Annotated in this window: 63 protein-coding genes (2 of these 63 cut by a window edge); 20 read left to right on the plus strand and 43 right to left on the minus strand. The window is 59.3% G+C overall.

Features of this window, described 5'->3' with window-relative positions; all coding sequences use genetic code 11:
- Both QF045_RS27275 and QF045_RS27280 read left to right on the plus strand, forming a co-directional pair.
- On the plus strand, positions 1-458 hold the 3' portion of the coding sequence (locus QF045_RS27275; RefSeq protein WP_306494798.1) for a DUF3299 domain-containing protein. Its footprint begins 64 nt before the window's first position; only the last 458 of its 522 coding nucleotides appear in the window; its start codon lies beyond the left edge, outside the window; its stop codon occupies positions 456-458.
- A gap of 113 nt (positions 459-571) precedes the next feature.
- On the plus strand, positions 572-1,270 hold the full coding sequence (locus QF045_RS27280) for an OmpW family protein (protein WP_306494799.1): 699 nt from the start codon (positions 572-574) through the stop codon (positions 1,268-1,270).
- Between the two features lie 500 nt (positions 1,271-1,770).
- Here QF045_RS27280 and QF045_RS27285 read toward each other — a convergent pair whose 3' ends face one another.
- Positions 1,771-2,655 carry a sugar nucleotide-binding protein gene (locus QF045_RS27285; RefSeq protein WP_306494800.1) on the minus strand — a complete coding sequence of 295 codons (885 nt, stop codon included), beginning with the start codon at positions 2,653-2,655 and terminating at the stop codon, positions 1,771-1,773.
- A gap of 166 nt (positions 2,656-2,821) precedes the next feature.
- Here QF045_RS27285 and QF045_RS27290 point away from each other — a divergent pair, with 166 nt between their 5' ends.
- On the plus strand, positions 2,822-7,165 hold the full coding sequence (locus tag QF045_RS27290; RefSeq protein WP_306494801.1) for a DEAD/DEAH box helicase: 4,344 nt from the start codon (positions 2,822-2,824) through the stop codon (positions 7,163-7,165).
- A 10-nt stretch (positions 7,166-7,175) separates the two neighbouring features.
- Here the strand turns inward: QF045_RS27290 and QF045_RS27295 are convergent, their stop codons facing one another.
- Positions 7,176-9,266, minus strand: a complete 2,091-nt coding sequence (locus QF045_RS27295) for a mechanosensitive ion channel domain-containing protein (protein ID WP_306494802.1) — start codon at positions 9,264-9,266, stop codon at positions 7,176-7,178.
- A gap of 199 nt (positions 9,267-9,465) precedes the next feature.
- Here QF045_RS27295 and QF045_RS27300 point away from each other — a divergent pair, with 199 nt between their 5' ends.
- From QF045_RS27300 to QF045_RS27315, 4 genes are read left to right on the plus strand one after another with little or no spacing between them, the layout of a single operon-like run.
- Positions 9,466-10,392, plus strand: a complete 927-nt coding sequence (locus QF045_RS27300) for a DUF72 domain-containing protein (protein WP_306494803.1) — start codon at positions 9,466-9,468, stop codon at positions 10,390-10,392.
- Positions 10,389-11,165: an endonuclease/exonuclease/phosphatase family protein gene (locus QF045_RS27305; RefSeq protein WP_306494804.1), complete on the plus strand. Its 777-nt coding sequence runs from the start codon at positions 10,389-10,391 to the stop codon at positions 11,163-11,165. The genes QF045_RS27300 and QF045_RS27305 overlap by 4 nt, the downstream gene beginning before the upstream one ends.
- Positions 11,162-12,424, plus strand: coding sequence for a cardiolipin synthase ClsB (gene clsB, locus QF045_RS27310; RefSeq protein WP_306494805.1), 1,263 nt, complete (start codon positions 11,162-11,164; stop codon positions 12,422-12,424). Before QF045_RS27305 ends, clsB begins: the two co-directional genes overlap by 4 nt.
- Complete coding sequence (locus tag QF045_RS27315; RefSeq protein ID WP_306494806.1) at positions 12,414-13,367, plus strand: lysylphosphatidylglycerol synthase domain-containing protein; 954 nt, start codon at positions 12,414-12,416, stop codon at positions 13,365-13,367. Before clsB ends, QF045_RS27315 begins: the two co-directional genes overlap by 11 nt.
- Positions 13,368-13,439: 72 nt before the next feature.
- Here the strand turns inward: QF045_RS27315 and QF045_RS27320 are convergent, their stop codons facing one another.
- The 3 genes from QF045_RS27320 to QF045_RS27330 form a co-directional block, all read right to left on the minus strand.
- Positions 13,440-14,195: a S9 family peptidase gene (locus QF045_RS27320; RefSeq protein ID WP_306494807.1), complete on the minus strand. Its 756-nt coding sequence runs from the start codon at positions 14,193-14,195 to the stop codon at positions 13,440-13,442.
- On the minus strand, positions 14,185-15,294 hold the full coding sequence (locus QF045_RS27325) for a DUF3182 family protein (RefSeq protein WP_306494808.1): 1,110 nt from the start codon (positions 15,292-15,294) through the stop codon (positions 14,185-14,187). Before QF045_RS27325 ends, QF045_RS27320 begins: the two co-directional genes overlap by 11 nt.
- Before the next feature lie 170 nt (positions 15,295-15,464).
- Positions 15,465-16,424: a GlxA family transcriptional regulator gene (locus QF045_RS27330; RefSeq protein ID WP_306494809.1), complete on the minus strand. Its 960-nt coding sequence runs from the start codon at positions 16,422-16,424 to the stop codon at positions 15,465-15,467.
- A gap of 96 nt (positions 16,425-16,520) precedes the next feature.
- Between QF045_RS27330 and QF045_RS27335 the strand changes: the two genes are divergently transcribed.
- Complete coding sequence (locus QF045_RS27335) at positions 16,521-17,084, plus strand: cysteine hydrolase family protein (RefSeq protein ID WP_306494810.1); 564 nt, start codon at positions 16,521-16,523, stop codon at positions 17,082-17,084.
- A 16-nt stretch (positions 17,085-17,100) separates the two neighbouring features.
- Here QF045_RS27335 and tam read toward each other — a convergent pair whose 3' ends face one another.
- On the minus strand, positions 17,101-17,862 hold the full coding sequence (gene tam, locus QF045_RS27340) for a trans-aconitate 2-methyltransferase (RefSeq protein ID WP_306494811.1): 762 nt from the start codon (positions 17,860-17,862) through the stop codon (positions 17,101-17,103).
- A gap of 48 nt (positions 17,863-17,910) precedes the next feature.
- Positions 17,911-19,380, minus strand: coding sequence for a PLP-dependent aminotransferase family protein (locus QF045_RS27345; protein ID WP_306494812.1), 1,470 nt, complete (start codon positions 19,378-19,380; stop codon positions 17,911-17,913).
- Between the two features lie 259 nt (positions 19,381-19,639).
- Here QF045_RS27345 and QF045_RS27350 point away from each other — a divergent pair, with 259 nt between their 5' ends.
- The 11 genes from QF045_RS27350 to QF045_RS27400 all read left to right on the plus strand — a co-directional run bounded on the left by QF045_RS27350 (position 19,640) and on the right by QF045_RS27400 (position 30,200).
- Positions 19,640-20,647, plus strand: coding sequence for a GDSL-type esterase/lipase family protein (locus QF045_RS27350; RefSeq protein ID WP_306494813.1), 1,008 nt, complete (start codon positions 19,640-19,642; stop codon positions 20,645-20,647).
- A 119-nt stretch (positions 20,648-20,766) separates the two neighbouring features.
- Positions 20,767-22,971 (plus strand): iron-containing redox enzyme family protein, encoded by a 2,205-nt coding sequence (locus QF045_RS27355; protein WP_306494814.1) that lies wholly within the window; start codon positions 20,767-20,769, stop codon positions 22,969-22,971.
- Positions 22,972-22,988: 17 nt separating this feature from the next.
- Complete coding sequence (locus QF045_RS27360; RefSeq protein ID WP_306494815.1) at positions 22,989-24,032, plus strand: inosamine-phosphate amidinotransferase 1; 1,044 nt, start codon at positions 22,989-22,991, stop codon at positions 24,030-24,032.
- A gap of 13 nt (positions 24,033-24,045) precedes the next feature.
- Positions 24,046-24,669, plus strand: a complete 624-nt coding sequence (locus QF045_RS27365) for a LysE family translocator (RefSeq protein WP_306494816.1) — start codon at positions 24,046-24,048, stop codon at positions 24,667-24,669.
- 90 nt (positions 24,670-24,759) lie between these two features.
- The gene (locus QF045_RS27370) at positions 24,760-26,601 is read left to right on the plus strand and encodes a carbamoyltransferase (protein ID WP_306494817.1); all 1,842 of its coding nucleotides are present in this window, start codon (positions 24,760-24,762) and stop codon (positions 26,599-26,601) included.
- Positions 26,602-26,632: 31 nt separating this feature from the next.
- Positions 26,633-26,776, plus strand: coding sequence for a hypothetical protein (locus QF045_RS27375; RefSeq protein ID WP_306494818.1), 144 nt, complete (start codon positions 26,633-26,635; stop codon positions 26,774-26,776).
- Between the two features lie 26 nt (positions 26,777-26,802).
- Entirely contained in the window at positions 26,803-27,654 is an 852-nt protein-coding gene (locus QF045_RS27380) for an aminotransferase class III-fold pyridoxal phosphate-dependent enzyme (protein ID WP_306494819.1), read from the plus strand.
- Entirely contained in the window at positions 27,590-28,123 is a 534-nt protein-coding gene (locus QF045_RS27385) for an aminotransferase class III-fold pyridoxal phosphate-dependent enzyme (RefSeq protein ID WP_306494963.1), read from the plus strand. The genes QF045_RS27380 and QF045_RS27385 overlap by 65 nt, the downstream gene beginning before the upstream one ends.
- A gap of 65 nt (positions 28,124-28,188) precedes the next feature.
- The gene (locus QF045_RS27390; protein WP_306494820.1) at positions 28,189-28,791 is read left to right on the plus strand and encodes a formyltransferase family protein; all 603 of its coding nucleotides are present in this window, start codon (positions 28,189-28,191) and stop codon (positions 28,789-28,791) included.
- An 80-nt stretch (positions 28,792-28,871) separates the two neighbouring features.
- A complete protein-coding gene (locus QF045_RS27395; protein WP_306494964.1) occupies positions 28,872-29,501 on the plus strand; it encodes a LysE family translocator in 630 nt (209 codons plus the stop codon).
- Positions 29,502-29,588: 87 nt separating this feature from the next.
- Positions 29,589-30,200: a LysE family translocator gene (locus QF045_RS27400; RefSeq protein WP_306494821.1), complete on the plus strand. Its 612-nt coding sequence runs from the start codon at positions 29,589-29,591 to the stop codon at positions 30,198-30,200.
- Positions 30,201-30,305: 105 nt separating this feature from the next.
- Here the strand turns inward: QF045_RS27400 and QF045_RS27405 are convergent, their stop codons facing one another.
- Entirely contained in the window at positions 30,306-30,821 is a 516-nt protein-coding gene (locus QF045_RS27405; RefSeq protein WP_003232445.1) for a single-stranded DNA-binding protein, read from the minus strand.
- A gap of 9 nt (positions 30,822-30,830) precedes the next feature.
- The gene (locus tag QF045_RS27410) at positions 30,831-32,225 is read right to left on the minus strand and encodes an MFS transporter (RefSeq protein WP_306494822.1); all 1,395 of its coding nucleotides are present in this window, start codon (positions 32,223-32,225) and stop codon (positions 30,831-30,833) included.
- Between the two features lie 178 nt (positions 32,226-32,403).
- Here QF045_RS27410 and uvrA point away from each other — a divergent pair, with 178 nt between their 5' ends.
- Positions 32,404-35,238 carry an excinuclease ABC subunit UvrA gene (gene uvrA / locus QF045_RS27415; RefSeq protein WP_124388407.1) on the plus strand — a complete coding sequence of 945 codons (2,835 nt, stop codon included), beginning with the start codon at positions 32,404-32,406 and terminating at the stop codon, positions 35,236-35,238.
- Between the two features lie 65 nt (positions 35,239-35,303).
- Here uvrA and bfr read toward each other — a convergent pair whose 3' ends face one another.
- The 34 genes from bfr to rpsL form a co-directional block, all read right to left on the minus strand.
- The gene (gene bfr, locus QF045_RS27420; RefSeq protein WP_065930320.1) at positions 35,304-35,768 is read right to left on the minus strand and encodes a bacterioferritin; all 465 of its coding nucleotides are present in this window, start codon (positions 35,766-35,768) and stop codon (positions 35,304-35,306) included.
- 155 nt (positions 35,769-35,923) lie between these two features.
- Complete coding sequence (locus tag QF045_RS27425) at positions 35,924-37,372, minus strand: catalase (RefSeq protein ID WP_306494823.1); 1,449 nt, start codon at positions 37,370-37,372, stop codon at positions 35,924-35,926.
- 234 nt (positions 37,373-37,606) lie between these two features.
- Complete coding sequence (gene rplQ / locus QF045_RS27430) at positions 37,607-37,993, minus strand: 50S ribosomal protein L17 (RefSeq protein ID WP_003176402.1); 387 nt, start codon at positions 37,991-37,993, stop codon at positions 37,607-37,609.
- A 41-nt stretch (positions 37,994-38,034) separates the two neighbouring features.
- The gene (locus tag QF045_RS27435; RefSeq protein WP_003176403.1) at positions 38,035-39,036 is read right to left on the minus strand and encodes a DNA-directed RNA polymerase subunit alpha; all 1,002 of its coding nucleotides are present in this window, start codon (positions 39,034-39,036) and stop codon (positions 38,035-38,037) included.
- A gap of 22 nt (positions 39,037-39,058) precedes the next feature.
- The gene (gene rpsD / locus QF045_RS27440; protein WP_003176404.1) at positions 39,059-39,679 is read right to left on the minus strand and encodes a 30S ribosomal protein S4; all 621 of its coding nucleotides are present in this window, start codon (positions 39,677-39,679) and stop codon (positions 39,059-39,061) included.
- Between the two features lie 18 nt (positions 39,680-39,697).
- A complete protein-coding gene (rpsK, locus tag QF045_RS27445; protein WP_002555466.1) occupies positions 39,698-40,087 on the minus strand; it encodes a 30S ribosomal protein S11 in 390 nt (129 codons plus the stop codon).
- Between the two features lie 30 nt (positions 40,088-40,117).
- The gene (rpsM, locus tag QF045_RS27450; RefSeq protein ID WP_003210063.1) at positions 40,118-40,474 is read right to left on the minus strand and encodes a 30S ribosomal protein S13; all 357 of its coding nucleotides are present in this window, start codon (positions 40,472-40,474) and stop codon (positions 40,118-40,120) included.
- A gap of 129 nt (positions 40,475-40,603) precedes the next feature.
- Positions 40,604-40,720 (minus strand): 50S ribosomal protein L36, encoded by a 117-nt coding sequence (gene rpmJ, locus QF045_RS27455; protein ID WP_002555468.1) that lies wholly within the window; start codon positions 40,718-40,720, stop codon positions 40,604-40,606.
- A 28-nt stretch (positions 40,721-40,748) separates the two neighbouring features.
- Positions 40,749-42,077: a preprotein translocase subunit SecY gene (secY, locus tag QF045_RS27460; RefSeq protein WP_003194637.1), complete on the minus strand. Its 1,329-nt coding sequence runs from the start codon at positions 42,075-42,077 to the stop codon at positions 40,749-40,751.
- A complete protein-coding gene (gene rplO / locus QF045_RS27465) occupies positions 42,078-42,515 on the minus strand; it encodes a 50S ribosomal protein L15 (RefSeq protein ID WP_003176407.1) in 438 nt (145 codons plus the stop codon). It lies immediately after the preceding gene.
- A 3-nt stretch (positions 42,516-42,518) separates the two neighbouring features.
- Complete coding sequence (gene rpmD / locus QF045_RS27470) at positions 42,519-42,695, minus strand: 50S ribosomal protein L30 (RefSeq protein WP_003176408.1); 177 nt, start codon at positions 42,693-42,695, stop codon at positions 42,519-42,521.
- 2 nt (positions 42,696-42,697) lie between these two features.
- Complete coding sequence (rpsE, locus tag QF045_RS27475; RefSeq protein WP_003176409.1) at positions 42,698-43,198, minus strand: 30S ribosomal protein S5; 501 nt, start codon at positions 43,196-43,198, stop codon at positions 42,698-42,700.
- Between the two features lie 3 nt (positions 43,199-43,201).
- Entirely contained in the window at positions 43,202-43,552 is a 351-nt protein-coding gene (gene rplR, locus QF045_RS27480) for a 50S ribosomal protein L18 (RefSeq protein WP_017135964.1), read from the minus strand.
- Positions 43,553-43,562: 10 nt separating this feature from the next.
- Entirely contained in the window at positions 43,563-44,096 is a 534-nt protein-coding gene (rplF, locus tag QF045_RS27485; RefSeq protein ID WP_003176412.1) for a 50S ribosomal protein L6, read from the minus strand.
- Between the two features lie 12 nt (positions 44,097-44,108).
- Positions 44,109-44,501, minus strand: a complete 393-nt coding sequence (gene rpsH / locus QF045_RS27490; protein ID WP_003176413.1) for a 30S ribosomal protein S8 — start codon at positions 44,499-44,501, stop codon at positions 44,109-44,111.
- A gap of 208 nt (positions 44,502-44,709) precedes the next feature.
- Positions 44,710-45,015: a 30S ribosomal protein S14 gene (gene rpsN / locus QF045_RS27495; protein WP_003176414.1), complete on the minus strand. Its 306-nt coding sequence runs from the start codon at positions 45,013-45,015 to the stop codon at positions 44,710-44,712.
- A gap of 13 nt (positions 45,016-45,028) precedes the next feature.
- Entirely contained in the window at positions 45,029-45,568 is a 540-nt protein-coding gene (gene rplE, locus QF045_RS27500; protein WP_003176415.1) for a 50S ribosomal protein L5, read from the minus strand.
- Positions 45,569-45,588: 20 nt separating this feature from the next.
- Positions 45,589-45,903, minus strand: a complete 315-nt coding sequence (gene rplX, locus QF045_RS27505) for a 50S ribosomal protein L24 (protein WP_003176416.1) — start codon at positions 45,901-45,903, stop codon at positions 45,589-45,591.
- Positions 45,904-45,914: 11 nt separating this feature from the next.
- Positions 45,915-46,283: a 50S ribosomal protein L14 gene (gene rplN / locus QF045_RS27510; RefSeq protein WP_002555479.1), complete on the minus strand. Its 369-nt coding sequence runs from the start codon at positions 46,281-46,283 to the stop codon at positions 45,915-45,917.
- A 23-nt stretch (positions 46,284-46,306) separates the two neighbouring features.
- Complete coding sequence (gene rpsQ, locus QF045_RS27515; protein WP_003176419.1) at positions 46,307-46,573, minus strand: 30S ribosomal protein S17; 267 nt, start codon at positions 46,571-46,573, stop codon at positions 46,307-46,309.
- A gap of 2 nt (positions 46,574-46,575) precedes the next feature.
- Complete coding sequence (gene rpmC / locus QF045_RS27520; protein WP_002555481.1) at positions 46,576-46,767, minus strand: 50S ribosomal protein L29; 192 nt, start codon at positions 46,765-46,767, stop codon at positions 46,576-46,578.
- The gene (gene rplP / locus QF045_RS27525) at positions 46,767-47,180 is read right to left on the minus strand and encodes a 50S ribosomal protein L16 (RefSeq protein ID WP_003232424.1); all 414 of its coding nucleotides are present in this window, start codon (positions 47,178-47,180) and stop codon (positions 46,767-46,769) included. Before rplP ends, rpmC begins: the two co-directional genes overlap by 1 nt.
- A 12-nt stretch (positions 47,181-47,192) precedes the next feature.
- Positions 47,193-47,879, minus strand: a complete 687-nt coding sequence (gene rpsC / locus QF045_RS27530) for a 30S ribosomal protein S3 (protein ID WP_003176422.1) — start codon at positions 47,877-47,879, stop codon at positions 47,193-47,195.
- Between the two features lie 13 nt (positions 47,880-47,892).
- The gene (gene rplV / locus QF045_RS27535) at positions 47,893-48,225 is read right to left on the minus strand and encodes a 50S ribosomal protein L22 (RefSeq protein ID WP_003103908.1); all 333 of its coding nucleotides are present in this window, start codon (positions 48,223-48,225) and stop codon (positions 47,893-47,895) included.
- An 11-nt stretch (positions 48,226-48,236) separates the two neighbouring features.
- Positions 48,237-48,512 (minus strand): 30S ribosomal protein S19, encoded by a 276-nt coding sequence (gene rpsS, locus QF045_RS27540; protein WP_002555486.1) that lies wholly within the window; start codon positions 48,510-48,512, stop codon positions 48,237-48,239.
- A gap of 16 nt (positions 48,513-48,528) precedes the next feature.
- Positions 48,529-49,353 carry a 50S ribosomal protein L2 gene (rplB, locus tag QF045_RS27545; protein WP_003176423.1) on the minus strand — a complete coding sequence of 275 codons (825 nt, stop codon included), beginning with the start codon at positions 49,351-49,353 and terminating at the stop codon, positions 48,529-48,531.
- 14 nt (positions 49,354-49,367) lie between these two features.
- Positions 49,368-49,667 carry a 50S ribosomal protein L23 gene (gene rplW / locus QF045_RS27550; protein ID WP_002555488.1) on the minus strand — a complete coding sequence of 100 codons (300 nt, stop codon included), beginning with the start codon at positions 49,665-49,667 and terminating at the stop codon, positions 49,368-49,370.
- Positions 49,664-50,266: a 50S ribosomal protein L4 gene (gene rplD, locus QF045_RS27555; protein WP_003176424.1), complete on the minus strand. Its 603-nt coding sequence runs from the start codon at positions 50,264-50,266 to the stop codon at positions 49,664-49,666. The genes rplW and rplD overlap by 4 nt, the downstream gene beginning before the upstream one ends.
- A gap of 12 nt (positions 50,267-50,278) precedes the next feature.
- Complete coding sequence (rplC, locus tag QF045_RS27560) at positions 50,279-50,914, minus strand: 50S ribosomal protein L3 (RefSeq protein ID WP_003194649.1); 636 nt, start codon at positions 50,912-50,914, stop codon at positions 50,279-50,281.
- Positions 50,915-50,995: 81 nt separating this feature from the next.
- Positions 50,996-51,307: a 30S ribosomal protein S10 gene (rpsJ, locus tag QF045_RS27565; protein ID WP_003186070.1), complete on the minus strand. Its 312-nt coding sequence runs from the start codon at positions 51,305-51,307 to the stop codon at positions 50,996-50,998.
- A gap of 158 nt (positions 51,308-51,465) precedes the next feature.
- A complete protein-coding gene (gene tuf, locus QF045_RS27570) occupies positions 51,466-52,659 on the minus strand; it encodes an elongation factor Tu (RefSeq protein ID WP_003176426.1) in 1,194 nt (397 codons plus the stop codon).
- Between the two features lie 30 nt (positions 52,660-52,689).
- The gene (gene fusA / locus QF045_RS27575) at positions 52,690-54,795 is read right to left on the minus strand and encodes an elongation factor G (protein WP_057724826.1); all 2,106 of its coding nucleotides are present in this window, start codon (positions 54,793-54,795) and stop codon (positions 52,690-52,692) included.
- A gap of 30 nt (positions 54,796-54,825) precedes the next feature.
- Positions 54,826-55,296, minus strand: a complete 471-nt coding sequence (gene rpsG / locus QF045_RS27580) for a 30S ribosomal protein S7 (protein ID WP_002555493.1) — start codon at positions 55,294-55,296, stop codon at positions 54,826-54,828.
- A gap of 118 nt (positions 55,297-55,414) precedes the next feature.
- Positions 55,415-55,489: the final stretch of a 30S ribosomal protein S12 gene (gene rpsL / locus QF045_RS27585; protein WP_002555494.1), read on the minus strand. The gene runs 297 nt beyond the window's last position; 75 of the gene's 372 nt are visible here — the last part of the coding sequence; the start codon falls outside the window, past its right edge; it ends in the stop codon at positions 55,415-55,417.

The following is a 55,489-nucleotide window of genomic DNA, read 5'->3' on the forward strand; positions in this document are numbered from 1 at the left end:
CCAAGGATTTGTCGTGGCAGGAAATGATCCCACCGGATGCGCCACCGGAAGTGCCCAATATGAAACCGCTGCATGACCTGTCGAGCATGGCCGATGCCTTGTCCGTCGAGGCCGCGCCCGCCGCCAAGCAGGACTTGCCCAACGCGCCGGTGGTGCAGAGTCTCGACGGCCAGCACATTCGCCTGCCGGGCTACATTGTGCCGTTGGAGGTGAGCGAGGAAGGCCGCACCACCGAGTTCCTGCTGGTGCCGTATTTCGGCGCGTGCATCCATGTGCCACCGCCGCCGTCGAACCAGATCGTGCATGTGAAAAGCGAAGTCGGCGTGAAACTCGATGAGCTGTATCAGCCGTACTGGATCGAAGGGGCGATGCAGGTCAAGCCGTCGTCCAGTGAGTTGGCCGACGCCGGCTACCAGATGGATGCCAAGAAAATTTATATGTACGAGTTGGAGGAATAACCCTCCCACAGTTTTTGCGGCGTGGTTGGCCTTTCATTGAGCTGAGTCAAAAGATCGCACGGAACGATCTTTACCATTGGGCGTACAACTTTTAACGTCCTTTTGGAGCTCCCATGAACAAGTCTCTGCTCGGCGCGTCCCTCTTCGCGCTCGCCCTCGTCGCCCCTGTCGCTCACGCCCACCAGGCGGGTGACATTCTGATTCGCGCCGGTGCAATCACCGTGAATCCGAAGGCCGACAGCAGCAGCGTCAAGGTTGACCAAGGCCCACTGGCCGGCACCAACCTGGGCGGCAAGGCGACCATGAGCAGCGACACCCAACTGGGCTTGAACTTCGCCTACATGATCACCGACCACGTCGGTATCGAACTGCTGGCCGCCACGCCGTTCGAGCACGACGTGAAGATCAAGAACACCGCCCTCGGCGCCGCCAATGGCAAGCTCGGCACACTCAAACACCTGCCGCCGACCTTGAGCGTCGTGTACTACCCGCTGGACCACCAGTCGGCGTTCCAGCCCTATGTGGGCGCCGGTATCAACTACACCTGGATTTACGACGAACACGTGGGCAGCCGCGCCGAACAAGCCGGGTTCAGCAACTTCAAGGCTGAAAACTCCTGGGGCTGGGCCGCGCAGATCGGGGCCGACTACATGATCAACGACAAATGGATGATCAACGCCCAGGCGCGCTATATCGACATCAGTACCAAGGCCACCGTGGACAACAACGCACTGGGCCAAGGCACTCGGGCCAAGGTCAACGTGGATGTCGACCCGATGGTCTACATGGTGGGTATCGGTTACAAATTCTAAGCCACACGCATAAGCAAAATGTGGGAGGGGGCTTGCCCCCGATGGCGGTGGGTCAGTCCAGGAATCTTTTGACTGACACTCCGCTATCGGGAGCAAGCCCCCTCCCACATTGGGTTCTGTGTTGTGTCAGGTGTGGATGATCTAGCCGGGGCGCGCTGTATCGATTTCGGCACCAGGGCCACCGAGGATAAAACACGGCATAACCATGTGGGAGGGGGCTTGCCCCCGATGGCGGTGGGTCAGTCCAGGAATCTTTTGACTGACACTCCGCTATCGGGAGCAAGCCCCCTCCCACATTGGGTTCTGTGTTGTGTCAGGTGTGGATGATCTAGCCGGGGCGCGCTGTATCGATTTCGGCACCAGGGCCACCGAGGATAAAACACGGCATAACCCATGTGGGAGGGGGCTTGCTCCCGATGGCGGTGGGTCAGTCCAGGAATCTTTTGACTGACACTGCGCTATCGGGGGCAAGCCCCCTCCCACATTGGTTTTGTGTTGGGTCAGGTGTGGCGGTAGAAGCGGTCGAGCAACGCTGGCAGGCCTGCTCGCCACGCCCGTGGCTTGATGCCAAAGGTGTGCAGGATTTTCTTGCAGGCCAGCACCGCGTGCTGCGGTTCTTCGGCCGCATCCGGGCGCGCCGCGTGGGCTTGGGCGGTCGGCGATTCGATGGCCAGTGGGTGGAAATTGCGCGCTTCGGTGAGGATCGCCTGGCCCAGCGCCAGCGGCGTGGTCGCCTCGTGACCGGCGTAATGGTAGGTGCCCCACAGCGGCGCCGCGCAATCGAGTTGCTTGAGCACGGAGATGATCACCCGCGCCGCATCGTCCACCGGTGTCGGGTTGCCACGCCGGTCGTCCGCCATCAGTAATTCATCCGGCTGTTCGGCCCGGGCCAGGAAGCGCCCGAGGGTGCCGTCGACGCTGTCGTCCAGCAACCAGCCGAACCGCAGCAGTACATGTTGCGGGCAGGTGGCGCGTACGCTCTGCTCGATGCGCCACAGTGCCTGGCCGCGCAGGCCCAGGGGCACCGGCTCGTCTTTTTCGCTGTAGGCGGTGGCGCGGGAGCCGTCGAACACGCGGTAGCTGGACGGCTGCACCAGGGTAATGCTGTGGTGCTGGCACAGTTCGGCCAGGCGTTCGATGGCGAACTCCTGGGACGCCAGGCGGGTTTCGCTGACCGCCTCGGCCTGGAACCAGTCGAAATAGTAGGCGAGGTTGATCAACGCATCGGGACGGGTGTCGTCGAGCAGTTGGGTGAGGCTCGCGGCATCCCAGCCGTCTTGGGGCGGTTTGGGGGCGAGGAAACCGATGTCTTCCTCTGCACCGAGGCGAATCAGCGCCTGCCCGAGGGCATTCCCGCCGCCCAGTAACATAAGGCGCATTCGCATAGATTGAGCAGGCCCGGTCTGTTTGGAACGATGGTTGTGTCGGCAGGCGCATGAGCCCTGCCGTAGGTTTATTCCAGAATCGTTGCATTTTGCGGGTTTGTAGCGCAACCGTCACGGACAAAGTACGTGCGTGCAACTTGTGGGAGCAGGAGGCATCAATCACTACATGAATCTTCCCGAATCGACAGACCGTGCATTGGACGGCTTCCATCCCGCCGTCAGTACCTGGTTTCGCAGCACCTTCCCCTCGGTGACCGCCGCGCAGGCCCAGGCGTGGCCGCTGATCCGCCAGCGCCGTTCGACGCTGATCGCCGCGCCGACCGGCTCGGGCAAGACCCTGACCGCCTTTCTCGCGGTGCTCGACGACCTGGTCCACCAGGGCCTGGCCAACGGCGGCCAGCTGCCTGATGAAACCCTGGTGGTTTACGTTTCGCCGCTCAAGGCGCTCTCCAACGATATCCAGATCAACCTGCAAAATCCGCTGGCGGGCATTACCGAGCATCTGCACAAACTTGGCCTGCCGCCCCTGGTGATCCGCACCGCAGTGCGCACCGGCGATACGCCGCAAAAAGACCGCGCCCAGATGCGCAAGCGCGCGCCGCATATTCTGGTCACCACCCCGGAATCGCTGTATGTGCTGCTCGGCTCGGATTCCGGCCGACACATGCTCGCCAGCACGCGCACGGTGATTGTCGATGAAATCCACGCGATTGCCGCCGGCAAGCGTGGCAGTCACCTGGCGTTAAGCCTGGAACGCCTGCAAGCGTTGTGCGCCGAGCCGCTGACGCGCATCGGCCTGTCGGCCACGCAAAAGCCCATCGAAGCGGTGTCGCGGTTTCTGGTGGGCACCGCACGCGAGTGCGCCATCGTCGACATCGGCCACGCCCGCCCGCGCGACCTGGACATCGAAGTGCCCAAGGTGCCGCTCTCGGCGGTGATGGCCAATGACGTGTGGGACCTGGTCTACGACCGCCTCGCCGAACTGGCCCGTGAACACCGCACCACGCTGATTTTTGTCAACACTCGGCGCCTGGCCGAACGCTTGGCGCGCCACCTGAGCGAGCGCCTGGGCAAAACGGCGGTGGCCGCTCACCACGGCAGCCTGGCCAAGGAAATGCGCCTGGATGCCGAGCAACGGCTCAAGGCCGGCGAGCTGCAGGTGCTGATCGCCACCGCGTCCCTGGAGCTGGGGATTGATATCGGCGACGTCGACCTGGTCTGCCAAATCAGCTCGCCCGGCTCCATCAACGGTTTTCTGCAACGGGTCGGTCGCTCCGGGCACCAGGTCGGCGGCACGCCCAAGGGTCGCCTGTTCGCCACCACCCGCGACGACCTGATCGAATGCGCTGCCCTCCTCGACTGCGTGCGCCGTGGCGAGCTCGACACCTTGCACATCCCGGTGGCGCCGCTGGACGTGCTGGCCCAGCAGATCATCGCCGAGGTCAGTGCGCGCGAATGGCCCGAAGCCGCCCTGCTCGCAATTATCCGCCGCGCCGCGCCGTATGCCGAGTTGGACGAGCGCCACTACCAGGCGCTGTTGCGCATGCTTGCCGATGGCTACAACGGGCGTCAGGGCATCCGCAGCGCTTATCTGCACCGTGACGCCGTGACCCACACCCTGCGCGGCCGCCGTGGCGCGCGGCTCACGGCAGTGACCAGCGGCGGCACCATTCCCGACAACGCCGACTACAGCGTGCTGCTGGAACCCCAGAGCCTGAACATCGGCAGCGTCAACGAAGACTTCGCGGTGGAAAGCATCGCCGGGGACATTTTCCAGCTCGGCAATACCTCCTACCGAATCCTGCGGGTGGAAGCCGGCAAGGTGCGGGTGGAGGACGCCCACGGCCAGCCGCCGACCATTCCGTTCTGGCTCGGCGAAGCGCCGGGGCGCAGCCACGAGTTATCAGCGGCCGTAGCCCGCTTGCAGGGGCAGTTGGACCAATTGCTCAGCGCCAGCCCCGGCGACCTGCAACCGGCGCAGGCCTGGCTCACCGGCACGCTCGGCCTGAACCGCGCCAGCGCCGAACAACTGCTCGATTACCTGGCCCGCGCACGCCTGGCCCTCAGCGCATTGCCGTCCCAGGACACCTTGATCATGGAGCGGTTTTTCGACGAGTCCGGCGGCACTCAGTTGATCATTCACACGCCCTTTGGCAGCCGCATCAACCGCGCCTGGGGCCTGGCCCTGCGCAAGCGCTTTTGCCGCACCTTCAACTTCGAGCTGCAAGCGGCGGCCAGCGAAAATGCGATTGTGCTGTCGTTGTCCACCAGCCACAGCTTCGCGCTGGATGAGGTGTGGCGTTACCTCAACAGCCACAGCGCCGAACACCTGTTGATCCAGGCCGTGCTGGATGCGCCGCTGTTCGGTGTGCGCTGGCGCTGGAACGCCGGGGTGGCGCTGGCCTTGCCGCGCTATACCGGTGGGCGCAAGGTGGCGCCGCAGATCCAGCGCATGAAAAGCGAAGACCTGATCGCCAGCGTGTTTCCCGACCAGATCGCCTGCCTGGAAAACCTCGCCGGCGAACGCGAAGTGCCCGACCATCCCCTGGTGGAACAAACCCTCGACGACTGCCTGCACGAAGCCATGGACAGCGAGGGCTGGCTCGCGCTGCTGCGGCGCATGGAAGCGGGCGACGTGCGCATGGTCAGCCGCGACTTGCCCGCGCCGTCGCCGATGGCGGCCGAAATTCTCAGCGCGCGGCCCTATACCTTTCTCGATGACGCGCCTTTGGAAGAACGCCGCACCCAGGCCGTGCTCAACCGCCGCTGGAGCGACCCGCAAAGTACCGACGACCTCGGCGCGCTGGATGCCGAGGCAATCGCTGGCGTGCGCGAGGAAGCCTGGCCGGCGCCTCAGGGGTTGGACGAAATGCACGAGGCGCTGATGAGCCTGGCCTGCCTTGCAGAGCCGGAACTCACGCCTCAATGGGCCGAATGGCTGCAAGCGTTGACCCAGGCCGGGCGCGCTTATCCGCTGCCCAATGGTCTGTGGGTGGCCGTGGAACGCTTGAGCTGTCTGCAGGCGATCTACCCGCACAACCTGCCGCTGCTGCCGGGTTTCGACGAGCCTTGGACATTCGACGAGGCCCTGGTGGAAGTGCTGCGCGCACGCCTGGGCGGTTTCGGCCCACTGACGCTGGCCGAGATCGCCGCGCCCCTGGCGTTGCCGCCCGCCACTGTTGCCCAGGCGTTGGGGCGGCTGGAACTGGAAGGTTATGTGCTGCGCGGGCACTTCAGCCCCGGCGCCGTTGAGGAGCAATGGTGCGAACGGCATCTGCTGGCGCGCATTCATCGCTACACGGTCAAGCGCCTGCGCCGGGAAATCGAACCGGTGGCGCTGCAGGACTTCATGCGTTTTCTGTTCGACTGGCAGCACCTGTCCGACAGCACACGTGGCCAGGGCAGCGCGGTGCTGCCGCAGATCGTCGGCCAGTTCGAAGGCTATGCCGCCGCCACCTCGGCCTGGGACCGTGACCTGCTCAGCGCGCGTATCAAGGATTACACCTCGACCTGGCTGGATGACTTGTGCCGCAGCGGCAAGCTGGTGTGGACGCGCCTGAGCCACAAGGCCAGCGCCATCGCCTTGCGCAGCACGCCCATCGTGCTCTTGCCGCGCAGCCAGGTGCCACTGTGGAGCGGGCTGACCGAACAGACGGACAGCACGACGCTGTCGCCCAAGGCGCAAAAAGTCCATCTGGCCCTGCGCGAACAGGGCGCGCTGTTTTTCGATGAACTGGTGCACGAAGCCCATCTGCTGCGCAGCGAACTGGAGACCGCCCTGCAGGAGCTGGTCGGCGCGGGTTTGGTCAATGCCGACAGCTTCGCCGGCCTGCGCGCCCTGACCACGCCCGCCAGCAAACGCCAGGCACGCAGCAGCCGGCGGGGGCGCGGCGCCTTTATCGGTGGCATGGATGACGCCGGGCGCTGGGCCTTGATTCGCCGCGCACCGAATGCCGCCGGCGCGCATTCGGCCGAGACCCTGGAGCATGTGGCAATGACCCTGCTGCGTCGCTATGGCGTGGTGTTCTGGCGCTTGCTGGAGCGCGAGGCGGACTGGCTGCCGAGTTGGCGCGAATTGTTGCGCACCTTTCACCGCCTGGAAGCACGGGGCGAGATTCGCGGCGGGCGGTTTGTCAGTGGCCTGGCGGGGGAACAGTTCGCGCTGCCGGAGGCGATTGCGGTGCTGCGCGAAGTGCGGCGACGGCCCCATGACGGGAGCCTGATCGCAGTGTGCGGCGCAGACCCGCTGAACCTGGTGGGCACGCTGTTACCGGGGAGCAAAGTGCCGGCGGTGAGTGGCAATCGGATTGTGTATCGGGACGGGGTACCGGCGGCGGTGATGGTGGGCGGCAAGCAGCAGATTTTGTCGCAGGTGGATCAGCAGGGCGGTGCAGGAGAAGTTGGTCAGGCGTTGAGTTTGAGGGCCCTATCGGGGGCAAGCCCCCTCCCACATTTTGATTTGCGAACCCCATCAATTGTGGGAGGAGGCTTGCCCCCGATGAGGCCATGACAGACACCCCTTATTGAGGCCTGGGCTGCTCACTCAGCATCACCGCCTCTGGCTCATCCACCTGCGACGTACGCTTGGGCAATAAAACCTGCTGTGGATAAGTCTGCGCAAAAAACACCTCATCGCAGTTATCCACAAGCTTCTTCAACCGTTGGTTGAACGCACGGCTCACCGCATATTGCCCACCCGACACCGTGCGGAACTGCGCGGTCAGCACCACGCCGTTGAGGTCCATCTTGTCGACGCCAAACACCTCCAGCGGGCCTTGCAGGTTGTACTTGAGGAATACGTCGTCGCGGATCGATTGCCCGGCCTCGCGGATCAGCTCCACCGCTTTGTCCACATCGGTGTCGTAGGTGAACTGCACCGAGAAGAACGCATACGCAAACTGCCGCGACTGGTTGGTGACGGCCTTGATCTGCCCGAACGGCACCGAATGCACAAAGCCCTTGCCGTCGCGCAGGCGCAGGGTGCGGATGGTCAGGCCTTCGACGGTGCCGGCATGGCCGGAGTCGAGCACCACCCAGTCGCCGATCGACAGCGTGTCTTCGATGATGATGAACAGGCCGGTGATCACGTCCTGCACCAATTGCTGGGAGCCAAAACCGATGGCCAGGCCGACCACACCAGCGCCCGCCAGCAGCGGCGCAACGTTGATGCCCAGGTTGGCCATGGTGGTGATTGCACAAATCACCACCAGGATAATCTTCACCGCGTTACGCAGCAGCGGCAGGATGGTTTTCACGCGGGTGCTGGGCTGGCGGCTGGAGCGCTTGTTCACCGGGGGTTTGAGCGCTTCCTGAATGGCCGTGTCGAGCACCACCCAGAACAGCCAGGTCATCAGCAGGATCAGGCCGATGCTGCTGAGGGAATCGCTGATCGCGCGGCCCACCGAGTTGCGCTGGGCAAATTCGAACAACGACACGCCCCAGATACGCCCGAGGATTTCGATAAAGGCGATGGCCATGACGATGCGCAGTATCGCGTGCAACAGGCTGAGGAAGCGCTCCTTGTAGGCGCTGCTGCGCTGGATCGCCACCTGGCTGCGAGACTTGAACAGGTGTTGCAGCACGGTGCTGAGAAACACCGTGCCGATCAGCAGGATCGTGGTGAACAACGCACAGCGCAGGGCCTTTTGGTTGTCGTCGCCGGCACCGATCAGGTTGATCGCCGAGACCAGCACCATCAGCAGAATCGGCCAGTACCAGAGGCCGGAAAACACCCGCAGTGACTGCTGCAACGCCGGGTGCTTGAGCCGCTGGGCCAGCGGCCGATTACGAATCAGATGCGCCACCGGGCGACGCAGGCGCACCACCAGCACGCCGAAGATCACTGTCGCGAACAGGCCGGTAAACACCGCGACGCTGCTGGTGATATTGCCGCCGAACTGGCGGGCGATTTGCGGGCTGGTCAGCGCGTCGCTGAGGGCGGCAAGAAAACCAATCAGAAACAGCGGCTTGGGGCAGTAGTCGCGAATCAACCGTACGGCCGGACGTTTGTGGCCCAGGTTGAACATGACAATGACGCACAACAGGATTGAAGTGGAAAAGATGCCGCTGCTGGTGGCGTAGGCAAAACACAGCGCCAGCGCACGCCCCACCGAGTTGGCCAGAAAGTGGCTGACATACAGCGTCAGCGGCAGGCAGATAAGGGCCGGGAGGGTGTAAGGCAGCACGTACCCCAGCACCCCCAGCAGGCGCCCGCGCCGCCGGAAAAACTCACGCTGGCACAAGCGCCGCACGATCAGGCGCCCCAGCAGCGTCAGCAGCGCAAAGGCGCCGATCCACACGGCCGACAACAACAGGAAATCCCCCGCCACGCTCCACGGCGAGCGCTGGGCCGTCTGGTTGACCAGGCGCCCGACTTCGTCGGCGGCCCGGTCGGCACGCAGGCGCCATTCATCAATGAAGTTCTGGTTGAGGTCCAGCTTCTGTTGCACATCATCGATGCTGGAACTGATGGCCCCCAGCAGGCCGCCTTCGACCAGCAATTCCGGCTTGGCCGGGGTCTCGGGTTCAGGCGCGGTGGCAGCCGCTTGCAATGCGCCGCTGCCGCAGAACAGCAGCGCGCCGAGCAGTAATGCAGTCTTTATATTCAGCAAAACACCGGGCTCCTTCAGGGGGGTCTGTAAGGAACTGACGGGTTTGCGCCGTGATCGTTCCCCTGATTCAGCCCACTGCGCCAGCATCTGGATCCTCTGCCGTTTGCTTTACCGTCTGTAGGCGCATGGAAACTTTCAGCCGAAGATCGCAGTCATCCCAAAACGCAGGTCAATCGACCTTACATCCACGGGAGCAAGCATGGCGGCGATTCACATCGGCATTTCCGGCTGGCGCTACACGCCCTGGCGGGGCGATTTCTACCCCGAGGGCTTGACCCAGAAACGCGAGTTGCAGTTTGCGTCACGCGCCGTCAACGCTATCGAAATCAATGGTTCGTTCTACGCGCTGCAAACGCCCAAGCGCTACGCCGAGTGGTATGCCGACACGCCTGAGGGGTTCGTGTTCAGCGTCAAGGCCCCCCGCTACATCACGCACATCCTGCGCCTGCGGGATGTGCACAAGCCCATGGCGAACTTCTTCGCGTCCGGGGTATTGGAGCTCAAGGAAAAGCTCGGGCCGATCCTTTGGCAATTTCCGCCCAGCTTCAAGTTCGACCCGGATTTATTCGAAGCCTTCCTCGCCGAACTACCCACCACCACCCAGCAGGCCGCCGCCCTTGCCCACCAGCATGAGCCACGCCTGAATGGCAAGGCGAGCATGAAAGCCTATGGCAAGCAGCCCTTGCGCCATGCCGTGGAAATTCGCCACACCAGTTTCGCTGTGCCTGAGTTTGTGCAGTTGCTGGACAAATACGGCGTCGCCCTGGTGGTGGCGGACACGGCCGGCAAGTGGCCGTATGCCGAAGACGTCACCGCCAACTTCATGTACCTGCGCCTGCATGGCGACAAGCAACTTTATGCCAGCGGTTACACCGACGATGCGCTCAAGCGCTGGGGCGACCGCATTGAGCGTTGGCAGCACGGCAAACAGCCCGCGGATGCGCAGTTGATCGACCCAACACACAAGCCGCGCGCGCGCAAACAGCGCGACGTGTTCTGCTTTTTCGATAATGACATCAAGGTGCGCGCACCTTTCGATGCCCGCCAACTATTGCAGCGCTTCGGGCTGGATAAGCACCTGGCGACTGAGCCGGGGCGACTGCCCGAGCCGGGAGTGATGCCATGACACAGCCAGAATTGATCCCCATCACGCCGACCGCCGCCGTCACTCGTTTCACCGTGCTGACGGTGAATATCCACAAGGGCTTCACCGCCTTGAACCGACGTTTCATCCTGCCCGAACTGCGCGAAGCGGTGCGCAGTGTCGGTGCCGACATGGTGTTCCTCCAGGAAATCCACGGCACCCACGAGCGCCACCCTCAGCGTTACAGCGACTGGCCGAAGATGCCGCAGTACGAGTTCCTCGCCGACAGCATCTGGCCGCAATTCGCCTACGGGCGCAACGCGGTGTACCCCCACGGCGATCACGGCAACGCGTTGCTGTCCAAATTCCAGATCATCCGTTACGACAACCTCGACATCTCGCAAAGCGGCCATGAAAACCGTGGCCTGCTGCATTGCGTGTTGCGCCTGCCAGGCAGCGGGCAGGAAGTGCATGCGATCTGCATTCACTTGGGCTTGCGGGAAGTGCACCGCCAGCAGCAACTGCGCTTGCTGGAGCAGCGCATCAGCGAAATTCCGGCTGACGCACCGCTGGTGGTGGCCGGCGATTTCAACGACTGGCGCCAGCGCGCCGATCTCAGCCAAAGCGGTCTCCGGGAAGTCTTCGTGCACACCCACGGCAAGCCTGCGCGTACATTTCCGGCGCGCCTGCCGCTGTTGCCGCTGGACCGCATTTACGTGCGTAACCTGACCGTGCATAACCCCCGCGTACTGACCACGCGCCCCTGGTCGCATCTTTCTGACCATGTGCCGCTGTCGGTGGAGATTGAGCTATGAACGTTGCTGTAGAACATATCGCCACCGACCAGCCGCCGGAGGATGCCAAGGCACGTGACCTGGATTACGGCTGGCAGAGCGGCAACCGTATCGAGTTGCTGGAAAACGGCGAGGCTTACTTTCCCAAGGTGTTCGAGGCCATGCGCGCGGCACAGCGGGAGATTCTGCTGGAGACCTTTATCCTCTTCGAAGACAAGGTCGGCTTTGAGCTCAAAGACATCCTGATCGAAGCGGCGCAACGCGGCGTAAAGGTAGTGGCCAGCCTTGATGGCTTTGGTTGCGGCGAATTGAGCGCCTCCTTTTTGCGCGAGCTGGCCGAGGCCGGGGTGGCGGTGCAGATGTTCGATCCGGCCTCGAAGGTATTGGGTATTCGCACCAACTGGTTCCGCCGCCTGCACCGCAAAATCGTGGTGGTGGATGCCGCTGTGGCGTTTATTGGCGGCATCAATTTTTCCGCCGACCACTTGGGCGATTTCGGCCCTGAGGCCAAGCAGGATTATGCGGTACAGATCGTTGGACCGGCGGTGGCCGACCTGCACCACTTCGCCTTGGCGCAAAGCGGTCGCCAGGTGCGCACGCGGCGTGCTTGGCGGCGGCGCCCGCAACGCCCTGGGCTGTCGGCAACGTCGAATGAAGACGGCCTGGTCCGCTTGATTTATCGCGACAACGTGCAGCATCGCGACGACATCGAAGAAGCCTATATCGACGCCTTGAGCAAAGCCCGCACGCGGGCGGTGATTGCCAACGCGTACTTCTTCCCCGGCTACCGCCTGCTGCGCGAGATCCGCAACGCCGCGCGCCGTGGCGTGCACGTTCAACTGATCATGCAAGGCCAGCCGGATGTGCTGCTGGCCAAGCTGGCGGCGCGCATGCTTTATGACTACTTGCTCAAGGATGGCGTGGTGATTCACGAATATTGCCAGCGCCCGCTGCACGGCAAGGTGGCGTTGGTGGACGACGACTGGAGCACCGTGGGCTCGAGCAACCTGGACCCGTTGAGCCTGGCATTGAACCTGGAAGCCAATGTGCTGATTCGCGATCGGGCCTTCAATCAGCAGCTGTACGCAAGCCTGGAAGCGCTGGCCAGGGACCATTGCCAGACCATGCCGGAAAAGCGCAAACCGCGCCTGTGGTTGTGGCGGCTGACCGTGGGTTTCCTGGTATTTCATGTGATGCGCCACTTCCCGGTGCTGACCGGCTGGCTACCGGCGCACAAGCCGCGCTTGAAACCCATCGAGAGTGCGGCCCATGACGTCTGAAAAAAACGGCTCACGGTTCCAGCGCTGGAAGAAACCCCTGACCATTGCGTTCTTCCTGTTGCTGATCGCGCTTTTCACCTTGCTTGCCCGACGCATCGACTGGAGCGAAGTGCTGCACACCTTGAGCGAATTCAAAGTGCGCACCTTGCTGATCGCCAGCGCGCTGACCCTGTGCAGCTTTATCGTCTACGCCTGCTTCGACCTGATCGGCCGCACCTACATTCGCCAGCCCCTGCGCTGGAAGCAGATCCTGCCGGTGGGCATTATCAGCTACGCGTTCAACCTCAACCTCAGCGCCTGGGTGGGCGGCATCGCGATGCGTTATCGGCTGTACTCGCGGCTGGGGGTGAGCACCGGCAATATCGCCAAGATCCTCGGGCTGAGCCTGGCCACCAACTGGTTCGGCTACATGGCGTTGGCCGGTGCGGTGTTCAGCAGTGGGCTGGTGACCATGCCGCCGGGTTGGAAGATCAGCACCACGGCATTGCAAGGCATCGGCGCGCTGCTGGTACTGGCCAGCCTGGGTTACCTGGCCGCCTGCCGGTTTTCGAAAAAACGCGCGTGGACGATTCGCGGCATGGAGATCAACCTGCCGTCGCTGCGCATGGCGTGTTTGCAGTTGATGTTGGGCGCGTTGAACTGGTCACTGATGGCAGCGGTGATTTTTACCCTGCTGCCGGCGAAACTCGATTACCCGCTGGTGCTCGGGGTGCTGCTGATCAGCGCAATTGCCGGTGTGCTCACGCATATTCCGGCCGGGCTGGGCGTGCTGGAAGCGGTATTCATCGGCCTGCTGCAGCATGAGGCGTCACGCGGCAGTTTGCTGGCGGGGTTGATTGCTTATCGGGCGATCTACTTTATTTGCCCGCTGCTGATCGCGCTGGTGATGTACCTGGCGGTGGAGGCCAAGGCCAAGGCGCTGCGGGTGAAGAAGACCGCCTGACACCTGTGGTGAGGGAGCTTGCTCCCTCACCACAGGTTACTTCTCGTTCCCGCTACTCCAGGTACAGATGAATCATTGCGACTGAATGATGCTCAACCGTTCCCCCACCACCATCTCGGTAATCCAGCTCACCAGGATCGAGGTGTAGGCCTGCTGCGACACCGGATCGCTCAGGGAATGGTCGGCGCCATCGATGATGCGGTGGGTCAGGGAATGGGTTTGCTGGCACGCCGCGCGGTAACTCATGATGGTGGCGTGGGGCACATGGTCGTCGGTTTCCGATTCGACAATCAGCACGTCACCGGTAAATTTCGCGCAAGCATGCAAGGCGCGGTTGGTTTCGGCCTGGACCAGCGTGCTGCGGTAATCCATCAAGTCGACTTTATCCAGGTCACGCTTGGGCTTGAGCCACTCCTGATCGCGGTACAACGCGGGCACACGCAGCGCCAGCCAGCGCACCGGGCGCAACGAGGTGAGGATCGCCGCCAGGTAGCCGCCGTAGCTGGTGCCCACCACCGCCACCGCCGAAGTGTCGATCGCCGGGTGGGACAGCAGGCGGTCGTAGGCGGCGAGCAGGTCGCGCAGGTTGTCTTCACGGGTTACGCGCGAGAGCGGGATGCCGGTGCCGGCATGGCCGCGCAGGTCGAAGGTCAAACACACACAACCGAGCCCCGCGATGCCTTTGGCGCGTTCGAGGTCGCGCTCCTGGCTACCGCCCCAGCCGTGTACGAATAACACGCCCGGCACTTTGGATTTGGGGCTCAGGAAGGTCCCGCTCATCTGTTCCTCGTCTATATCGATCGCAATGCTCTCGCTTCTAGCCGTCATAAGAATCAACCGTCACATATTTGAGAAGAAAGTCGCTGTTCTCGGCCGGGCCCCGGTACACCTCGATGGCATCCGCCGGCAGCGCCTGGTCCACGTAGGTTTCCACCGAGGCCACCCAAATGGCCTTGAGGCTCGGGTTATTGATGAAGCTCTGCAGCGCCGCGACTTCCGCGCTGCTGGCCCCGCCCATGCGCCAGGATTGCTCAAGCACGCCACTGCGGCGTTGGCCATCGCTGTCCAGGCCCTGGGCAATGTCGTAATTGCGCCGCGAGGCGTAGAAGCCGGGGTAGGCTTCGTCAGCGGCTTTATCGAAAACCTGCGCTTGCCCGATGGCTTCACGTACACCTTCGGGCAGATCCAGCGTCAGCAGGTTGTCATAGTCACCGGGCACCACCAGCAATCTGGAGCCGCCATAGACCTCTTCGCCCTGCCCGTCCTGGGTCAGGTATTGCTCGCCGCAGTAGCTGAGCGTGTGATCGCCGATAAAACTCTGGCCCACGCTGTGAGTGACTACGTCGTGCAGGTCTTGTTCCAGCACGACGCCTTCGTTGAAGATCCCCGCAGCTTCGGGGCGTGCCAGCAGGGCGTCGAATTCGTCGAGGCTGCGGATGACTTGCTGGCCGCGCCCAGCGCTGGCGTGCAGGGGTTTCAAGCGAATCGGCCCGCTGTAGAGCAAGCGAGTGGCGCCAAGCCGTGAGTCCTCCAGCGCGAAGACGCTCAAGCCGTCGAGGACGACGTCGCGTACGCGCTCACTGAACAGCGACGACCAACCCTCTGGCGCCTTGGCTTCAGGGCCTAACAGCCCGTGACTGATGGCTTTGGTGCAGATGAACGGGTGATCGACATAACCCCCCCACAGGTCGTCTGGGCCTTTGATATTCAGCGCCCGTGCCTGGGCAGTCCCCACCACGGTTTGTGTGGGAAGCAGGTACAGATCGCGGCCAACGTGTGTGTGCGGGTCGTAACTGCCGCCGAATTTTAACCCCAGTATTTGCGCCAGCCAGCGCGCCAGGGCGAGGTTGGTTTGGACTTCATGTTGGGGCGCGTCGACTCGGGTTGAATGAGCGACCACCTGTTTTTTACGTGAAATCGGGGTCATGCGTCCCCCTTGGCATCCGGCCATGTGTGTAAGGGAAGACTAGCAGGGATCACGCCAAGCTCGCGTTGCGCAGGAGCGCTTGAAAATCAACCGGTTGCTGGAACCGTGATAGCAGTTAGCCTGCACCATCCTGCACGATGCCGATGTGGGCACGCGGCGTTCTGCACGATTCACACACCGAAGCGGTTGCGGTAGTCACTGGGGGCCAGGCCGGTGATTTTCTTGAAGGTGGCGCGAAAGGCGCCGGGGTCCTGGTAGCCCACCGTCCAGGCGATGTGGTCGATGGTGCCGTTGGTGAACTCAAGCATTTGCCGCGCCTTGCCCACCCGCAGGTGCTGACAGTACTCGGTAGGTTTCAAACCGGTGGCGCTGCGAAAGCGGCGCAGGAAGGTGCGCTCCTCCAGCCCCGCTTCCTGCGCCATGGCGGCAACCGAAACATCCACCGCGCCGCTGGCTTGCAACCAATGCTGAACCTTGAGGATCGCAGCGTCACCATGCCCCAGGATCGGCGCGAAGTTGCTGCCGCACTGGCTGGCGCTGTCGCCGTGTTCGATCACCAGAAAGCGCGCAGTATCGGCCGCGATGCTCGGCCCCAGCAGCCGGTCGACCAGGCGCAGGCCCAGCTCGGACCAGGCCATCAGCCCGGCGGTGGTGATCAGGTCGCCGTCATCGACGATGGGTTTATCCGCTTCCAGGCGCACGGCCGGGTAACGGATGGCGAAGCTCTCGGCGGACGACCAGTGCGCGGTGGCGCTGCGCCCATCCAGCAGGCCGCTGCGGGCAAGCATGATCGAACCGATGCACACGCCGCCCAGCACAGCGCCCGCCGCGTGCTGCTGGCGCAGCCAGTGGAGCAACGCCGGGGGCGCCTGTTCTTCGCTGAATTCGCCCACCGACGGCGGCACCAGCACGGCAGCCAGGGGCGCATCCGGGCCAGGCTGGGTGTCGAACGCGCGCACCGGCGTGCCCTGGGTATCCACCTGCCAGTGGCTGACCCGCAACGTCGGCAACTGCGCCGATTGGTGCCCGGCGGCAATGCGATTGGCGACGCCGAACAAATCGGTCAAGCCGTGCACGGCGGCCAATTGCGCGCCCGGGTAGATCAATATGCCCAGCTCAACCACGGCCATTGTCAGTTTTCCCCCTGTTATTGTCGGTGCAGCCAATGTCCGGCAGCGGCGCCAGCTAAGATACTGGGCCCATCAACCCATCACGAGGCAATACACATGGCCAAGCAAGCGCTCATCCTAATCGATATCCAGAACGACTACTTCCCCCAGGGCAAGTGGCCGCTTGAGGGGGTGGAGGCTGCCGCGGACAAGGCGGCGCAAGTGCTTCAGGCCTTTCGCCAGGCAGGCGAGGCGGTGATTCATGTGCGCCATGAATTCGCAGGCGATGACGCGCCCTTCTTCGCATCGGGCTCCGAAGGTGCGCATTTGCATGCCAAGGTGATGAACCAGGGCGATGAGCCGGTGGTGCTCAAGCACTTTGTGAACGCATTCCGCCAGACCAACCTGCGCGAATTGCTGGAACAGCGCAGCATCACTGACGTGGTGGTAGTCGGCAGCATGAGCCATATGTGCATCGACGCGGTGGTGCGGGCGGCAGCGGACCTTGGTTACACGGTCACGGTCCTTCACGACGCCTGCGCGACCCGCGACCAGGATTTCAACGGCCAAGTGATCCCCGCCGCGCAGGTGCATGGCGCGTACATGGCTTCGCTGGCCTTCGGGTATGCCGGCGTGGTGTCGACGGATGAATTCTTGAAGGCCCAAGCGGCGGTGGCCTGACCGCCGCTGAGTGCCGTCAGCGGGTGGCTATGATGAACAGGCGCGGGAATGGCAGCAGTACCGTGCCATTGGCCAAGGCTGGATAAGCCTGGGTAATCCGTGCTTGGTATTCCTGCAGGAAAGCGGCTTTTTCGCCCTCGTTCAGCGGGGCCAAGAACGGCCGCAGCGCTGACGCCTTGAACCACTCCACCACTGCCGAATGGTCCGCCAGCGGGTGTTGGTAGGTGGTGCGCCATACGTCTACGGTGCTGCAATGCTGGCTCAGCAGCTCGTAGTAATAGCTCGCCGAATGCCGCTCGTTATGTTTGACCACGCCGATTTTCGCGGCCCATGGGCACTGGGCCGCGACCTCGCGGGCCAGCCGGTGGGCGGGCTCGTCGAGATTGTCCGGGGTCTGCACCGCCAGCGTTCCGCCGGGGTTCAGCTGTTTGACCAGGTGTGGATAGAGGGTGGCGTGGTTTGGCAGCCATTGCAGGGACGCATTGGCCAGGATCACGTCGAAGGATTGCCCGGGGTTCCAGGCGCCAATGTCCGCCAGCTCGAAGTTCAGCGTGGGCAGGCGTTTGCGCGCATCGGCCAGCATGTCATCGGAACTGTCCATGCCGGTGACGTGCGCCAGCGCAAAACGCTGGGCCAGCACCTCGGTGGAGTTGCCGGGACCGCACCCCAGGTCGACGGCCGTACGCACGGGCGAATCTGGAATCGCCGCAACCAGGTCACGGACCGGACGGGTGCGCTGTTGCTCGAACATCGTGTATTGCTTGGCAGACCAGGTCATCGCGACTTCCCTTTTTCCAGGTGGACCACAGCCTGCGAATATAACCGATTAAAACGCAGAGGGCTGAGGCTGCCATTGGGGCGCGCCCAGAGGGTTGTCCAACTCCATTTGCATCAACTGGCCAATGGTCTGCCCGACCTTTTGCACGGCCACCTCGACCTTGCGCGTGGGCGGGTTGGCGAAGTTCAGCCGGACGCAATTACGGTATTTTCCCGCCGCCGAAAAGATATTGCCGTTGGCCACTTGAACGTCCTGGGCTTCCAGCAGGCGGTTGAGGGCATAGGTATCGAATTCACCGGGCAATTCGACCCACAGGGTAAAGCCACCCTGGGGCTGGCTGACGCGGGTCCCCGCTGGGAAGTAACGGTTGACCCACTCACTCATCAGATCACCGTTGCGCTTGTACTGCTTGCGCATGCGGCGCAAGTGCAGCAGGTAGTTGCCCTTGGCGATAAACTCAGCCACCGCCAGTTGCGGCTGGGTGACGGTGGCGCCAGAGCCGATGAATTTCATGTGCAGCACCTGGGGCAGATAGCGCCCCGGGGCGATCCAGCCGACGCGAAGGCCAGGGGCAACCGTCTTGGAAAACGAATTGCACAACATCACCCGGTTGTCCTCATCAAAAGACTTGAGTGAGCGTGGCCGTGGGTAGCGATGCGACAGGTCACCGTAGATATCGTCTTCGATGATGGGCACGTCGAAGCGCTGTGCCATGCGAATCAGCTTGAGCTTACGCTCGTCGGGCATGATGTAGCCCATGGGATTGTTGCAGTTGGCGGTGAGTTGGATCACCTTGATCGGCCACTGCTCGAGCGCCATTTCCAGAGCTTCCAGGTTGATGCCGGTCACTGGGTCGCTGGGGATTTCCAGTGCTTTGAGGCCGGCCGCCTTGAGGATCTGCATCATCCCGTAGTAGCTCGGCGAGGCGATCGCCACGATGTCGCCGGGCGAGCAAACGGCGCGGATTGCAATGGACAAGGCTTCCTGGCAGCCGCTGGTGACAATCAGGTCGGCCGGTGTCACGCGAACGCCCGAGTCGATGGACAGCCGGGCGATCTGTTCGCGCAACGCCAATACACCCTGGATGTGGCTGTATTGCAGGCTGAAACTGTCACTGCGTCGACTGATACGAGCCATCGCGGTCAGCAATGGCTTGAGGGTCGGCACGCTGATATCCGGCATACCGCACCCCAGCTGGACGATATCGGCGCCTTGATCAAGGCGCATCAGCTCCTGGACCATGTCCCACTGGGAAATGTCCACCGGCCGCAGAATCGGCCGGCCCATCTGGGGTAGCGGCGCCACGCGGCGGTCCGACGGCACGAAATAGCCTGACTTGGGGCGCGATACCGCCAGCCCCGAACATTCCAATACGCGATAGGCCTGTTGCACGGTGGTCAGGCTGACGCCGTGCTCATGGCTAAGGGTGCGCACAGACGGCAAACGCTCGCCAGGCCCGTAAAGCCCCTGCTCGATGCGGCTGCTGATGAATTCGGCGAGGTTCAGATAAAGAGTCATGCCTCTGACTGTAGCCGCTGATCTGTGGCTTAAGTAGTTACAGATTGGTGTTTTTTTGAAAAATTTTCAGCGCAAAAACTCGATCTGTATTTAAAAGATCGAGTTCCGCTGTATCTGCAATACACATCGTCGCCTTGGGATGATAGCCCCATAACGGTGCGCAACACCTTGGACACGTTAGGCGCAAAATAGCAAAGCAGCACTGTACGCACCAAGTTTTCAGAAATGCCCTACAAAACAGACACAGGGATCAAGCGCTATGACGGCAAGGACGACGCTCACACCGCAGATGGCCGAGTACGAACAGAAATTTACCGATGCCGGCGACGTTCGATGGCTCCCCTATTTGATGTACTTCCACCCCACTGACCACGCTTCACCCGTGATCAATACAGATGCATCCGGCTTTCGCTATTCCGAGTCATTGGGCACCCGCTATTCGGTGGTCGATGGCATCAAGGGTAGTGGCCCGGTACGCCTCCTGGCGGGCAGCTCCACCGTGTTCGGCATTGGCGCCAGCGCCGACAGTTGGACCCTGGCTTCGCGCCTGACGCACAACGATCCTCGTGCCCAGCGCTGGGTCAATTTCGGCGGGCGCAGTTTCAACTCTACGCAAGAGCTGGTGCTGTTTACCCTGAACCGGCACCACCTGCCCAAAGTGGATGAAATCGTGCTGTTTTCCGGTTTCAACAACCTTGGCCTGGCGCGACAGCCCCAAGCCTATCGGGGCGAGCACGGCGCTTTTTTCAACTGCCATCAGTTTTTCGATGCCTTGGGGCCGCAACAACCGGCCGCCAGCACCTGGAGCCTGTCGAATCTGTTCGGCAAGCCTCAGGAGCCAGAGCAACCGGCGCCGCCGTCGATGCAGGAACAGATTGACTACGCCGCCAAGCTGACCTTGCAGCACCTGAATATCTGGCGGGCCCTGGCCACGGACATGGGCGCAAAGCTGACGTTCATCCTGCAACCCCTGGCCGGTTGGGTCCGCGAGACCGGCAGCGGCGAGGAAGAGCAACTGTTTGCCGAACTGGACCAGCTCGGCAATTTCACCGAGGTGTATGGCGACATCCTGCAAACCTCGGTGCGCGAAACCTACGCCGAGCGCCTGCGCGAAGGCGCCCGGGCCATGGGGGTGGGGTTTGTCGACATCACACCATTGCTGGCCGAGGCGTTGGGCCCGCAGGACTGGCAATTCGTTGACCGCATCCACTTCACCGATGCCGGCAACGATCTGGTTTCAAAACTTATTCTCGATGTCACCCGCTAAAAGGACTTGCACATGAAATCCATCAAGAAGTTTTTCCAGCGCCTGTTTGGAAAAAAGAAGAAAAAGCCTGACTCCTCCATTTATCCGATGTTTTGACGCGGCACTGGAAGGTAATGGCTATGGATGGCTCGGTTCCTACGCGTATTCCCTCGGACGACAGGTGGCGCGAGCTCTATCGTTTGGCGCTTGATCCTGAATGTTTCCTGGATGCGCAGTACCTCGACAACTTGCTGGCTGACGACGGCGAGCCGGAGCAGTTGCCACTGTTGTCCAAGCGGATTGACGCATGGCAGCTGGAACAGGCGTCGGCGTATGCCGGGGCCGCCGCAGCAGCTGTCGAACAGCGCAACGTGCAGGCTTTTGCTCAGGCGTTGGCTGTCTATTCGGCGCCGATGGCCTCGATGCTGGGTTGCTGGCTGCAAGGCATGAGTGCGCCCGGCGTGTTTGAAGACCCGGCGCAGTTACGCTTGATGCAACTGTTTGCCCATGACGTCGGCGTCGGCTACCCGAACGCCTCTCGCGCCCATCACTTCAACGCGCTGTTGGGCCAATTACATCTGGCGGCCTATGCCTTGGCCCCGGCGCAGCTGGCGACCTTGCCGGACCTGCATGACGACGCGTTCGAACTGCCCGCGCTGTTGCTGGCCTTGAGCCGGCGCAGCGATGCCTTTGGCGACGAACTCTGCGGTGTCGATTGGGCCCTGCGCGCCGTCGGGTTATGCCCGGGCTGGGCCGCCATGGGCAAGCTTGAAGGGCTGCCACTGGAGCTGGGCCGGCTGGATCTGAGCGCTTCCTTTCCAGGCGTGGAGCCGGCTTCGTTGCGCCATATCAGCCAATGGGTCGCGGACCGCATCATCGAGCAGGGCGAGGATCGCCAAGCCCGGCTGCTGCGTGGCGCCCATTGGCTGTTTGGCGCGCTGCAACGCTGGAATGCCCGGCTGTATAACGCCTCGCTGACTGCCACCTCGCCCCAGCAGGCCATCGCGCAGCTGATGCAGCGCCTGGCCCGGGTGGGCGCGGTGTATCACCAGAATTACCTGATCGAAGGCCGCAGCCTGGCGCTCTGGCTTGAAGAGGCGCAACAAGACCCATTGCCTCTGCTGGATGTGCTGTCGCGCAGCCGCCTGATCGTGCCCGGCAACTCGAAAAAAAGCCTGCTGGTCACCAGCCTGGTGGCGCCGACCGGGCGCATGTTCCGCATCTTCAGCGAGGCGGACTTGAGCGTGATTCGCCAGTGGATCGACTGGTTGCCTCAGGCCGCCGCCACCCGGCAACTGCCGCGCCAGCCAGTCGACAGGTCTGCCAAGACGCCGCCCCCGATCACAGCCAGCCCAGCCGACACCGGGCACTGGCCCCGGAGCCTGCGCGAGGCCTACTTTGTGTTGCAGGGCCGCGCGCTGCAGCCGGCGACCCTGACGTTCGCACACGCCTATGTGAGCCGTTGGCTGGAACGTTCACGCAAGTCATTGAAAACGTCCGAGCGCCAGTTGCCCGAACAGTGGGGACCGCATGTGCTGCGCGGGTGGTTGTTGGACAAGCACGACCAGAACGGCCAGCAGTTCGATGACAGCGACCCGGCGCAAATGCCCAGCCGTGAAGAAATCATCGAGTCGACCCTGCAACTGGCGCCCCTGACGCTGATCGACGGCGCCTGGCTGCAAGGCTTTACCGACGCTGGGCTGGCGTCTTCCCATGTGGGCTACACCCTGTTCCAGACCTATTGGGACGAGTTGGGCAACGGAATCGAGGCGCTCAATCATCCGAAGATCTACCGCGATGGCCTGCGCGAAATGGGTTTCGAACTGGCGCCCACCGGTAGCCGTGACTTCGCCGAAGACCCGCGTCTGTATGAGGAGTCATTCCGGCTGCCCGTGTACTGGCTGTGCCTGGGCAAGCTGCCGATGACATTCATGCCTGAGGTCCTCGGCATGAACCTGGCGATGGAGCTGTCGGGCGTGGGCGGCAGCTACCGCTCGGCGCGGCGCTTTTTACGGCACTACGGGTTCAGCACGGCGTTCGTCGATCTGCACAACACCATTGATAACGTCTCGACCGGGCACTCGGCCTGGGCTGCCGATGCGATTGATGCCTACATGCGCGCGTTGACCAGCACCGAGCAGGTCGCCGCGCAATGGCAGCGCGTGCGAGTGGGGTATGAGTCCCTGGCGCCGACGCCGGGCAAGTGGAGTTCGGTATTGCGTCGATTGAGCCTCTCATCGAACGCCAGCGTGCTCCCGCGTCCAGTACGTACCGCCGCTTCAAAAGGCTATCTGCATCACTTGCCGATTACTCGGCAAGTGATGCTGGAAACCAGCGAACACTAACGCCACGAGGAGCAATTATGTCTTTGGTAGAAGTGCATAACGAATGGGACCCCCTCGAGGAAATGATCGTGGGCATCGCCCATGGTGCGCGCGTGCCGCGACCGGACAGAGGCCTGTTCGCCCTCGACTACAGCGAGCACCACGACTCGCCCCATGAGATTCCGTCCGGCCCGTATCCCGAACAGCTGGTTGAAGAGGCGCAGGAAGACCTGGACGCCTTTGCGGCTTTTCTGGTCGGGCATGGGGTGACCGTGCGGCGGCCCAGGGAGACCTATCACGCCGCGCTGTTCGGCACCGGCGACTGGAAGACCGACGGCGAATACAACTATTGCCCGAGGGATGTGCTGCTGCCGATTGGCAAGACCATCATTGAAGCGCCGATGGCCTTGCGCAGCCGTTACTTCGAAGCCTTCGCCTACCGCGAACACCTGCAGGCGTACTTCGCCAGCGGCGCCAACTGGATTTCCGCGCCCAAGCCGGAACTGCCCGACAGCACCTACCGGGTCAACCCGCAGGAAGGCTCGATCATCGCCAACAATGAGCCGATCTTCGATGCAGCCAACGTGCTGCGCATGGGCCGGGACATTCTTTACCTGGTGTCGCGCAGCGGCAACCGCCTGGGCTACGAGTGGCTCAAGCGCGTGCTCGGCGATCAATACCGGGTGCATGCCCTCAGCGGGTTCTACGACGGCACGCACCTGGACACCACCATCACCCTGGTGCGCCCGGGGCTGGTGGTGTTGAACCCCGAGCGCATCGGCAAGGATCAGGTGCCGCAGGTCTTCAAGAACTGGGACATCATCTGGGCCCCCGACATGGTGGACACCGGCTACTGCTGGTCGTACCCACGTGCATCGATCTGGCAGGGCATGAATTTCATCATGGTCAACCCGGCGCTGGCGGTGATCAATGACCAGCAGGTGCCGCTGATTCGTGCGCTGGAAAAACATGGCGTCGATGTGGCTCCGTTGAAAATGCGCCATGCGCGCAGTTTGAGCGGCGGTTTCCATTGTGTGTCCGTCGACATCCGTCGACAGGGCACGCTGGAAGATTACCGTTGAACAGGGCGTGATCATGCAGGCACTGGATTACTACTCGATTGTGCTGTTCGTGATCGCCACATGCGTCACGCCAGGGCCGAACAACGTGATGCTGATGTCGTCCGGCGCCAATTTCGGCATCGGTCGAACGCTGCGCCATGTGGCCGGTATCAACATCGGTTTTCCGCTGATGCTGGTAGCCGTCGGGCTGGGGGCTGGTGCGGTGTTCCGGCAATACCCACGCCTGCATGATGGCTTGCAGGTGGTCGGCGCGCTGTACCTGTTATTCCTGGCGTACCAGATTGCCAGTGCCCCCACCACCGACCTGGGTGACAAATCAGGCAAGCCGTTGGGGTTCACGGCGGCGGCGCTGTTCCAGTGGGTCAACCCCAAAGCCTGGGTGATGGCGGTGGGCGCGGTGCTGGCTTACACCTCGCCCCTAGGTTCGTACACGGTGCAGGTGTTTCTGATCGCACTGCTGTTTTTCTTGTTCGGCTCACCGTGCTCCATGGTCTGGGTGTTTTTCGGGCAGTACCTGCGGCGCTTCCTGACCCATCCGCAACGGTTGAAGGCTTTCAATATCACCATGAGCTTGGTGCTCGTGGTCTCTTTGATCCCGGTTTTACGAAGCCTGCCATTCGCGCAATGGTGGTCTTGAAACACAGAGAAAGGTTGCCCGCACGTCAGCAGTTCGATTGACGAGGACAACTCCATGGATTGGCAGAATGTGATGAGGATGCACAGTTAAATGGCTAATTATGTTTTAGGGATTTCTGCCTTTTACCACGACAGTGCTGCTGCTTTGGTCAAGGACGGCGTGCCCGTCGCTGCCGCCCAGGAAGAGCGCTTCACCCGCGTGCGCCACGACCCGGCATTTCCGGCCCAGGCGATTGCCTATTGCCTGGACGCCGAGGGCATCACCCTGGCTGACCTGGCGGCGGTGGTTTACTACGAAGACCCCCAGGAAAAATTCTCCCGGGTGATTTCGTCATTTGCCAGCGGCGGCATTGGCGGTGCGCGTACGTTCATCAATGCGATGCCCGAATGGATTCGCTGGAAGTGGAACGTGCTCAAGTTCGTCGACGAGCAACTGGAGACGCTGGGCCGAGGCAAGGCGCCGCGAACCCAGGCTTCCCAGCATCACCGTTCCCACGCGGCGGCGGCGTTTTACCCGTCACCGTTCAAGAACGCCGCCGTGTTGTGCATCGACGGCATCGGCGAATGGCACTCGACCACTATCTGGCACGGCGAGGGTTCGAACCTTGCACTGAAAAACTCGATTTCCTATCCCCATTCCGTGGGCTTGCTGTATTCGGCCATGACCTACTATTGCGGGTTCAAGGTCGACTCCGGGGAATACAAGCTGATGGGCCTGGCACCGTACGGCCAGCCTATCTACGCCGACAAGATTCGCGACGAGTTGATCAATATCCGTGAAGACGGCTCGTTCACCCTGAACATGAAGTACTTCGAGTACCTGCGCGGTGAGCGCATGGTCGGCGAGGCATTCGAAGCGCTGTTCGGCGGGCCGATCCGTCAGCCCGAAAGCCCGATCTCGCAGCGCGAGTGCGACTTGGCCGCCTCGATTCAAAAGGTCACCGAGGAAGTGGTGCTGGGCCTGGCCACCGCCGCGATCAAGCAGACCGGCGAGCGCAATCTGTGCCTGGCCGGTGGCGTGGCTTTGAATTGCGTGGCCAACGGCGTGCTCAGCCGCTCGGGGCGTTTCGATTCGATCTGGATCCAGCCGGCGGCCGGCGATGCCGGTTGTGCCCTGGGCGCGGCGCTGGATTTTGCAGTGCGGCATAACGGCCGTCCGCATCTGGATGGCAACAAGTCCGATGCCATGAGCGGCAGCCTGCTGGGGCCGGGCTTTGGCGACGAAGAAATCGCCCAGTTCCTGCTGGAAAACCAATACCCCTTTACCCGCTATGACGACGCGGGGCTGTATGACCAAGTTGCCAGTCGCCTGGCCGAGGGCGCGGTGGTGGGATGGTTCCAGGGGCGCATGGAGTTTGGCCCACGGGCCTTGGGCGCGCGTTCGATTCTGGGCGATGCGCGCAATCCCGAGATGCAGCGCACCATGAACCTGAAGATCAAATACCGCGAGTCGTTCCGCCCGTTTGCCCCGGCCGTGCTGGCCGAGGACGCCGGCAACTACTTCGATATCTGCGAAAAAAGCCCTTACATGCTGATGGTCGCGCCGGTCACCGACTCGATCAAATCCCAGCAGTCGCGGCAAGAGGGCGGCCCGGAGCGAGGCTTGGGCAGTATCAACAATATTCGCTCGCAACTGCCAGCAGTGACCCACGTCGATTTGTCGGCACGGGTGCAAACCGTCACCGAGGAAAACAACGCACCGTTCACCTACCTGCTGCGCAGTTTCAAGGAGCGAACGGGATGCTCGGTGCTGGTCAACACCTCGTTCAACGTGCGCGGCGAACCCATCGTGTGCAAACCCGAGGAAGCGTACGCCTGCTTCATGCGCACCGAAATGGACGTGCTGGTACTGGGCCGTTACGTGCTGGAGCGCCCCGGCCAACCGACCTTCGTCGAAGCTGTCGACTGGCGCAGCGAAATCCCGCTGGATTGATCCTTACCCTTCACTCATTGGAGCTTTTACCGTGCTCAGATTGCTTGCATTGCTGATGTTTATTGTCGTGCTGTTGCCCATCGGGCTGACGCGTTCGGTGTTTCATTCGTCCCGGTTCGGGCGGCGTTTTCACCAGGCGCCGACGGCCTGGGACCACTGCGTGAGCAAATCGTAACGCCAACCGCCCAAGGAACCGCGCCCATGTCAAAAGTGATCTATAAAAACCTCAACACCTCACCGATCCTGGCGGTCGGCGGCGCCGGGGTGTGGCTTGAAGATGCAACGGGTAAACGCTACCTCGACACCTGCGGCGGCGTCGCAGTGTCGAGCCTGGGCCACGGCCATCCGCGCATCGCAGCGGCATTCGAGCGCGAAGCGAAGAAACTCGCCTGGGCCCATGCGGGCAGTTTCACCACCGCCGCAGCCGAGGAACTGGCCGAGCGCCTGGTGGCCGCCAGTGGCGGCCTTGCGCGTGCGCAGTTTTTATCCGGCGGCTCGGAGGTGATGGAGCTGGCGATGAAGATCGCCTACCAGTACCAATGCGAGCGCGGTTTGCCCGACAAGTCGGTGTTCATTTCCCGCCGACAGAGCTATCACGGCAGCACCTTGGGCACCCTGAGTATCTCCGGCAACCCACAGCGCCAGTCGGTGTTCGGCCGACTGTTTGCGCCCGCCGAGTTCGTCTCGCCCTGCTACGCCTACCGTGATCAACGCCCCGACGAAAGCGAAGAGCAGTACGCCACGCGCCTGGCCGAGGAGTTGGACGCCAAGATCCGTAGCCTGGGCAGTGAAAACGTCGCGGCGTTCTTTGCCGAGACCGTGGTGGGTTCCACCAACGGCGCGGTGCCTGCGGTGCCCGGTTATTTTCGCAAGATCAAAGCGGTGTGCGAGCGTCACGATGTGCTGCTGATCCTGGATGAGGTGATGGCCGGCATGGGGGCGTACCGGGCAACTGTTCGCCTATGCCGACGACGGCATCGTGCCGGACATGGTTGCGGTGGGCAAAGGCCTGGCGGCGGGCTACATGCCCATCTCGGCGCTATTGATCAGTGACCGCGTGCATTCGGTGATGGCCGGTGGCTCGGGTGTGCTGGGCAACGGCCAGACCCATGTCAACCATCCGCTGGCCTGCGCCATTGCCCTGCAAGTGCAGCAAGTGATCGTGGAAGAAGACCTGCTCGCGCAGGTTCGCCAACGCGGTGAGCAACTGCGCGCCTGGCTCAGGGAAAGCCTGGCTGACCTGGATATCGTCGGCGATGTGCGCGGGCGCGGACTGTTCGTGGGCGTCGAATTTGTCGAAAGCCGTGCCACCAAGGCGCCGTTCAAAGGCGGCGGTGCGTATGCCGCTGCGCTCAAGCGAGAGGCGCTGCAGCGTGGCCTGCTGATCTATCCCGGCAGTGGCACGGTGCAGGGCACGCAAGGCAATCATGTGCTGTTTGCACCTCCGTTCATTACCAGCGAAGCAGAGCTTGGGCAAATGGTCGAGCGCTTCAATGCCGTGGTCAGGGCTGTCGCGTACTAGCGACCGAGCGAGTCTACCGGGGACGGTCGTAGTCACCCACATTACTTGGAAATGGAGAAGTGAAGATGCAGACAATCGAGCCATGCAAGGACAAGGTCCTGCTGTCGGTGTGCACAATGGACTGGTGTGATCACGGCGTGGAATTCGCCAAGACCGTATTCTCCAACCTTGAGGTGTTCTGCTGGGACCCGGGCGATCCGTATCCCTACCACCTGGATAATTGGGAAGGTGACTGGATTATTTCCTACCGGGGCGACTTCATCTTCCCGCAGAGCATCTACAAAAATGCCCGCAAAGGCGCGATCAACCTGCACCCGGCGCCACCCAAGTATCGAGGCCTGGGCAGCCAGCATTACGCGATCTACTACAACGATGAAACCTACGGCTCGACCTGTCATCACCTGGCCCCTTCGGTGGACAGCGGACAGATCATCGATGTGGCGCGCTTCAACGTCGCACCCGCCGAGACGGCCTCATCGCTGCGCCTGCATGTGGGCGCCTATTGCCTGCAGCAGTTCATCCACCTGCTCACCGACTACATCCTGGCGGGGCGCCCACTGCCGACTTCGCCGGAGAACTGGGGCGAGCGGCTGTACAAGCAATCGGAACTCAAGCCCTGGATGGAGCAGATTCGCGCTCAGGAGCCGGATCATCGTTGCTTCAAATAGTTTTTTCTGGAACGTCACTTCAAGCCGCTGATGGCTTGAAGTGCTCACTGCGCGCTGGCGCCACGGGTATGAGTGCACCTATGTTTGAGTTTTCAAGTTTTGCAGCGGCCCTTGGGGTCTACGTGATCGGCACTGCCAGCCCGGGCCCGGGCAACCTGGCCATCGCCAACACTTCCTTGAATTACGGGCGCACACCCGGCCTTGCGCTGGCGGCGGGGGTTATTTCCGGGTCGTTGTGCTGGGGCGCGATGACCGCTGCCGGCGTGTCGGCGCTGCTGATGTCCAACACCCAGATCATTGTGTGGTTGAAGGTGTTCGGCGCCTGTTACCTGTTCTTCCTCGCCTGGAAATCGGTGCGCAGTGCGCTGGCACATAACGCCACGACGATAGCCAAGGTGCGAGCAAAGCAGACGCGTAACCTGGGCTTTTACTTGCAGGGGTTGGGCATCCATCTGACAAACCCCAAGGCGGCCTTGACCTGGTTCACCGTGACCACCGTGGGCTTGAGCGTCAACGCGCCGGCCTGGGCCAGTTTCGTGCTGGTGGCCGCCTGTGCGTTATTGGGCTTCCTGATTTTCTGCACCTACGCCCTGGCGTTTTCCGCCCATTCGGCAGAGCCGTTTTTCACCCGGACCCGCAAGTCCTTCGGGCTGATTTGCGCGGCGTTCTACTCGATGGTTGCCATCGGCTTTCTCAGTTCGTTGTTCTGACTCCAACTCCAAGTGGCTACAGCACACCACCACCTGCGCTACCGGGGTGGCAGGTGACGCGCAAAGGCCCGTTTCCAGGAAATACCCATGTCCTTGTCGTTTGATCTGATGCTGGCGTTTGCTTTGTTTGCGTTTGTCACCTCCGTCACCCCGGGCCCCAATAACGCCATGCTGCTGGCCTCGGGCGTCAACTTCGGCTTCCAGCGCACCATCCCGCATATCCTGGGCATCAGTTCCGGGTTCCTGGTGCTGGTATTGGCGGTAGGGCTGGGGCTTGGTGCTGTTTTTACCGCCTATCCCGTGCTTTACACCCTCCTGCGCTACGCGGGCGCGGCGTACTTGCTGTACCTGGCCTGGAACATCGCCCGCTCAGGCCCGGCGTCCGAAGACACCGAAGGCAAAGGCAAGCCGCTGGGGTTCTGGGGCGCGGCGGCGTTTCAGTGGGTCAATCCCAAGGCGTGGGTCATGGCGATTGGTGCGATCAGCACCTATACACCTTTGCAGGACTACACCACGAACGTGGTGATCATCGCCACTGTGTTCGCACTGATCAATGCGCCGAGCGTGGGGGTATGGGCAGGGTTTGGCAGTGTGTTGCGCAACGTCTTGCGCGACAGACGCTGGTTGCGCGTATTCAACTTCGGCATGGCGGCGCTGCTGGTGATTTCGCTGTACCCGCTGCTGCAGCATACAAACTGACCCCCGGCGCGGTGGTCTGACGCCATAAAAATCAGGCTTATAAAAAAAGCGAAGCCAAATTAATGGCTTCGCTTTTTTATGTATTACGGTTCTGAAAAGCTGGGGTCAGAACGGGATATCGTCATCAAAACTGTCAAAATCCGGAGCCGGCTGCGGAGCGGCCTGTTGTGGCGCTGGACGCGACTCACGCTGAGGCTGCTGGCTTGGCTGTGGACGCGATTGCTGTGGGCGCGGTGCCGAGTTGGACATGCCGCCCTGGCCTTGCTGATCGCCCTGTGGACGGCCGCCCAGCAATTGCATGGTGCCTTGCATGTCGACCACGATCTCGGTGGTGTAACGCTTGATACCGTCTTTTTCCCACTCGCGGGTTTGCAGTTTGCCTTCGATGTATACCTGCGAACCTTTGCGCAGGTACTCGCCGGCGATCTCAGCCACTTTGCCGAACATCGACACGCGGTGCCATTCGGTTTTCTCGACCTTCTGGCCAGTCTGCTTGTCGGTCCACTGTTCGCTGGTCGCCAGACTCAGGTTGGTCACAGCGTTACCGTTGGGCAAGTAGCGAACTTCGGGATCCTGGCCGCATGTACCGACCAATATGACTTTGTTAACCCCACGGGCCATAACGTTCTCCTAGGCTGGGCGCGCTGTCGGCACTGGGTTGACCAGTTGCTCGAGCGTCGCGCGATCCAATAATTCGGTGTCCAATTTGATGTAGATCGCAGCTTCTTCCGCGACCACTACTGCGTCCGTTACTCCAGCGACGGCCTTGAGGCGCTCGACCAGGCCAGCCTCGCGCATCGCTTCAGGCGATAACGGCAGGCGCAGGCTCGTCACATACGGAGGTTCGCGCATGGTAACAGCAAAGACCAGCCAAAGTGCAGCCAGCCCGGCGCATCCGAGGAACACAACCGACAAACCGCCATGCTGGAACATCCAGCCGCCCATGATCCCACCCAGCGCCGAACCGAGGAACTGGCTGGTGGAATAAACGCCCATCGCCGTGCCCTTGCCGCCCGCTGGTGAAACCTTGCTGATCAGCGAAGGCAATGACGCCTCCAGCAGGTTGAACGCGGTGAAGAACACCACCGTACCGATCACCAGCGCCCGCAGGCTGTCGCCGAACTCCCAGAAGAATAGTTCAGTGAGCATCAATGTCGTGACGGCGCCGAGTAAAACTCGTTTCATTTTGCGTTTCTTCTCGCCGTAGATGATGAACGGGATCATGGCGAAGAACGAAATCAGCAGCGCGGTGAGATAGACCCACCAGTGCTGCTCCTTGGGTAAACCGGCTTTTTCCACCAGGGCCAGGGGCAAGGCGACGAAGCTGCACATCAGCATTGCGTGCAACACGAAGATACCTAAATCCAGGCGCAGCAGGTCCGGGTGCTTGAGCGTCGGCAACAGCGCCTGGCGCGCGACGCCGGATTCACGGTGCTGCAGCGTGCCGGTAGAGCGCGGCACCATAAAGGCCACGATCACGATGCCGAACAACGCCATGCCGCCGGTGGCAAGGAACAAACCGTGCAGGCCGAAGGCGCGCGTCAGCAGCGGGCCGACCACCATGGCCACGGCAAACGACAGACCGATGGTCATGCCGATCATGGCCATGGCCTTGGTGCGGTGTTGTTCGCGGGTGAGGTCCGACAGCAGCGCCATCACCGCAGCGGAAATCGCCCCGGCGCCTTGCAGGATGCGTCCGGCGATGACGCCCCAGATCGAATCGGACTGCGCCGCCAGCACACTGCCGAGGGCGAACACGATCAGCCCCAGGTAGATCACCGGACGACGGCCAATGCGGTCGGAAATGATGCCAAACGGAATCTGGAAGATCGCCTGGGTCAGGCCATAGGCGCCAATCGCCAGGCCGATCAATGCGGGGGTTGCGCCTGCGAGATCCATTCCATAGGTCGCCAGCACCGGCAACACCATAAACATGCCCAGCATACGGAAGGCGAACACCAGGGCCAGACCGCTTGCCGCTCGGGTCTCGCCGCTACTCATGCGTTCGCTGTGGGGATCGTGCATGGAAAAACCTCGTGTGAACCGGCGGCGATTCTACCAGTCCCATCGATTGAGAGGGTATATGCGGCGCTTTGCCGCGCAGCTTTCATGTAAGGCTGCAAGCGGCCTTTTGACAGTGTATATTCATCCAGTCTTTAGCCGTATACTCCGGCATTATTTACGCCCGCCGTGCGAGGCCATCTTGGACAAGATCCTGATTCGTGGGGCTAGAACCCACAACCTGAAGAATATCGACCTGACCCTGCCCCGGGACAAACTGATCGTCATCACCGGCCTGTCCGGCTCGGGCAAATCGTCACTGGCGTTCGACACGCTGTACGCCGAAGGCCAGCGGCGCTATGTGGAATCGCTGTCGGCCTATGCCCGGCAATTCCTCTCAATGATGGAAAAGCCCGACGTCGACACCATTGAAGGTTTGTCGCCGGCCATTTCCATCGAGCAGAAGTCGACGTCCCACAACCCGCGTTCCACCGTGGGCACCATTACCGAAATCTACGACTACCTGCGTCTGCTGTATGCACGGGTGGGTATCCCCCGCTGCCCGGACCACGATATTCCGCTGGAAGCCCAGACCGTCAGCCAGATGGTCGACCTGGTACTGGCCCAGCCGGAAGGTGCCAAGCTGATGCTGCTGGCGCCTGTCATCCGCGAGCGCAAGGGTGAGCACCTGTCGGTCTTCGAAGAGCTGCGGGCGCAAGGTTTCGTGCGCGCGCGCATCAACGGCAAGCTTTATGAACTGGATGAAGCGCCGAAGCTCGACAAACAGAAGAAGCATTCCATCGATGTGGTGGTTGACCGCTTCAAGGTGCGGGCCGACCTGCAGCAACGCTTGGCGGAATCCTTCGAGACCGCGCTGAAGCTGGCGGACGGTATCGCCCTGGTAGCGCCGATGGACGATGAGCCAGGCGAAGAGATCATCTTCTCCGCGCGCTTTGCCTGCCCTATATGCGGCCACGCCATCAGCGAGCTGGAACCCAAGCTGTTTTCGTTCAACAACCCGGCCGGCGCCTGCCCGACCTGCGATGGCCTGGGCGTTAAACAGTTCTTTGACATAAAGCGCCTGGTCAACGGCGACCTGACCTTGGCCGAGGGTGCGATACGCGGCTGGGACAGGCGCAACGTCTACTACTTCCAGATGCTGGGCTCGTTGGCGTCACACTATAAGTTCAGCCTGGAGGTGCCGTTCAATCAACTGCCGGCAGACCAGCAGAAGGTCATCCTCAACGGCAGTGGTTCGCAGAACGTTGACTTCAAATATTTGAACGACCGGGGCGATATTGTTAAACGCTCCCACCCGTTCGAAGGCATCGTGCCGAACCTTGAGCGTCGTTATCGCGAGACCGAGTCGGCGAGCGTACGCGAAGAACTGGCGAAATTCCTCAGCACCCAGCCTTGCCCGGATTGCCGCGGCACTCGCCTGCGCCGTGAAGCGCGGCATGTATGGGTTGGCGAGAAGACGTTGCCGGCGGTAACCAACCTGCCAATCGGCGATGCCTGTGAGTACTTTGGCGTGCTCAAGCTGACCGGCCGGCGTGGGGAGATTGCCGACAAGATCCTCAAGGAAATTCGTGAGCGTCTGCAGTTCCTGGTCAACGTGGGCCTGGACTACCTGTCGCTGGATCGCAGTGCCGACACCTTGTCGGGTGGCGAGGCCCAGCGGATTCGCCTGGCCAGCCAGATCGGCGCGGGTCTGGTGGGCGTGTTGTACATCCTTGATGAACCGTCGATCGGCTTGCACCAACGTGACAACGATCGCCTGCTGGGTACGTTGAAACACCTGCGGGATATCGGCAACACGGTGATTGTGGTCGAGCACGACGAGGACGCTATTCGGCTGGCGGATTACGTCGTCGATATCGGCCCCGGGGCCGGGGTACACGGTGGGCATATTGTCGCCGAAGGTACGCCTGCCGAAGTGATGGCTCACCCGGACTCCCTGACCGGTAAATACCTGTCCGGCCGCGTAAAGATCGAAGTGCCGGCCAAACGTACTCCGCGCAACAAGAAGATGGCTTTGCACCTCAAGGGTGCCCGTGGCAACAACTTGCGCAATGTGGACCTGGAGATTCCTCTTGGCCTGCTGACCTGTGTGACCGGCGTTTCCGGCTCGGGCAAGTCGACGCTGATCAACAACACGCTGTTCCCGCTGAGTGCCACCGCCCTGAACGGCGCCACCACGCTGGAAGCGGCGGCCCACGACAGCATCAAGGGCCTGGAACACCTGGACAAGGTGGTCGATATCGACCAGAGCCCGATTGGCCGCACGCCGCGGTCCAACCCGGCAACCTACACCGGGCTGTTCACGCCCATCCGTGAGCTGTTTGCGGGTGTTCCGGAATCCCGCTCACGGGGTTACGGGCCAGGGCGGTTCTCTTTCAACGTCAAGGGCGGTCGCTGCGAGGCGTGCCAGGGCGATGGTTTGATCAAGGTGGAGATGCACTTCCTGCCGGATATCTACGTGCCGTGCGATGTGTGCAAGAGCAAACGCTACAACCGCGAAACCCTGGAAATCAAATACAAGGGTAAGAGCATCCACGAAACCCTTGAGATGACCATCGAGGAAGCTCGGGTGTTCTTTGACGCGGTTCCGGCTTTGGCGCGCAAGCTGCAGACGCTGATGGACGTGGGTTTGTCTTACATCAAGCTGGGGCAGTCTGCGACCACGCTGTCGGGTGGTGAGGCGCAGCGGGTGAAGCTGTCGCGCGAGCTGTCCAAGCGCGATACAGGCAAAACCCTGTATATCCTTGATGAGCCGACCACAGGCCTGCATTTCGCGGACATCCAGCAACTGCTGGATGTGCTGCACCGCTTGCGCGATCACGGCAATACGGTGGTGGTGATTGAGCACAACCTCGACGTGATCAAGACCGCCGACTGGCTGGTGGACCTCGGGCCGGAAGGCGGCTCCAAGGGCGGCCAGATCATTGCGGTCGGTACGCCGGAGCAGGTCTCGGAAATGCCGCAATCGCATACTGGTTACTATCTGAAGCCGCTGCTGGAGCGCGACCGGGCCTGATTTATCGGGCCCAACAAAAAGCCCCCGTCACCTCATCGGTGGCAGGGGCTTTTTTGTTGCCGGAATCAGAACTGCGATTGCAGGTAATTTTCCAGGCCAATCAGCTTGATCAGGCCCAACTGCTTTTCCAGCCAGTAGGTGTGATCTTCTTCGGTGTCATTCAACTGTACCCGCAGGATCTCACGAGTGACATAGTCGTTGTGCTGCTCGCAGAGCTCGATGCCCTTGCAGAGCGCGGCCCGAACCTTGTATTCGAGGCGAAGGTCAGCAGCGAGCATTTCCGGCACCGTGGTACCCACGTCCAGGTCATCGGGGCGCATGCGCGGCGTGCCTTCGAGCATGAGGATACGGCGCATCAGCGCATCAGCGTGCTGTGCCTCTTCCTCCATCTCGTGGTTGATACGTTCGTAGAGCTCGGTAAAGCCCCAGTCTTCGTACATGCGCGAATGGATGAAATATTGGTCACGAGCTGCCAGTTCGCCCGTCAGCAACGTGTTGAGGTAATCGATTACGTCGGGGTGACCTTGCATCGCCCTACATCTCCCTGCTTGAAAGTCTGTAGTTTGAACCATCATGACTTCAAGGTCACGGGATCAACGGCAGAAAAACGTAGATTTCCGGAGAAAAGTAGCTGAAATAACGCAAAAACCGCCCAAATGAGGGCGGTTCTGCTTATCGTTTAGAGTCAGTTAAGCGATACACCCAGTGCCTTTGCGATTGCTTCTCCATAAGCGGGATCCGCCTTGTAGAAATGTTGCAACTGGCGCTGCACCACGTCACTGGAAACACCACCCATCGCACCAGCGATGTTGCTGGTAAGCAGCGCTTTCTGCTCGTCATTCATCAAGCGGAACAGCGCGCCGGCGTGGCTGTAGTAGTCAGTGTCTTCGCGATGATCGTAACGATCCGCTGCGCCGCTCAAGGCCAATGCAGGTTCCGCGTATTGTGGCGCCTGTTTTGGCGCATCGGCGTAGCTGTTCGGCTCGTAGTTTGGCGCTGCGCCACCGTTGCTGCCGAACGCCATCGAACCGTCACGCTGGTAGCTGTTGACTGGGCTACGTGGGGCGTTCACCGGCAGTTGCTGGTGATTGGTGCCAACACGGTAGCGGTGAGCATCTGCGTAGGCGAAGACACGACCCTGCAGCATACGGTCTGGCGACAGACCTACACCTGGAACCATGTTGCTTGGGCCGAACGCGGCCTGTTCCACTTCAGCGAAATAGTTCTGCGGGTTGCGGTTGAGCTCCAGTTCACCCACTTCGATCAAGGGGAACTCTTTCTGCGACCAGGTCTTGGTCACGTCAAACGGGTTCTCGTAATGGGCGTTCGCCTGGGCCTCGGTCATGATCTGGATGCAGACGCGCCACTTCGGGAAATCACCACGCTCGATTGCACCGAACAAGTCACGCTGGGCATAGTCCGGGTCGGTACCCGCCAGGCGCGCGGCTTCGGCCGGAGCGAGGTTCTTGATGCCCTGCTTGGTCTTGTAGTGCCACTTCACCCAATGACGCTCGCCGTTGGCGCTGATCAGGCTGTAGGTGTGACTGCCGAAGCCGTGCATGTGGCGGTAGCCATCCGGAATGCCGCGATCCGAAAACAGGATGGTGACCTGGTGCAGCGCCTCTGGGGAGTGCGACCAGAAATCCCACATCATCTGCGCGCTTTTCAGATTACTTTGCGGCAGGCGTTTTTGGGTATGGATGAAATCCGGAAATTTCAGCGGGTCACGGATGAAGAACACAGGCGTGTTGTTGCCGACGATGTCCCAGTTGCCTTCTTCTGTGTAGAACTTAAGGGCGAAACCGCGTGGGTCGCGTTCAGTGTCAGCCGAACCGCGCTCGCCACCTACGGTGGAGAACCGCAGGAAGGTCGGCGTTTGCTTTCCCACTGCGTCGAACAGCTTGGCGCTGGTGTATTGAGTGATGTCTTGGGTAACGGTGAACGTACCGTAGGCGCCCGAACCTTTGGCGTGTACGCGGCGCTCCGGAATATTCTCACGGTTGAAGTGAGCAAGCTTCTCGATCAGGTGAAAGTCATCGAGCAGCAGCGGACCACGAGGGCCGGCGGAACGGGAATTCTGATTATCCGCAACGGGAGCGCCGCTGGCGGTGGTAAGGATTTTATTCTGACTCATGCGCAATCTTCCTCAGGTCGGACTTGGAACTGCCGGCTAATCGGCTTGGGAGGAGTATTGACTAACAACATGACACTCACAAATTCATTAAATCGTGAGCCTCAATAGAAAATTACTACCAAGCCAACCTCTATAGTGCCTACCGCTTCGTCGGAAGACTTGTACAGATCGCGCTTTTCTTACGGGCACAAAAAACCGGGCACTAGGCCCGGTTCTTCGTTACAGACTGACGTCTTACTCGGCGCTTACAGCTTCGCCGGCAGTAGCACGATCAACCAACTCGACGTACGCCATAGGGGCGTTGTCGCCAGCGCGGAAGCCGCACTTGAGGATGCGCAGGTAGCCACCCTCACGGGTAGCATAACGCTTGCCCAGGTCGTTGAAGAGCTTACCAACGATAGCTTTCGAACGAGTACGGTCGAAAGCCAGACGGCGGTTAGCCAGGCTGTCTGTCTTGGCCAAAGTGATCAGCGGCTCAGCAACGCGACGCAGTTCTTTAGCTTTCGGCAGTGTAGTTTTGATCAGCTCGTGCTCGAACAGCGACACCGCCATGTTTTGGAACATGGCCTTGCGGTGCGAGCTGGTACGGCTCAGGTGACGACCACTTTTACGATGACGCATGGTTCATTCCTTACCAAACTCACGTTCGGTGATTACGACGATCAGGCAGTCGCCTTGTCGTCCTTCTTAAGACTTGCAGGCGGCCAGTTGTCGAGGCGCATGCCGAGGGACAGACCGCGGGAGGCCAGAACGTCCTTGATTTCAGTCAAGGATTTCTTGCCCAGGTTCGGAGTCTTCAACAGTTCTACTTCGGTACGCTGAATCAGGTCGCCGATGTAGTAAATGTTTTCCGCCTTAAGGCAGTTAGCCGAACGTACAGTCAGTTCCAGATCGTCAACCGGGCGAAGCAGGATCGGATCGATCTCGTCTTCTTGCTCGATTACCACTGGTTCGCTGTCACCCTTGAGGTCGACGAACGCAGCCAACTGCTGTTGCAGAATGGTTGCAGCGCGGCGAATAGCCTCTTCAGGATCCAGGGTACCGTTGGTTTCCAGATCAATAACCAGCTTATCCAGGTTAGTACGCTGCTCGACACGGGCGTTTTCCACCACGTATGCGATACGGCGAACCGGGCTGAACGAAGAGTCAAGCTGCAAGCGACCAATGCTGCGGCTTTCGTCTTCATCGCTCTGACGCGAGTCGGCCGGTTCATAACCACGACCACGAGCTACGGTGAGCTTCATGTTCAGGGCGCCGTTAGACGCCAGGTTAGCGATTACGTGATCGGGGTTAACGATCTCGACATCATGATCCAGCTGAATATCGGCAGCGGTAACCACCCCCGAACCCTTCTTCGACAAGGTCAGCGTAACTTCGTCACGGCCGTGCAGCTTGATAGCCAGACCTTTAAGGTTCAACAGGATTTCAATTACGTCTTCCTGTACACCTTCGATGGCGCTGTACTCGTGGAGCACACCGTCAATCTCGGCCTCGACTACTGCACAGCCGGGCATTGAGGACAACAGGATGCGGCGCAGCGCGTTGCCCAGGGTGTGGCCAAAACCACGCTCGAGAGGCTCGAGGGTAATTTTGGCGCGGGTTGGACTAACAACCTGCACATCAATGTGGCGGGGTGTCAGGAACTCATTTACCGAAATCTGCATGGATGCACCTATTTTCTAGCCCTTACTTGGAGTAGAGCTCGACAATCAGGCTTTCGTTGATGTCGGCGGACAGATCACTGCGAGCAGGAACGTTCTTGAAAACGCCCGACTTCTTCTCAGTGTCTACTTCTACCCATTCTACGCGGCCACGTTGGGCACACAGATCGAGAGCTTGGACAATGCGAAGTTGGTTTTTTGCCTTCTCGCGAACTGCGACCACGTCACCAGCACGAACCTGGTAAGACGGAACGTTTACGGTCTGACCGTTAACGCTGATCGACTTGTGCGATACCAGCTGACGGGATTCGGCACGAGTCGAACCAAAGCCCATACGGTATACAACGTTGTCCAGACGGCATTCGAGCAGTTGCAGCAGGTTTTCACCGGTTGCACCTTTCTTGCCAGCAGCTTCTTTGTAGTAGCCGCTGAACTGACGCTCGAGAACGCCGTAGATACGACGGACCTTCTGCTTTTCACGCAGTTGGGTGCCGTAGTCGGACTGGCGACCGCGGCGTTGGCCGTGGATACCAGGTGCTGCTTCAATGTTGCACTTCGATTCGATCGCGCGCACGCCGCTCTTCAAGAAGAGATCGGTGCCTTCGCGACGAGCGAGTTTGCATTTTGGACCAATGTAACGAGCCATTCTTTACAATCTCCTGGATTACACGCGGCGCTTCTTCGGCGGACGGCACCCGTTGTGCGGGATTGGCGTCACGTCGGTGATGCTGGCGATCTTATAGCCACAGCCGTTCAAAGCACGGACAGCAGACTCACGACCTGGACCTGGACCTTTGACGTTAACGTCGAGGTTTTTCAGGCCGTATTCCAGCGCAGCTTGACCAGCACGTTCAGCAGCTACTTGAGCAGCGAACGGGGTGGACTTGCGGGAACCGCGGAAACCCGAACCACCGGAGGTAGCCCAAGAAAGCGCGTTACCTTGACGGTCGGTGATGGTCACGATTGTGTTGTTAAAAGATGCATGGATGTGGGCGATGCCATCAACCACTGTCTTTTTAACTTTTTTACGAGGACGAGCAGCAGGTTTTGCCATGATAATTTTCCTGTCGATTCGCGTGGGCGATTACTTGCGGATCGGCTTACGCGGACCTTTACGGGTACGCGCGTTAGTCTTGGTACGCTGACCGCGCACTGGAAGACCACGACGATGACGCAGACCACGGTAGCAACCGAGGTCCATCAAACGCTTGATTTTCATGTTGATTTCGCGACGCAGGTCACCTTCAGTGGTGAACTTCGCCACTTCGCCACGCAACAGCTCAATCTGCTCGTCGCTCAGATCTTTGATCTTTGCGGCTGGGTTTACCCCAGTGTCTGCGCAAATTTTCTGCGCAGTAGTGCGACCAACACCATAGATGTAGGTCAGCGAGATAACAGTGTGCTTGTTATCTGGAATGTTAACGCCTGCAATACGGGCCATTCAGTGGGACTCCAATTGACAGCTACCTACGCCCCGGAAGCCAAGAAATAGGGCGCGAGATAATATCGCTGTAATAACAAATAATCAACCCGGCAGCGCACTAGCTGCCGGGCTTCAAGCGGATCACACTCAGCCTTGGCGCTGTTTGTGACGCGGTTCCGCGCTGCAAATTACTCGAACAACACCTTCGCGGCGAATAATCTTGCAGTTGCGGCACAGCTTTTTCACCGATGCACGAACTTTCATCACCAACTCCTCGAACCTTATGGGGTACTCAGCGCAACATGCCGCTGCCGTAGCCCTTCAGGTTGGCTTTCTTCATCAGGGATTCGTACTGGTGCGAAACGAGGTGCGATTGTACTTGGGACATGAAGTCCATCACAACCACGACCACGATCAGCAACGAGGTCCCGCCAAGGTAGAACGGAACGTTTGCTGCAACCACCAGGAATTGGGGAAGCAGGCACACGGCCGTCATATATAGAGCACCGAACAGGGTCAAACGAGTCAGAACGCCATCAATGTAGCGCGCAGACTGCTCACCTGGACGAATACCCGGAATAAAGGCACCGGACTTCTTCAGGTTTTCCGCTACGTCTTTCGGATTGAACATCAACGCCGTATAGAAGAAGCAGAAGAAAATAATCCCTGCACTAAACAGCAGAATATTCAACGGCTGACCAGGAGCGATCGACTGAGAGAGGTCCTGCAGCCAGCCCATATTTTCGGACTGACCAAACCAGGTACCCAACGAAGCCGGAAACAGCAAGATGCTGCTCGCGAAAATTGCCGGAATAACACCGGCCATATTCACCTTCAGCGGCAAGTGGCTGGTCTGCGCAGCAAAAACCTTACGGCCCTGCTGACGCTTGGCGTAGTGAACAGCAATACGACGCTGGCCACGCTCAATGAACACCACAAAACCGATAATCGCTACTGCCAGCAAACCGATGGCAACCAGGGCGAAGATATTGATATCACCCTGACGCGCAGACTCGAAAGACTGCCCGATTGCTCTCGGAAGACCGGCGACGATACCTGCGAAAATCAACATCGAGATACCGTTACCAACACCACGCTCAGTAATCTGCTCACCCAGCCACATCATGAACATCGCACCAGCCACAAACGTGGATACCGCGACGAAATGGAAGCCAAAGTCACCAGTGAACGCAACGCCCTGCCCGGCCAGGCCAACGGACATGCCGATAGCTTGAACCAAGGCGAGGACGACAGTGCCGTAGCGGGTGTACTGGCTAATCTTGCGACGGCCAGCTTCACCTTCCTTCTTCAACTGCTCCAGCTGCGGGCTGACGGCGGTCATCAGTTGCATGATGATCGATGCCGAAATGTACGGCATGATCCCCAGTGCAAAGATGCTCATCCGCTCCAGCGCACCGCCGGAAAACATGTTGAACAAGCTAAGAATGGTCCCCTCATTCTGTCGAAACAGGTCTGCGAGTCGGTCCGGGTTGATACCTGGAACCGGGATGTGTGCGCCTATTCGGTAGACGATAATCGCCAGGAACAGAAAACGCAGACGAGCCCAAAGTTCAGACATACCGCCTTTGCCGAGCGCTGAGAGAGCACCTTGCTTAGCCATTTATTCCTCGAACTTGCCGCCAGCTGCTTCGATAGCCGAACGCGCACCTTTGGTGGCGCCGATTCCCTTGCCGATAGTGACAGCGCGAGTCACTTCACCGGACAGCATGATTTTCACACGCTGTACGTTGACGTTGATCACGTTGGCATCTTTCAGGGTCTGCACAGTAACGATGTCGCCTTCCACTTTGGCCAGCTCGGACAGACGCACTTCTGCGCGGTCCATGGCTTTCAGGGATACGAAACCGAACTTAGGCAGGCGACGATGCAGCGGCTGTTGACCGCCTTCAAAGCCTGGAGCAATGGTGCCACCGGAGCGGGAGGTTTGACCTTTGTGGCCACGGCCACCAGTCTTACCCAAACCGCTACCGATACCACGGCCCGGACGATGCTTTTCGCGACGGGAACCCGGCGCTGGACTCAGATCATTGAGTTTCATCGATTAACCCTCTACACGCAGCATGTAGTAAGCCTTGTTGATCATCCCGCGATTCTCGGGAGTATCCTGGACTTCTACAGTGTGACCGATGCGACGCAGACCCAGACCTTTAACGCACAATTTGTGGTTAGGGATGCGGCCGGTCATGCTTTTGATCAGCGTTACTTTAACGGTAGCCATGATCAGAAGATCTCCTTGACAGTCAAGCCGCGCTTGGCAGCAATGGACTCAGGAGATTGCATAGCTTTCAGACCCTTGAAAGTGGCGTGAACCACGTTTACCGGGTTAGTCGAGCCATAGCACTTGGCCAGAACGTTCTGAACGCCAGCAACTTCGAGGACAGCACGCATAGCGCCGCCAGCGATGATACCGGTACCTTCAGAAGCAGGCTGCATGTACACCTTCGAAGCGCCATGGGCGGACTTCATTGCGTACTGCAGAGTGGTGCCGTTCAGATCAACTTGGATCATGTTGCGACGAGCAGCTTCCATTGCCTTCTGGATCGCGGCAGGCACTTCACGTGACTTGCCACGGCCGAAGCCAACGCGCCCTTTACCATCACCAACCACGGTCAACGCGGTGAAAGTGAAGATACGGCCGCCCTTGACGGTTTTGGCTACGCGGTTAACTTGAACCAGCTTCTCAATGTAGCCTTCGTCGCGCTTTTGGTCGTTATTTGACATAACTTAGAACTCCAGCCCAGCTTCACGAGCAGCATCAGCCAGCGCTTTAACGCGGCCGTGGTACTTGAAGCCAGAGCGGTCGAAAGCCACTTGCGAGACGCCCACGGCCTTAGCACGTGTAGCGACCAGCTGGCCAACCTTTGTGGCCGCGTCGATGTTGCCAGTGGCACCATCACGCAGTTCTTTATCCAAAGTCGAGGCGCTTGCCAGGACTTTGTTGCCGTCGGCCGAGATGACCTGGGCGTAGATATGCTGCGACGAGCGGTACACGCAGAGACGCACGACTTCGAGTTCGTGCATTTTCAGGCGTGCTTTGCGAGCGCGACGCAGTCGAGTAACTTTTTTGTCGGTCATTTGCTATGCCCTACTTCTTCTTGGCTTCTTTACGACGGACGACTTCGTCCGCGTAGCGCACACCTTTGCCTTTGTACGGCTCTGGTGGACGGAAGTCGCGGATCTCAGCGGCCACCTGACCTACCAGCTGCTTATCGATGCCCTTGATCAGGATATCGGTTTGGCTAGGGGTCTCAGCGGTGATGCCTTCCGGCAGTTCGTAATCCACTGGGTGCGAGAAGCCAAGGGCAAGGTTCAGAACCGTGCCTTTTGCTTGCGCTTTGTAACCAACACCGACCAGCTGGAGCTTACGCTCGAAGCCTTGGCTTACGCCTTGGACCATGTTGTTTACCAACGCACGCGTGGTACCGGCCATTGCGCGAGTTTGTTGATCGCCATTGCGAGCAGCGAAACGCAGCTCACCAGCTTCTTCAACGATCTCAACGGACGAATGGATGTTCAGTTCAAGAGTGCCCTTGGCACCCTTCACCGAAAGCTGTTGGCCTGCGAATTTGACTTCGACACCGGCTGGCAGCTTAACGGGGTTCTTAGCGACGCGAGACATGCTTATCCCCCCTTAGAACACAGTGCAAAGAACTTCGCCGCCGACACCGGCAGCGCGCGCAGCACGATCCGTCATCACACCTTTGTTGGTGGAGACGATAGACACGCCCAGACCGCCACGAACTTTCGGCAGATCTTCAGCGGACTTGTACTGACGCAGGCCTGGACGGCTAACGCGCTTCACTTCCTCGATGACCGAACGGCCTTCGAAGTACTTCAGCTCGATGGACAGCAACGGCTTGATTTCGCTGCTGATCTGATAACCCGCAATGTAGCCTTCGTCTTTCAGGACTTTGGCAACAGCTACCTTCAACTTGGAAGATGGCATGCTTACGACGGACTTTTCAGCCATCTGGGCATTACGGATACGAGTTAGCATGTCCGCTAACGGGTCCTGCATACTCATGGGCTAGACGCTCCTAATACACAAAAAATTAGCCTTGCGGCTATATATGTCGCCGAGAATCTCCGAGCATAAAAACACGGGCTCAGGCGAGCCGCGTATTTTAGACACACTCCGGAAATGAAACAAGCCCCAAAAGGGGCTTGTTCCAGATTCAAGGTCACCGGCGGTCAGTATCTTGCGATACCAACCACCTTGACTCTGAAAGTACTTACCAGCTGGCTTTAACCAGACCTGGTACGTCACCACGCATTGCCGCTTCACGCAGCTTGTTACGGCCGAGGCCGAACTTGCGGTAAACGCCGTGTGGACGACCGGTCAGGCGGCAGCGGTTACGCATGCGCGAGGCGCTTGCGTCACGTGGCTGCTTCTGCAGAGCAACTGTAGCTTCCCAACGCGCTTCTGGACTTGCGTTCAGATCGACGATGATTGCTTTCAGTGCTGCACGCTTCTTGGCGTACTTGGCAACCGTGAGCTGACGCTTCAGCTCGCGGTTTTTCATGCTCATCTTGGCCATGGTCCTACTCCAATCAGTTGCGGAACGGGAATTTGAAAGCACGCAACAGGGCGCGACCTTCATCATCGTTCTTGGCAGTGGTGGTCAGGGTGATGTCCAGACCGCGGAGAGCATCGATCTTGTCGTAGTCGATTTCCGGGAAGATGATCTGCTCTTTCACGCCCATGCTGTAGTTACCACGACCATCGAAGGACTTGGCATTCAGGCCGCGGAAGTCGCGAACCCGAGGCAGGGAGATCGACAGCAGACGATCCAGGAATTCGTACATACGCTCACGGCGCAGAGTCACTTTGACGCCGATCGGCCAGCCTTCGCGGACTTTAAAGCCAGCGATGGATTTCCGAGCGTAAGTCACAACGACTTTTTGACCGGTGATCTTTTCCAGGTCAGCAACAGCGTGCTCGATGACTTTTTTGTCACCGACCGCTTCGCCCAAACCCATGTTCAGGGTGATTTTGGTAACGCGTGGAACTTCCATCACGTTCGAAAGCTTAAGTTCTTCCTTAAGTTTCGGTGCGATTTCTTTCCAGTAAATCTCTTTTAGTCGTGCCATGGTCTTCTACCTAGCAGTGTTCAAGCATCAACCGCTTTTTGGGTCGACTTGAAGACACGAATTTTCTTGCCATCTTCTACTTTGAAACCAACGCGGTCAGCCTTGTTGGTTTCGCCGTTGAAAATGGCGACGTTAGAAGCGTCCAGCGGAGCTTCTTTTTCGACGATACCGCCCTGCACGCCCGACATCGGGTTAGGCTTGGTATGACGCTTGACCAGGTTCAGACCGCCGATAACCAGACGGTTATTAGCGAGAACCTTAAGCACCTTACCGCGCTTACCTTTGTCTTTGCCGGCGATCACGATGATCTCGTCGTCACGACGAATCTTTTGCATGTCGGATCTCCTTACAGCACTTCTGGGGCGAGCGAGACGATCTTCATGAACTTCTCAGTACGAAGTTCACGGGTCACTGGCCCAAAGATACGGGTGCCGATAGGCTCTTGCTTGTTGTTCAGAAGAACAGCAGCGTTGCCATCAAAGCGGATAATGGAGCCATCAGCACGACGTACGCCGTGACGAGTGCGGACTACAACAGCAGTCATCACTTGGCCTTTTTTCACTTTACCGCGAGGAATTGCTTCCTTCACGGTAACCTTGATGATGTCACCGATACCAGCGTAACGACGATGGGAGCCACCCAGCACCTTGATGCACATAACGCGGCGAGCGCCGCTGTTATCGGCCACATCGAGCATGGATTGAGTCTGAATCATATAATTTCTCCGACCCCTAGTCCTTAGACTTCCACAGCGCGTTCGAGAACATCAACCAATGCCCAAGACTTGGTCTTGGCCAGCGGACGAGTTTCACGAATAGTGACTTTGTCGCCGATGTGGCACTGATTGGTTTCGTCGTGCGCGTGCAGCTTAGTCGAACGCTTAACATATTTACCGTAGATCGGGTGCTTAACGCGACGCTCGATCAAAACGGTGATGGTTTTGTCCATCTTGTCGCTGACAACACGGCCAGTCAGCGTACGGACAGTCTTTTCGGCTTCAGCCATGATCACTTACCTGCCTGCTGGTTGAGCACAGTCTTCACGCGAGCGATGTCACGCTTAACTTGCGAGAGCAGATGAGACTGCCCCAACTGGCCAGTTGCTTTCTGCATACGCAGATTGAACTGGTCGCGCAGCAGGCCGAGCAGTTGCTCGTTCAGCTGCTGTGCGGATTTTTCACGAAGTTCATTCGCTTTCATCACATCACCGTCCGTTTAACAAAGGCGGTGGCGAGCGGCAGCTTTGCAGCAGCCAGGGCAAAAGCCTCACGCGCCAGCTCTTCAGTTACACCCTCGATTTCATACAGGACTTTGCCTGGCTGAATCTGGGCTACCCAGTATTCCACGTTACCCTTACCTTTACCCATACGAACCTCAAGAGGCTTTTTGGAGATCGGCTTGTCCGGGAATACACGGATCCAGATCTTGCCGCCACGTTTAACGTGACGGGTCAGAGCACGACGCGCTGACTCGATCTGACGAGCGGTGAGACGACCACGAGCTACAGACTTCAGCGCGAACTCGCCGAAGCTGACTTTGCTACCGCGCTGAGCCAGACCACGGTTGTGGCCTGTCATCTGCTTGCGGAACTTCGTACGCTTAGGTTGCAACATTTGGCGTACCCCTTACTTAGCAGCTTTTTTACGAGGCGCTGGTGCTTGTGGTTTCAGTTCTTCTTGGCGACCACCAATTACTTCGCCTTTGAAGATCCAAACCTTTACACCGATCACACCGTAAGTGGTGTGAGCTTCGTAGTTGGCATAGTCGATGTCGGCACGCAGGGTGTGCAGTGGCACACGACCTTCGCGATACCATTCAGTACGTGCGATTTCAGCACCGCCGAGACGACCGCTCACTTGGATTTTGATGCCTTTGGCACCAATGCGCATGGCGTTCTGTACAGCGCGCTTCATAGCGCGACGGAACATGACGCGACGCTCCAGCTGCTGAGCTACGCTCTGCGCAACCAGCATACCGTCGAGTTCCGGCTTGCGGATCTCTTCGATATTGATGTGCACAGGCACACCCATTTGCTTGGTCAGGTCCTGACGCAGTTTCTCAACATCTTCACCTTTCTTCCCGATAACGATACCTGGACGAGCGGTGTGGATGGTGATACGTGCAGTTTGCGCCGGACGATGGATATCGATACGGCTTACGGACGCGCTTTTTAGTTTGTCTTGGAGATACTCACGCACCTTCAGATCAGCGAACAAATAGTCCGCATAAGTCCGACCGTCTGCGTACCAGACGGAGGTGTGCTCCTTGACGATTCCCAGGCGAATGCCAATGGGATGTACTTTCTGACCCATCTCTTCGACTCCGTTACTTGTCAGCAACCTTGACAGTGATATGGCAAGACCGCTTGACGATGCGATCAGCACGGCCTTTGGCACGTGGCATGATGCGCTTCAGCGAACGCCCTTCGTTGACGAAAACGGTGCTGACCTTAAGGTCATCAACGTCTGCGCCTTCGTTATGCTCGGCGTTGGCTACGGCCGACTCCAGCACTTTCTTCATGATCTCGGCGGCTTTCTTACTGCTGAAAGCCAACAGGTTGAGCGCTTCGCCCACCTTCTTCCCGCGGATCTGGTCGGCGACCAAGCGGGCTTTCTGGGCGGAGATTCGAGCGCCCGACAACTTAGCGGCTACTTCCATTTCCTAACCCCTTAACGCTTGGCTTTCTTGTCTGCCACGTGCCCACGATAAGTGCGGGTACCGGCAAACTCGCCCAGTTTGTGGCCGACCATGTCTTCGTTAACGAGAACTGGGACGTGTTGACGACCGTTGTGTACTGCGATGGTCAGACCGACCATTTGTGGCAGGATCATCGAACGACGCGACCAGGTTTTAACTGGTTTGCGATCGTTCTTTTCCGCCGCCACTTCGATCTTCTTCAGTAGGTGAAGATCAATAAAAGGACCTTTTTTCAGAGAACGTGGCACTGTCGTATCCCTCTATTTACTTGCGACGACGGACGATCATTTTGTCGGTACGCTTATTACCACGAGTCTTCGCGCCCTTAGTCGGGAAGCCCCATGGCGATACCGGATGACGACCACCAGAGGTACGACCTTCACCACCACCGTGTGGGTGGTCAACCGGGTTCATGGCAACACCACGAACGGTTGGGCGAACGCCACGCCAGCGTTTGGCACCAGCTTTACCCAGCGAACGCAGGCTGTGCTCGGAGTTCGAGACTTCGCCCAGGGTCGCACGGCATTCAGCCAGCACTTTACGCATCTCACCAGAACGCAGACGCAGGGTCACGTAGACGCCTTCACGAGCGATCAGCTGAGCCGAAGCACCAGCGGAACGAGCGATTTGCGCGCCTTTACCTGGCTTCAATTCGATGCCGTGTACGGTGCTACCAACTGGAATGTTGCGCAGTTGCAGAGCGTTGCCCGGCTTGATCGGTGCCAAGGCACCTGCGATCAGCTGGTCGCCAGCGCTCACGCCTTTAGGGGCGATGATGTAGCGACGCTCGCCATCTGCGTACAGCAGCAGAGCGATGTGAGCAGTACGGTTTGGATCGTATTCAATACGCTCGACAGTGGCGGAGATGCCATCTTTGTCGTTGCGACGGAAATCGACCAGACGATAATGCTGCTTATGGCCACCACCGATGTGACGAGTGGTAATACGACCATTGTTGTTACGACCACCAGTCTTCGATTTCTTCTCGAGCAGCGGTGCGTGAGGAGCGCCTTTATGCAGCTCCTGGTTGACCACCTTGACCACAAAACGGCGGCCAGGGGAAGTCGGTTTGCATTTAACGATTGCCATGATGCACCCCTTCCTTACTCAGCACTGCTGCTGAAATCGAGATCTTGGCCTGGCTGAAGGGAGATAACTGCCTTCTTCCAGTCATTACGCTTGCCCAGACCGCGAGCAGTGCGCTTGCTCTTACCCAGAACATTCAGGGTAGTAACACGCTCTACTTTCACGCTGAACAGGCTTTCGACGGCCTTCTTGATTTCCAGCTTGGTTGCGTCAGTTGCAACCTTGAAAACGAACTGGCCTTTCTTGTCAGCCAGAACCGTAGCCTTTTCGGAAACGTGCGGGCCAAGCAGAACTTTAAATACGCGTTCCTGGTTCATCCCAGCAGCTCCTCGAATTTCTTCACGGCCGACACGGTGATCAACACCTTGTCGTATGCGATCAGACTAACTGGATCGGAACCTTGCACGTCACGTACATCAACGTGTGGCAGGTTGCGAGCAGCCAGGTACAGGTTCTGATCAACAGCTTCAGACACGATCAAAACGTCGGTCAGGCTCATGTTGTTCAGTTTGCCCAGCAGATCTTTGGTTTTTGGACTTTCAACAGCGAAGTCCTGAACCACGACCAGACGATCAGTACGCACGAGTTCAGCAAGGATGGAGCGCAGAGCTGCGCGGTACATCTTCTTGTTGAGCTTCTGAGAGTGATCCTGTGGACGAGCTGCGAAAGTGGTACCACCGCCACGCCAGATTGGGCTACGGATAGTACCGGCACGAGCACGGCCGGTGCCTTTCTGACGCCAAGGGCGCTTACCGCCACCACGTACGTCGGAACGGGTCTTTTGCTGCTTGCTACCTTGACGGCCGCCGGCCATGTAGGCCACGACTGCTTGGTGAACCAGCGTCTCGTTGAATTCGCCGCCAAATGTCAGTTCGGAAACTTCGATCGCTTGAGCGTCATTTACATTTAATTGCATGTCAGCTTCCCCTTAACCGCGAGCCTTGGCCGCTGGACGTACAACCAGGTTGCCGCCAGTAGCGCCAGGAACAGCACCCTTGACCAACAACAGATTGCGTTCAGCGTCGACGCGCACTACTTCGAGGGACTGCACGGTCACGCGCTCAGCGCCCATATGACCGGACATTTTTTTGCCCTTGAATACACGACCAGGAGTCTGGCACTGGCCAATAGAGCCCGGGACGCGGTGGGAAACGGAGTTACCGTGAGTGTTGTCTTGACCACGGAAATTCCAACGCTTGATCGTACCCTGGAAGCCTTTACCTTTGGACTGACCGGTTACATCAACCAGTTGACCAGCAGCGAAGATTTCAGCGTTGATCAGATCGCCAGCCTGGTAGTCGCCGTCTTCAAGACGGAACTCCATGACGGTGCGACCAGCTGCAACGTTTGCTTTAGCGAAGTGACCTGCTTGAGCAGCAGTCACGCGCGAAGCACGACGCTCGCCGACAGTGACTTGCACTGCACGATAGCCATCGGTTTCTTCAGTTTTGAACTGGGTGACGCGATTCGGCTCGATCTCAATGACCGTGACCGGAATGGAGACACCTTCTTCGGTGAAAATACGGGTCATACCGCATTTACGACCGACTACACCAATAGTCATGTTGTAAACCTCATGAGTGTACGGGGCTTTCACCCGCTATGGCCGCCCATTTCAGAGCGTTACACGACTAAGACCCAAGTCTTAGCCGAGGCTGATCTGTACTTCCACACCGGCCGCCAGATCGAGCTTCATAAGTGCATCAACGGTTTTATCCGTTGGCTGGACGATGTCCAGTACGCGCTTATGAGTACGGATCTCGTACTGGTCACGCGCGTCTTTGTTGACGTGCGGGGAGACCAGAACGGTGAACCGCTCTTTACGGGTAGGCAGTGGAATTGGACCACGCACTTGAGCACCAGTACGTTTCGCGGTTTCCACGATTTCCTGGGTGGATTGGTCGATCAGGCGATGGTCAAAAGCCTTCAACCTGATACGGATTTGCTGATTTTGCATTGGATTTCAGACTCCGGCTGCTATTCCCAGCGAGCGCAATACGCCCGTTAAAAGGAGGCGCAATTCTATAGACGGCCCTGATAGGTGTCAACCCAATAAAAAAGGCCCCCGCTGAGCGGGGGCCTTTCAAAACATCAGAACTATCTCAGAAGAGATAATTACTCGATGATTTTAGCTACAACACCAGCACCAACGGTACGGCCGCCTTCACGGATTGCGAAACGCAGACCGTCTTCCATAGCGATGGTTTTGATCAGGGTGACAACCATTTTGATGTTGTCGCCTGGCATTACCATTTCTACGCCTTCCGGCAGTTCGCAGTTACCAGTCACGTCAGTAGTACGGAAGTAGAACTGTGGACGGTAGCCTTTGAAGAACGGAGTATGACGACCGCCTTCTTCTTTGCTCAGCACGTACACTTCAGCTTCGAACTTGGTGTGCGGCTTAACCGAACCTGGCTTGACCAGAACCTGGCCACGCTCAACGTCGTCACGCTTGGTACCACGCAGCAGAACGCCGCAGTTCTCGCCAGCACGACCTTCGTCGAGCAGCTTACGGAACATTTCAACACCGGTGCAGGTGGTGACGGTAGTGTCACGCAGACCAACGATTTCCAGTGGATCTTGAACCTTGACGATACCGCGCTCGATACGACCAGTTACAACAGTACCGCGACCGGAGATCGAGAATACGTCTTCGATTGGCATCAGGAACGGCTTGTCGATAACACGGACTGGATCTGGGATGTAGCTGTCCAGAGTCTCAACCAGCTTACGAACGGACGTGGTGCCCATTTCGTTGTCGTCTTTGCCTTCCAGAGCCATACGAGCAGAACCGATGATGATCGGAGTGTCGTCACCTGGGAAGTCGTAAGTGCTCAGCAGGTCGCGCACTTCCATCTCAACCAGTTCCAGCAGCTCAGCGTCGTCTACCAGGTCAGCCTTGTTCAGGTAAACCACGATGTACGGAACGCCAACCTGACGGGACAGCAGGATGTGCTCACGGGTTTGTGGCATCGGACCATCAGCGGCCGAGCAAACCAGGATTGCGCCGTCCATCTGGGCAGCACCGGTGATCATGTTCTTCACATAGTCAGCGTGACCTGGGCAGTCAACGTGAGCGTAGTGACGGATCAGCGAGTTGTATTCAACGTGCGCGGTGTTGATGGTGATACCACGAGCTTTCTCTTCTGGCGCGCTGTCGATTTTATCGAAATCAACGATTGCGGAACCGAATACTTCGGAGCAAACGCGAGTCAGAGCAGCAGTCAGAGTGGTTTTACCGTGGTCAACGTGACCGATAGTGCCAACGTTGACGTGCGGTAGGGAACGATCAAATTTTTCTTTAGCCACGACAATTAACTCCTTGCCTAAAGGACTGAATCAGCCTTGTTTTTTGGATACAGTTTCAGCGATGTGCGCCGGAGCTGTGTTGTATTTTTTGAATTCCATAGAGTAGCTTGCGCGACCCTGAGACATGGAGCGAACGTCGGTCGCATAACCGAACATCTCACCCAACGGAACCTCGGCGCGAATCACTTTGCCGGAAACCGTGTCTTCCATACCCAAGATCATGCCGCGACGACGGTTAAGGTCGCCCATGACATCACCCATATAGTCTTCAGGTGTAACAACTTCTACCGCCATGATTGGCTCAAGCAACTCACCACCGCCCTTCTGGGCCAGTTGCTTGGTTGCCATGGAGGCAGCCACCTTAAACGCCATCTCGTTGGAGTCGACGTCGTGGTAAGAACCGTCAAAAACGGTTGCTTTCAGGCCGATCAGCGGATAGCCGGCAACAACACCGTTCTTCATCTGCTCTTCGATACCCTTCTGGATAGCAGGGATGTATTCCTTAGGAACAACACCACCTACTACTTCGTTCACGAATTGCAGACCTTCCTGACCTTCGTCAGCAGGAGCAAAACGGATCCAGCAGTGACCGAACTGACCACGACCGCCGGACTGACGAACGAACTTGCCTTCGATTTCACAGTTCTTCGTGATGCGCTCACGATAGGAAACCTGAGGCTTACCGATGTTGGCTTCGACGTTGAACTCACGGCGCATCCGGTCAACCAGGATGTCCAGGTGAAGCTCGCCCATGCCGGAGATGATCGTTTGACCAGTCTCTTCATCAGTCTTGACGCGGAAAGATGGATCTTCCTGAGCAAGTTTGCCCAGAGCGATACCCATTTTTTCCTGGTCATCCTTGGTCTTTGGCTCTACGGCAACCGAAATAACCGGCTCCGGGAAGTCCATGCGAACCAGGATGATTGGCTTGTCAGCGTTGCACAAGGTTTCACCAGTGGTGACGTCCTTCATGCCGATCAAGGCCGCGATGTCACCAGCGCGCACTTCCTTGATCTCTTCGCGGGCGTTTGCGTGCATTTGCACCATACGACCCACGCGCTCTTTCTTGCCTTTAACCGAGTTGATCACGCCGTCGCCGGAGTTCAACACGCCCGAGTAAACGCGGACGAAGGTCAAGGTACCCACGAATGGGTCAGTGGCAATTTTAAATGCCAGAGCGGAGAACGGTTCTGCGTCGTCTGCATGACGCTCCAGCTCGATAGTCTCGTCATCCGGGTCAGTACCCTTGATGGCAGGAATATCAACCGGCGCCGGCAGGTAGTCGATCACAGCATCGAGAACCAGGGGAACGCCCTTGTTCTTGAACGAGGAACCACAAACAGCCAAGACGATCTCACCAGCGATAGTACGCTGACGCAGAGCGGCCTTGATTTCCGCGTTGGTGAGTTCTTCACCTTCGAGGTACTTGTTCATCAGCTCTTCGTTGGCTTCGGCCGCAGCTTCAACCATGTTGTTGCGCCATTCGTCAGCCAGTTCCTGCAGCTCAGCAGGAATAGGCTTGCGAACAGGAACCATACCTTTGTCGGCATCGTTCCAGTAGACAGCTTCCATGGTCAGCAGATCGATCTGGCCCTGGAAATTATCTTCGGAACCGATAGCCAGCTGGATAGGAACCGGGGTGTGACCCAGACGCTGCTTGATCTGACCGATCACGCGCAGGAAGTTCGCACCAGCACGGTCCATCTTGTTTACGTAAACAAGACGTGGAACGCCGTATTTGTTGGCTTGGCGCCATACGGTTTCCGACTGAGGTTCAACACCCGAGGTACCGCAGAACACAACGACAGCGCCGTCGAGTACACGCAGGGAACGTTCAACTTCAATAGTGAAGTCTACGTGGCCTGGGGTATCGATTACGTTGAAGCGGTGCTCATCTTTGTACTGCTTCTCGGAACCTTTCCAGAAGGCGGTAATAGCAGCAGAAGTAATGGTAATACCACGCTCCTGCTCCTGAACCATCCAGTCTGTGGTCGCGGCGCCATCATGCACCTCGCCCATCTTGTGACTTTTGCCGGTGTAAAACAGTACGCGCTCGGTGGTGGTGGTTTTACCAGCATCCACGTGAGCGACGATACCGATGTTACGGTAACGGCTAATCGGAGTAGTACGAGCCATAAAGCCCTCGCAAAATTAGTGAAGCTAAAATTAGAAGCGGTAGTGCGAGAAAGCTTTGTTGGCTTCAGCCATACGGTGCACGTCTTCACGCTTCTTAACAGCAGCACCTTTACCTTCAGCAGCGTCCAACAGTTCGCCGGCCAAACGCAGGGCCATAGACTTCTCGCCGCGCTTACGGGCGAAGTCTACCAACCAGCGCATTGCCAGAGCGTTACGACGGGACGGACGAACTTCAACCGGAACCTGGTAAGTAGCACCGCCTACACGGCGCGACTTCACTTCGACCAGCGGAGCGATGGCGTCGAGAGCTTTCTCGAAGATTTCCAGGGGGTCGCTGTTCTTGCGTTCTTTAACCTTTTCCAGCGCGCCATAAACGATACGCTCGGCAACGGCTTTCTTGCCGCTTTCCATCACGTGGTTCATGAACTTGGCCAGAATTTGGCTTCCGTATTTTGGATCGTCAAGCACTTCGCGCTTGGCTGCTACGCGTCTTCTTGGCATGGATAAGCCCTCAAACGGTCTTCAGGTTCGCTCGGAATCGGTGCCCTCTCGGGACGCCTCCGACCTTACTCTTATCGACTCAGAAAATAAGATGATTCAGGTTTACAAAAAGCCGCTACTACTTAGGCTTTTTGGTACCGTACTTCGAACGACCCTGGTTACGACCTTTAACGCCGGAAGTATCCAAGGAGCC

It is taken from the genome of Pseudomonas sp. W4I3, from assembly GCF_030816195.1.
GTDB lineage: Bacteria > Pseudomonadota > Gammaproteobacteria > Pseudomonadales > Pseudomonadaceae > Aquipseudomonas.

What these genes read in the sequence shown, in the direction of transcription:
- rplQ (WP_003176402.1), bottom strand. Translation starts at nt 37,993, where the DNA reads ATGCGTCATCGTAAAAGTGGTCGTCACCTGAGCCGTACCAGCTCGCAC.
- rpsD (WP_003176404.1), bottom strand. Translation starts at nt 39,679, where the DNA reads ATGGCTCGTTACATTGGTCCAAAATGCAAACTCGCTCGTCGCGAAGGC.
- rplD (WP_003176424.1), bottom strand. Translation starts at nt 50,266, where the DNA reads ATGCAATTAAATGTAAATGACGCTCAAGCGATCGAAGTTTCCGAACTG.
- rpmJ (WP_002555468.1), bottom strand. Translation starts at nt 40,720, where the DNA reads ATGAAAGTTCGTGCATCGGTGAAAAAGCTGTGCCGCAACTGCAAGATT.
- rplV (WP_003103908.1), bottom strand. Translation starts at nt 48,225, where the DNA reads ATGGAAGTAGCCGCTAAGTTGTCGGGCGCTCGAATCTCCGCCCAGAAA.
- rpmD (WP_003176408.1), bottom strand. Translation starts at nt 42,695, where the DNA reads ATGGCTACCGTTAAAGTAACGCTGATCAAAAGCATGACCGGCCGCATC.
- rplP (WP_003232424.1), bottom strand. Translation starts at nt 47,180, where the DNA reads ATGTTGCAACCTAAGCGTACGAAGTTCCGCAAGCAGATGACAGGCCAC.
- QF045_RS27425 (WP_306494823.1), bottom strand. Translation starts at nt 37,372, where the DNA reads ATGAGTCAGAATAAAATCCTTACCACCGCCAGCGGCGCTCCCGTTGCG.
- rplB (WP_003176423.1), bottom strand. Translation starts at nt 49,353, where the DNA reads ATGGCAATCGTTAAATGCAAACCGACTTCCCCTGGCCGCCGTTTTGTG.
- rplX (WP_003176416.1), bottom strand. Translation starts at nt 45,903, where the DNA reads ATGCAAAAGATTCGTCGTGACGACGAGATCATCGTGATCGCCGGCAAA.
- rplW (WP_002555488.1), bottom strand. Translation starts at nt 49,667, where the DNA reads ATGAACCAGGAACGCGTATTTAAAGTTCTGCTTGGCCCGCACGTTTCC.
- QF045_RS27285 (WP_306494800.1), bottom strand. Translation starts at nt 2,655, where the DNA reads ATGCGAATGCGCCTTATGTTACTGGGCGGCGGGAATGCCCTCGGGCAG.
- QF045_RS27370 (WP_306494817.1), top strand. Translation starts at nt 24,760, where the DNA reads ATGGCTAATTATGTTTTAGGGATTTCTGCCTTTTACCACGACAGTGCT.
- QF045_RS27300 (WP_306494803.1), top strand. Translation starts at nt 9,466, where the DNA reads ATGGCGGCGATTCACATCGGCATTTCCGGCTGGCGCTACACGCCCTGG.
- rplR (WP_017135964.1), bottom strand. Translation starts at nt 43,552, where the DNA reads ATGACCGACAAAAAAGTTACTCGACTGCGTCGCGCTCGCAAAGCACGC.
- QF045_RS27290 (WP_306494801.1), top strand. Translation starts at nt 2,822, where the DNA reads ATGAATCTTCCCGAATCGACAGACCGTGCATTGGACGGCTTCCATCCC.
- QF045_RS27390 (WP_306494820.1), top strand. Translation starts at nt 28,189, where the DNA reads ATGCAGACAATCGAGCCATGCAAGGACAAGGTCCTGCTGTCGGTGTGC.
- rplF (WP_003176412.1), bottom strand. Translation starts at nt 44,096, where the DNA reads ATGTCTCGCGTCGCTAAGAACCCCGTTAAGCTGCCAGCCGGTGTCGAA.
- QF045_RS27365 (WP_306494816.1), top strand. Translation starts at nt 24,046, where the DNA reads ATGCAGGCACTGGATTACTACTCGATTGTGCTGTTCGTGATCGCCACA.
- QF045_RS27335 (WP_306494810.1), top strand. Translation starts at nt 16,521, where the DNA reads ATGGCCAAGCAAGCGCTCATCCTAATCGATATCCAGAACGACTACTTC.
- QF045_RS27355 (WP_306494814.1), top strand. Translation starts at nt 20,767, where the DNA reads ATGGATGGCTCGGTTCCTACGCGTATTCCCTCGGACGACAGGTGGCGC.
- QF045_RS27395 (WP_306494964.1), top strand. Translation starts at nt 28,872, where the DNA reads ATGTTTGAGTTTTCAAGTTTTGCAGCGGCCCTTGGGGTCTACGTGATC.
- QF045_RS27315 (WP_306494806.1), top strand. Translation starts at nt 12,414, where the DNA reads ATGACGTCTGAAAAAAACGGCTCACGGTTCCAGCGCTGGAAGAAACCC.
- rpsJ (WP_003186070.1), bottom strand. Translation starts at nt 51,307, where the DNA reads ATGCAAAATCAGCAAATCCGTATCAGGTTGAAGGCTTTTGACCATCGC.
- rpmC (WP_002555481.1), bottom strand. Translation starts at nt 46,767, where the DNA reads ATGAAAGCGAATGAACTTCGTGAAAAATCCGCACAGCAGCTGAACGAG.
- fusA (WP_057724826.1), bottom strand. Translation starts at nt 54,795, where the DNA reads ATGGCTCGTACTACTCCGATTAGCCGTTACCGTAACATCGGTATCGTC.
- rplC (WP_003194649.1), bottom strand. Translation starts at nt 50,914, where the DNA reads ATGACTATTGGTGTAGTCGGTCGTAAATGCGGTATGACCCGTATTTTC.
- QF045_RS27400 (WP_306494821.1), top strand. Translation starts at nt 29,589, where the DNA reads ATGTCCTTGTCGTTTGATCTGATGCTGGCGTTTGCTTTGTTTGCGTTT.
- QF045_RS27385 (WP_306494963.1), top strand. Translation starts at nt 27,590, where the DNA reads ATGGTTGCGGTGGGCAAAGGCCTGGCGGCGGGCTACATGCCCATCTCG.
- QF045_RS27435 (WP_003176403.1), bottom strand. Translation starts at nt 39,036, where the DNA reads ATGCAGATTTCGGTAAATGAGTTCCTGACACCCCGCCACATTGATGTG.
- rpsK (WP_002555466.1), bottom strand. Translation starts at nt 40,087, where the DNA reads ATGGCAAAACCTGCTGCTCGTCCTCGTAAAAAAGTTAAAAAGACAGTG.
- rpsN (WP_003176414.1), bottom strand. Translation starts at nt 45,015, where the DNA reads ATGGCCAAGATGAGCATGAAAAACCGCGAGCTGAAGCGTCAGCTCACG.
- tam (WP_306494811.1), bottom strand. Translation starts at nt 17,862, where the DNA reads ATGACCTGGTCTGCCAAGCAATACACGATGTTCGAGCAACAGCGCACC.
- QF045_RS27345 (WP_306494812.1), bottom strand. Translation starts at nt 19,380, where the DNA reads ATGACTCTTTATCTGAACCTCGCCGAATTCATCAGCAGCCGCATCGAG.
- rpsC (WP_003176422.1), bottom strand. Translation starts at nt 47,879, where the DNA reads ATGGGTCAGAAAGTACATCCCATTGGCATTCGCCTGGGAATCGTCAAG.
- QF045_RS27380 (WP_306494819.1), top strand. Translation starts at nt 26,803, where the DNA reads ATGTCAAAAGTGATCTATAAAAACCTCAACACCTCACCGATCCTGGCG.
- QF045_RS27320 (WP_306494807.1), bottom strand. Translation starts at nt 14,195, where the DNA reads ATGACGGCTAGAAGCGAGAGCATTGCGATCGATATAGACGAGGAACAG.
- QF045_RS27405 (WP_003232445.1), bottom strand. Translation starts at nt 30,821, where the DNA reads ATGGCCCGTGGGGTTAACAAAGTCATATTGGTCGGTACATGCGGCCAG.
- bfr (WP_065930320.1), bottom strand. Translation starts at nt 35,768, where the DNA reads ATGCAAGGTCACCCCGACGTAATCGATTACCTCAACACGTTGCTGACG.
- rpsM (WP_003210063.1), bottom strand. Translation starts at nt 40,474, where the DNA reads ATGGCCCGTATTGCAGGCGTTAACATTCCAGATAACAAGCACACTGTT.
- secY (WP_003194637.1), bottom strand. Translation starts at nt 42,077, where the DNA reads ATGGCTAAGCAAGGTGCTCTCTCAGCGCTCGGCAAAGGCGGTATGTCT.
- QF045_RS27330 (WP_306494809.1), bottom strand. Translation starts at nt 16,424, where the DNA reads ATGGCCGTGGTTGAGCTGGGCATATTGATCTACCCGGGCGCGCAATTG.
- QF045_RS27410 (WP_306494822.1), bottom strand. Translation starts at nt 32,225, where the DNA reads ATGCACGATCCCCACAGCGAACGCATGAGTAGCGGCGAGACCCGAGCG.
- QF045_RS27280 (WP_306494799.1), top strand. Translation starts at nt 572, where the DNA reads ATGAACAAGTCTCTGCTCGGCGCGTCCCTCTTCGCGCTCGCCCTCGTC.
- QF045_RS27350 (WP_306494813.1), top strand. Translation starts at nt 19,640, where the DNA reads ATGACGGCAAGGACGACGCTCACACCGCAGATGGCCGAGTACGAACAG.
- QF045_RS27305 (WP_306494804.1), top strand. Translation starts at nt 10,389, where the DNA reads ATGACACAGCCAGAATTGATCCCCATCACGCCGACCGCCGCCGTCACT.
- clsB (WP_306494805.1), top strand. Translation starts at nt 11,162, where the DNA reads ATGAACGTTGCTGTAGAACATATCGCCACCGACCAGCCGCCGGAGGAT.
- rpsG (WP_002555493.1), bottom strand. Translation starts at nt 55,296, where the DNA reads ATGCCAAGAAGACGCGTAGCAGCCAAGCGCGAAGTGCTTGACGATCCA.
- rplN (WP_002555479.1), bottom strand. Translation starts at nt 46,283, where the DNA reads ATGATTCAGACTCAATCCATGCTCGATGTGGCCGATAACAGCGGCGCT.
- rplO (WP_003176407.1), bottom strand. Translation starts at nt 42,515, where the DNA reads ATGAAACTCAATGATCTGAGTCCAGCGCCGGGTTCCCGTCGCGAAAAG.
- rplE (WP_003176415.1), bottom strand. Translation starts at nt 45,568, where the DNA reads ATGGCACGACTAAAAGAGATTTACTGGAAAGAAATCGCACCGAAACTT.
- QF045_RS27360 (WP_306494815.1), top strand. Translation starts at nt 22,989, where the DNA reads ATGTCTTTGGTAGAAGTGCATAACGAATGGGACCCCCTCGAGGAAATG.
- rpsH (WP_003176413.1), bottom strand. Translation starts at nt 44,501, where the DNA reads ATGAGTATGCAGGACCCGTTAGCGGACATGCTAACTCGTATCCGTAAT.
- rpsQ (WP_003176419.1), bottom strand. Translation starts at nt 46,573, where the DNA reads ATGGCTGAAGCCGAAAAGACTGTCCGTACGCTGACTGGCCGTGTTGTC.
- QF045_RS27325 (WP_306494808.1), bottom strand. Translation starts at nt 15,294, where the DNA reads ATGACCCCGATTTCACGTAAAAAACAGGTGGTCGCTCATTCAACCCGA.
- rpsE (WP_003176409.1), bottom strand. Translation starts at nt 43,198, where the DNA reads ATGTCAAATAACGACCAAAAGCGCGACGAAGGCTACATTGAGAAGCTG.